The following is a 57321-nucleotide window of genomic DNA, read 5'->3' on the forward strand; positions in this document are numbered from 1 at the left end:
ACCCGCGCCAGCACGTCAATGCCGTCCACCGGAATGAACACCCGCGTCTTCCACTGGATCACCTCGGTGAAGCAGCCCATGGCTTTCAATCCGGACAAGGCCGCGCCCGAGGCGCCAATGAGTTCAAGTCTCGGCTGTCCCATGACGAGCGAGCGGCGCAGTTGGTAACCGCCGAGGAGGTTCAGGGTCGTCCTGGCTTCCATAACCGCGGTAAAGACCTCCTGCGGCGTCATCTCGATCTGGCAGTCGAGCCCAAGGCGCGCATAGACGTTCAACAGCTGTTCTTGGCTGACCAGTCGACCGATGGCGCGTTCCCCATCTTCGGTCTGCAGGCGGTAGATGCGCATGTTGTCGGCAGGGAGGCGGTCCCAGATCGGCAGAAGAAGCCCGCAGATCAGCGTGATCTTTGAGGTGGTGAACTCCGGCACGGCGTCGACCTCGGCCTGCCAAAGATGCTCGAACATCGAGTCATCGATCTCCTCCCAGTGCGATGTCGAGAACTCACTGAACGCGAGGATCTCGGTTCCCATGGGACGCAGCAGTTTCACCCGCAGGATCGGAACACCATCCTCATCCATGAAGGCCGGCGCCTTGATCATCAGCGCCGCGCGTTTGGAGCTCTTGTTCCAGCACAGTGTCGCACCTTCCGTGTTTGCGCAGATCGATTTGACCCGGGGCAGGGTGAGGGGGTCGTTGCGATCGGTACGCTCCACGGTCAGGGCAGCTGCAGTCGCCCCCGTCGCCTCATGCTCGAAGATCACCTTGCGATCAACGATCTCGAACTTCTCGGCGCGCAGGGTCTCTAAGCCGACATCCAGTGTGCCCGCCTGGCGCGCATCCTCGATGATGGCCGAAAGGAACCCGCCAAAGGCCTCGAAGATCGCGTCCTGCATGTCGATGCGGAGCGCCAGACAGCGGTTCAGGAACTGCTGGATCGGCGGCAGATTTTCTTTCATCGTGCCATCCGCCTCATCGAGCGTCAGGCCCGTCATCTCCTGGAATTTCGCGTAGGAACAGGCCTCGATCTTGCCCGCGCGCAGCTTGTAGAAGAACTGCCGCAGCGCCGCCCGCGCGTAGGGGCTCTCGAGGTTGTCTTCGGCGCGGAACATGTTCTGCCCACCGGTCTCGCGTTGCCCCTTGGTGATGGCCCCGAGCGTGTCGAGGCGGCGCGCGATGGTGGAGAGAAACCGCTTTTCACCCTTCACATTGGTCGCCACGGGGCGGAAGAGCGGCGGCTGCGCCTGATTGGTGCGGTTGGTGCGCCCCAGCCCCTGGATCGCGTTGTCGGCCTTCCAGCCGGGCTCGAGGAGGTAATGCACCCGGAGGCGCTGGTTCTTGGCCCCGAGATCGGCGTGATAGCTGCGCCCCGTGCCACCCGCATCGGAGAAAATCAGGATGCGCTTGGCATCATCCATGAAGGCCTGCGTCTCTCCGAGGTTGGAGGAGGCAGGCCGGTTCTCGACCTTGAGCCGCCCCTCGCGCGTCTTCACGATGCGCCGCTTGCGCCCCGTGACCTCGGCCACAGCTTCCCCGCCGAAATGCCAGAGGATCTGATCGAGCGCGCCCTGCACCGGGGCGAGGGCGCCCAGATGTTCGACCAACTCGTCCCGCCGCCGCTCCGCCTCGCGGCAGATGATCGGATTGCCATCACCATCAAGGGCCGGACGGGAGCGCAGATCGCCATTCTCGTCGGTGTAAGGTTCAAACAGCTGCGTCGGGAAACTATGCATCAGGTAGTCCATGATGTTCTCGCGCGGAGTAAAATCGACCTGCAAATCGTCCCAGTCCGAGGGCGGAATCTCTTCGAGGCGACGTTCCATGACCGCCTCGCTGGTTGAAACCACCTGAATGACCGCCGAATGGCCCGCCGCCAGGTCCGCCTCGATCGCGCGGACCAGCGAGGGGCATTTCATGGCGGTGATGAGGTGGTTGAAGAAGCGCTGCTTGTTGCTCTCGAAGGCTGAGCGCGCGGCGGATTTCGCCTGAGGGTTCAAAGTGCCGGTCTCAGACGAAATACCTGAGGCCTGAAGGGCGGCCTCAAGGTTGTTGTGGATGATCTGGTACGCATCGGCATAGCTGTCGTAGATCGCGACCTGGGCGGGCGTCAGCTCATGCACCAGCATCTCGTATTCGACCCCGGCATAGGAGAGGGACCGCGCCAGATAGAGCCCGAGCGCCTTCAGGTCGCGCGAGATCATCTCCATGGCCGCGATGCCCCCGGCTTCCATCGCGGCGACGAACTCAGCCCGTGTCACGAAGGGAAAATCCCCGGTACCCCAAAGCCCGAGACGCGAGGCATAGGCGAGATTGCCGACGACCGTCGCCCCTGTGGCCGAGACGTAAAGGACGCGGGCGTCAGGAACCGCGTTCTGCAGTGCGAGGCCCGCAAGACCCTGCTGGGACGCCTTCTTGTCGCCGCGGTCGGACTTTTCGCCGGCGGCATTTGCCATGGCATGGCTTTCGTCGAAAGCGATGACCCCATCGAACCCGTCCCCGAGCCAGGACGTGACCTGGTCGAGGCGGGAGGCTTTTCCCTCGCGTTCCGCCGAGCGCAGCGTGGCATAGGTGACAAACAGAATGCCCTCGGGGAGGCGGATGTCGCTCCCCTGACGGAACTTCGAGAGCGGCACGATATCGCTTTCGCGGCCCCCGAGTGCCATCCAGTCGCGGCGCGCATCCTCGATGAGCTTGTCGCTCTTTGACACCCAGACCGCGCGACGGCGCCCTTTGAGCCAATTGTCGAGGATGATGCCCGCGACCTGCCGCCCCTTGCCGCAGCCCGTGCCATCGCCCAAGAACCAGCCCTTGCGCAGCCGGAAAGCACCTTCGTCGTCTTCGGCCGCCGCCATCAGCTGGCCTTCGATCTCCCCGCGCTTGAACCAGCCCTTCAGGTGCGTCTCATGGGCATTTCCCGCATAGATGACGCTTTCGAGTTGCGGCGCAGAGAGAAGGCCGCCCGCGACGAGCGATTTCGGCAGGACGGGGCGGTAGGTCGGGACGGGCGGCGGCACGGAGGCCATCGCGGCAGATTGTACCAGCGCTGTGGGATGTCTCGCTGCACCGTGGATCCGGATCGATTGCAGGTCATAGGCCTCGTAGACCGTATCCTGCAGTACGCCATCTAATTCACTCCAGGCTTTTGGCAAGTAGACGAGCGGGGCCGTCTCGATGTCGTCGAACGGGTGCTTGGCCCGTTCCTCAGCGAGGGCTCGGGTTTCCTGGCGGGCGGCGTTGCGCAAAGCGCGCGGGTTGGTGCGGATCGGGCGGGTCGGCACAGACAAAGCTGAATTGGTAGGGCAGGGCGGAGGGCTGCGGCGCTCCGGGCAATGCGCGAGCACTGCGGCGAGAAGGTCAGCGGTGCTCACGCAGAGCGGATGATAGGCAGCCTCGATGTCGACCGGCGCGGACTCGCTTTCGCCCGCCGCGCGCTTGTCGATCACCGTCAGCCTTGTGTCGATCGTGGTGCCATGCCGCGCGAAGACCTTGCCGTCGATGGCAGCAGAAAACACCACATCCGCGCTTTGCCAAATCCGCTGAAACGTCGACTGGAAGCTCTTCGTCGAGGGACGAAAGCTCTCTCCGGTGATGACCACAAGCCGCCCACCCGGCGCAAGGCGGGCGAGAGCGGACAGAACATGCTGACTGGTCGCCTGCCGGAACTTACCCTCGACAAGGTTCGCAGCAGAAAACGGCGGGTTCATCACGATGACCGAGGGCGTGATTGTGCGGTCGAGCCGATCGTCGATCGAGGCGGCATCGTGGTCTGAGACAACGGCCTCAGGAAACAGGTGCCCGAGCAAGGCATGGCGGGTCTCGGCAAGCTCATTGAGCGTCAACCGCGCACCCGCGATCCGTGCGAAGATCGCCAACATGCCGGTGCCCGCCGAGGGTTCCAGCACCAGGTCGCCCTCGCGAAACCCCGCCGCCTGCGCGACGATGGCCGCGAGAGGCAAAGGGGTTGAGAACTGTTGCAAGCGCACGCTATCTTCCGAGCGCCGCGTGTGGGAGGGGGCCAGACCGGCGAGACGCTCGATCATGAAGAGGAAAGCCTGCGGCGCTGCGGCTTGGCGCTGCATCAGCGCGCCATAGCGGGCGAGCATCAGGATCTGCGCAATCTCGGCGGCCTCATAGGCGTCTTTCCAGACCCAGGCGCCGCTGGTGTCACTGGCGCCGAAAGCCTCTTCCATCGCGGTTCGGAGGGCGGCAGCGTCGATGGATCTGCCGGCCTCGAACTGCGGCACGAGGGTTCTCGCAGCCTGGATCAGGTTTTGGGCGAAGCGCGAGGCTTCCGGACGGGCAGGGGCCTCGGGCGCGGCGGCTAGAGGAATGGAATGGGGGTGAGCGTTCATCGGCAATCTCCGGGGTTGAGGGTTGGCCCCGAGACCCGCGTGCACTCTCTCACCCGGGAGGGGTCACCCCTCCCGCCCTGTCTCTCGCTCTTTCATGGCATTGCTGATCTCCGCTTAACCTCGGAAAGTTATCCCCAGAATCTGGGGATGGGGCTGTGGGCGCTGTCGCGGAAGTCCTTGTCAGCTTGAAGCTTTATCGGTGCGCCCAAGTTTTGGGCAAGGTGCGACCTCGGCATCCAACTAGTGGGCACCTCATTGACCGAACGGCGACCGACAAACCGTGGTCAACCTTCAGAAAGAGCTCTGAACAAGAAAAAGGCGGCATCCGGGAGGAGGTGGATGCCGCCGATTATTCTGGATCGGTTCAGGGAGGAGGAGAGAACCGATCACAACTTCAAGATAGTGGCTATGCTGCGACCGCACAATAGCTGCGCCATGACAATTCTGCATTGCAGCAATGCGAGGCCGATTGGGATTCCCGTAAGAAAGGGAGCGTATGCCACCTGTGCCGGTTCTTAAGGATGAGCCCGCGCTTGAGCGGCAGCGGACTCGCGTGTTTGACTCGGCAAAAGTGCTGGCACCGCCCGGCGCGCCTCGAGCAGACAGTCCAGCTCATAGTCGCCGACGAACCCCCAGCAGGCGTCGACTTCCTCGCCGTCATGTTCGATGATATAACCGTACACTCGACCGGCGAGGTAGGCGTCGTAGCTGACGATTTCAGCGCGCAGGATGTCTTCAGTCTTTTCACGCAGCGCCTTGGTTACGCGCTTCACGCCGAACTCTTCCCGAACTGCCTCAAGCGTCACATAGACATAGCCGACCTGGCCGGAATCCCACGGGCAGTGGAACCCGATGGTGTTCATCGCGAGGCCGGAATGGTCGTAGAGATAAACCGGCAAGATGATCGCCTTGCGCTCGGCGCGCTCGCGCAACTGATCCATCGAGAGATCGCTCTGATCCGAAACGCCCGCAAGATCGCGCAGGAACACTTCGGGGCTATCGAACTGATGGCCGTCTCCAAGCCGATAGCGCCGATGCCAGCAGATCAGGGTGCCGAGGTTGGACCACTGCCGTGGGCTTTCGGGATCGAGGTCGTGGTAGATCTTGATGGTATGGCCGTGATAGGCCTCCTCAAAGACGGCGTCGTGCATGTCGATGTCCTTTCTTGGAACGAAAACGACCCGCCAGGCCGATTGGGCGCAGGCAGGTCGATCTGGATGAGATGAGATGGTGGTGAGTTCGCCGCCCGGCGGATCAGGCGGCGGCGCGGTTTTGGCGATGCTGAACGTGCTCGACCGAGACTTTCAGAAGCCATTCCTCGAAGCCGAGAATGGTCTGGTGATTTGCGACCGCGAGGACCCAGGCCGCGCGCGGATCACCGACGATCTGGGTCGGGTCGTTGTCGATCCGGCCGTTGGCCATCCACGGTTCCGGTTGGATGCGTCCAAGCCAGTCGGCCAGCGACGGGATGCGCCCTTGGCAGTCCTCACGGACATGCTGTTCACCGATCCAGCGGATGGGAACAACCCGGCCCGCGCTGTTGGTCAGGCTGCGGCCGAAGTGACGTTCGGCATCATAGATCCCAACCGTATGATGTTTTTGGGCTCTGTGAACAAAGAGACCTAGGTGCTCTTTGGATGAGTCGAACCAATCATGCACATGCTGGTAATCATCTGGAACTCCGCCGAACTTTCGGGCCGAGCTTTCAGCGTGATGGAGGGGATGTGCCATGTCAGAGCCCCTCGTGTTCGGTGGTGTTGGTCTCGATGTAACGGTTCGAATGACTGACATCGATCTTGTCGGTTTCGAGCACCCAGGTCAGCTCGCCATAGCCCCCCTCGTTGTTCTCGAACCCGGGGCTGAGCGCATAGGCAAAGTCCCAGCCGAAATCTTCGACGCGGCGGCGCAGGTCTTCTGTCAGGGTGATCGTGTCAGGCGCCACGACGACATCCTCGACATTGCCGGAATCGCCGTAGCCTTCGTATTGCACCTCGATGTTCGTCACGCCGAGGGCACGCAGCTCGGAGAGAAGGGCCGCGCGGGTCTCGACCCTCTGCTCGGTAGCCCGTTGCTGCGCTTCCAGCATCTGCGCGTAGAAATCATTCACTTGTGTCATGTCTTCGATCCTTTGGAATTGAGGGAAGGGGAGGGCGACCGTTGCAACTGGTCGCCCAAGAGGTTTCCTGCGGGCGGCTTCAGGCCGCGGCGTCGCCGCGTTTCTCAGCCGTCAGGTCAACCAGGTTGAAATAGAGGTTTTCGGTCGCGCGCTTGAACCCCGGCGGTTTGCGCGGGGCGAGGCAGCGCACCGAGGCACTGCAGCTCTCGCCATGCTCCATCGCGAATTGCGTCACTTGGTCGATGAGGTCATCCATGCCGGCAGCCTGGATGCGCTTTTCGGGGTAGTTCGCCATCATCTGGAACTGGGTGACAACAAACGCGCCATCGCGATGCGCGGGATAAAGGGTGATCTGGTAGTCGAGTGTTTTGGCCATCTCTGGTCTCCTGCGGCGGGCAGAACGCAATCATCGCGCCCCTTGGAACCCGCCAGCGCAAAAGGACCGCCCTTTGTGCAAGGACGGTCCCGGGGCGATGTCGATGAAAAGGGGGCGTCAGTATTCCGACGGCAGAAGCAGGGTCAGAACCCGGCGCGTCTGTTCGGGATCGGAGGGCTCGGGCGAGCCGTACATGTAGTCGACGTCGTACAAATCGACCTTGAACCAGACCGTAGTTCCATCGAAGTCGATGACACCCATCTCGTGCCAGCCATGGGGGTCGCTGTCAGCGTTGAACGCGTCAAACGAAGCGACGCGGCGGGTGAGAGCGAGCTGGGCGTCCGGCCCTAGTGCTGCAACACCACGGGTCATCACGAACTGGCCCTGCGGGGCATCGGCGACGGAGGTGGTCCCGAGAATGGAGCGACGAAAGGCATCATTCTGCCCGGCGATCAATTCGGCTTCCTTGACGGGATCGATATCGAGTGTGGTGGTCATGAGAATTCTCCGGGACGGGCCAGCCGATCAGACACCGGCTGTGTGAAACCCGTCAGTCGGATAGGGCCGCCCTCTGCGCGAGGACGGCCCATGGGTTAGTCAGGGTTCAGAGCGGCGCCTAGGTCTCAAGCGGCATCACTGCTGAGAAAGGCGGGCAAGGCATCCGGTTCGTCATCCGAGGCCGAAATGGACTCCTCGCCGGACTGATCTTCGCCAAAGGTGGTTTTCGCCGCATCAACGGGGAGGTCGAGGCCACTATCCGATGCACCAGAAAACACCATCCCATCGGGCAGCCATCGCGTCGTCTGTGCAACCGTTGCGGCGTCGAAACCTTCCGTCTCGCTCGCCGTTTCCGCGAACGCCCGCTCCATCGCGGCCGCGATGTCACCTTTACGCTCGCGGTTGCGATCCTCGGCGTAGTCGTCGCCGATGAGCTTGCGCGCCGTGGCCACTGCATGGCCCTTGTTGACCCGCCCCCAGTAGTTTTGCGCGGTCGGGCGCCAGCAAGCCGCCACATCGACATCAAGCCGCGTGCCGATCTCCTCGATGATCGGGGAAGGCCGATTGTCGGTGCTGAGCTGCGGCTTGATCGCAAGACCCGTGGCCCAGGCGAACAGCGCCTGCTTGTCCGCAAGGGGCAGCTCGGACATCGCCCGGAAGTCCTTTGGCTTCTCCAGCTTCATCCAGTCGGTGGCGAGGTCTTGTTCCAGCGCCTCGAGCATCTTCTGGGCGACGGTATCGGCATGCAGCACCTCGCGATTTTGCGCCTGGAAGGGCCGGATCGAGATGTCGATTGCCTCATTGTTGTAGGACCGGCCCAGAGCTTGCTCGCAGAGCGCGTAGAGCATCGCATCGAAGGCCACCTCGAAATCCGCCGCCAGATGCGCCCGCAGGATGTGCTGACGCGTCGCGCGCAGATCGTCGGCAATGCTCGCCGAAATCCCATCCGCCTTGCGCAAAGTCGCGGCCGGATCGGAGGTCGGCACCGGCGACGATGAGGTCGGCGGCGCCACATGCGGCCGGGCAGGGGAGTGGGCATCACCCGCATCAGCACGGGCCTCATCCGGCTCGGGTGCGGTGGGAATATCCGCGGGCCGCACCAGGCCTTTCTCGACCCGTAGCGCGCCGTCATGGCCGATGGTCAGAACCACGCCCGCAATGGCGCGATCTGCATCCGCGTAAGGCTGCCGCTCACGCTGCAGGGCCTCAATTTCGCGCAGGCGCGGTTCGATTGCGTAATATTCTTCGGTCTCGGCGTGGGTCCAATCCTCGCCGTCATTCTGCGCCGCCAGTTCTTCCTCGCGCGCGATGAGACGTTCCTCTTCGGCCAGCAGGTCCGGATCGGGTTCGACATCCTGCGGATAAACCCGTCCGAAACTGCGAAACGCACCGTAATCCACCGAGAGGTGCACCTCGACCCATTTCCACGTCCCTTCGAAGGGTTTGGCCGCAGCCTGGAGCTTCTCGATCGCGAGGCGCTCCAGGAGGTCGGGGTTTTCCATATGGGCGCTGGCACGATCGTCAAAGAGATCCCGAAGCAACACACCGCCCGCTGCCTCATAGGCCTCGATACCGACAAAGCGCCCGAGGGTCGAGTTCGCCGAATGCGCCGTCTCGGTCAGCTGGCGTTTGATACTTTGCGGGTGGATGTGATAGCCGCCTTTCACGGCGTTCCAGACCGCCAGCTGGCGGTCATGATCGTCGGTCAGGGTGAAGGCCATCACGCATTCTAGGGTCAGGTCGCCAGCACGGAACTGTTCGATGATCTCGGGAGCAACGCGGGCGAGTTTGAGGCGACGGCGCACGAGGTCGACGGAAACGCCGAACTTCAACGCAATCTCGTCCTCGCTGCGGCCTTCGGCGATCATCTTGTCGAAAGCCTCGAACTGGTCCGCCGGGTGCATCGCCGCGCGCTGAAGGTTTTCCGTAGCGGAGGTGAGGATGGCGTTGCGCTCGTCCTCGATGAGGCAGGGCACCGGGTGATCTGCGGGAATGATACCGTCTTCGGCAAGCTGCTTCAGTGCCTTGAGGCGGCGCCCTCCGGCATCGACGGCAAAGCGTGACTCAGACAGCGCATGCACCACCAGGTTCTGCTTGATGCCGGTCTCGCGAATGCTTGCAAGAAGCTCGGCGTCATCACTGGCGCTCGCGGCGACTTTGCGGACGTTGAGGGGGCTGGTCTCCAGCTGGTCGAGCGGGATCATCCGGATGTCGGCGGCGCCGTCAGGCGCTGCCGATCCGGCAGCTTCGGTCTTCTTGGTGGTGGCGGGTTTCGTTCGATTTGTGGTCTTGGCCATGGTCAGGATCCTTGTCTCGCCGGACCCGGATGAGACTCTCTCTATCCTTTCAAGCCCGGCACCCGGGCTTCCCTTTCTCTGGCTTTTTCTTGTGTTCCCTTACATGAGATCGTTTTGCACAGGCTTTGCTGTCTCCAAAGCCTACAGGCCTAGCTCACTGTTTGATTTTCCGAACCCACTTCCGCGAGCAAAATCTGCCGAATTGAGCTTTCAATTTTGACTTTACCAAATGTTGAAGCATCTCGGAAAACTGACTTCGTTTCGCATTCGAAGCAAATCAAGTCATGCTGACGGCCGACAACTTTTAGACCAACTGAACTTTCCCCGACATGGACCACATAGACCTCACATGCTAGGTTCGCGCCTGCTTTCACCGGCGCATGGAATTGTAGGTCCATAGAGACAAAAGGCATGGCCGTGTTTCTTTCCGTGAGGAGAAAAAGCCAGCCCCGGCCTGAAAGCAAATCGTCCCAGAAAGTCTCGATTGCTTCCAGCGCGAAATTCGTAATCCGGCCAGTAAAGGCGATTCCCAGCTGGTCACAGTCGCCAAAGAAAATCCTGCGTTCGAAGGCAAATCGTGGTTTAAATTCTGTTTCTGGTACATTCATTGCAGCGTTACGGGCTCAACATTTCTTTGTCTCTGGTGCGTGACAGCGATAGGAAGGAATAGTTTTCCGGTCATTATGCCATGCGCCGGAATTCGGCGGGGGTCGCACCTGTCATTTTTCGAAAAGTTCGACTAAAATGACTCTGATCTGCAAAACCGCAGTCAAGCGCGACCACTTTCAGGGGGGCATTACCCTTTCTCAGCATCTCCTGGGCCTTCGATATTCGCTTGCGCAAAACATATGCATACGGTGCCAACCCAAACTCCGCCTTGAACTGACGCGAAAAGTGAAACTGGCTGAAACCGATAGATGCGGCCATGTCTTCCAGACTGAGGTTTTCACCTAAGCAGCTTTCAACGAGATCGATGATTCTCTGCCTTTGAGCAGGGCTGAAGTTCGAGTTTGCGTCGCTGGTCAAAGAGACCTTGGCGTACTGACGCAGAAGGTGAACGGCGATCTGGCTGCGCAGGGCGTCGATGATCAATCTCTGGCCGATTCCACCGTTCTTTAGCTCATTCTCTAGCAATTGGATGCAGTTCAGGATACAGGGGTCCTTCGCAGATAGCCAATCATTGATCTCAATGGACTTCGGGTCACGGTCAAAGACCGAAAGGGCCGTGTTTTCGAGTTCGCTGTGATTGAGATAGACGTGTCTAACCGTGATAGGCTCGGACCAACTCCAAGTGGATTCCTCTGCACGCGTGAGCAAGGAAATCCTACCTTTCTCTACGCGCGCGCTTTGCCATGGGCCGCCACTCGTGCGGCGCATAGTGGTTGGCGCGCCATCATATGCAACAATCATATAGTCGCGCATGGGGGGAATTGCCGCGTCTTGTCGCTCATAACGATAGCCCTTCAGGGTAATGCCGTTCCAGTTGCACCCGGAACTGTCCAACGTAGTCGTGCCGGGAATCCATTCGGGTATCCGGTCCGGTGATATGAGCAATCTTTCCATCTTGGCCTCCCTGAACTTTTTCACGATCGTCCGCTTGAGCTGAAATTTCGGCTTAGGTCGTCTCGCGCATCCGCGGTTCTTCTCGAACGATATCCGCTTGAGTCAATCTATCGATTTCAGCTTCTGTCAGTCCAGCCTCGCTAAGCAACTGCCTACTATGCTGCCCGAAGCGAGGCGGTGCCGCGCGAACCGCTCCGGGGGTACGCGACAAGCGTGCTGGCACGCCGGTGCCGCGGTAGGTGCCAACTGATACCACCATTCCGCGATGTCGGGTGTGTGGATGCTCCAACGCTTCATTCACATTCCGAACGACTCCGGCGGGAATCCCAGCTTTCAAAAGCACCGGCTCAAGTTTGAAGGCGTCATGTTGCACCAGGCACTCTGACAAGACCTCTGTCATCTCTGACCGATGCGCAAGACGCGCGGCATTGTCGGCAAATCGTGGATCGCAGGGCACCTCAGGTAGGCCAAGCACGTCACAGAGTTTTGCGAACTGACCATTGTTACCGATAGCCAGATAGAGTTTGCCATTACTTGTTTCGAACATGTCGTATGGTACGATATTTGGATGCCCATTGCCGGTCGCCATTGGTATCTGTCCGGACATGAGGGAATTAGCCGCTTGGGGATGCATCATGCTGATCGCGCAATCATATAGCGGCACTTCGATGGCTTGGCCCAATCCGGACCGGCCCCGTTCCAAAAGTGCGGCGAGAATAGCGTTACAGGCGATCAGACCGGTGCCGATGTCCACGATGGGCGTACCCATGCGTGTCGGGCCTTCGGAGGGATTGCCGTTGATGCTCATGAGGCCCGTCATAGCTTGTACCACGGCGTCATAGCCGGGAAAACCGCCAAGTGGGCCATCGGAACCAAATCCAGTCACGTGGCAGAGTACCAGTCTAGGAAAACGTGCCCTGAGAACATCATCATAACCAAGCCCCCATTTTTCAAGAGTACCAGACTTAAAATTGTGAACTAAAACATCTGCATCCTGAAGAAACCGCAATATCAGGTCGCGCCCTTCCGGTTGCTGCAGATCGATAGCGATGGACCGCTTGTTGCGGTTGGCGCCAGAGAAATAGGCGCTGAGTTCATCATTGAAAGGCGGGCCCCAACTGCGGGTCTCGTCGCCCAGAGGCGGCTCCACCTTGATGACCTCAGCGCCATGATCCGCAAGCATTTGGGTGCAGTAAGGCCCGCCCAGCACGCGGCTGAGGTCGACCACCTTGATCCCGTCCAATGAGCCAGCCATCAAAGCGCCTCCTGATAGAGGCGCGACACATCTTCGGCTGTCATGTCGCGCGGGTTGGTCTCCAGCAATCGCGTGATACCGGTCACGACCTCATTAGCCATTCCGGGAATGGCTGCCTCGGTCACTCCGACACCAGAAAGTCGAGACTCAAGTCCGCTTTCGACTAGCATCCGTTCCATCTCGTCGATCAGGCCATGGGCCGCAGCCGCATCAGAGTTAAAAGGCCGCGAGGGCAGTAGTAACCGCGATAGACGAGCATATTCAGCTTCTGCAACGGGCATGTTGAACCTCATCACTGGTCCTGCGACCAGAGCGTTTGCGTGCCCGTGAGGAACCTTGAAACCTGTTCCCAGTGGGTATGACAAGGCATGAATCGCCCCCACGCTGGCATTAATGAAGGCCATCCCAGCCAGTGTCGCCCCCAACAGCATGGCCTCTCGCGCTGACAGGTCCGAAGGCGTTTCCATGACGATTGGTAAGTTCTGACCGAGAAGCACCAGCGCTTTGTCCGCCATTCCATCGGAAATGGGATTCTTTCTGGTGCGACTGGTTACTGCCTCAATGGCGTGAACCATTGCGTCTAACGCCGTGGCCGCTGTGATGTGACGAGGCATTCCCAATGTTAGCTTTGCATCTAGCAAGGCAACGTCAGGCAGAAGCTGCGGTGCATATACCGCTTTTTTTTCGTGGCTTTCCGAAGTCAGCACGGACACCCATGTTACCTCTGATCCGGTCCCTGCCGTGGTTGGCACCTGAATCAGTGGCAAGCGTTTATCGGTGACCTGATTGATCCCGATCATGTCCGTAATCGGTTGATCGTTGGCTACCGCCGCTGCGATGACCTTGGCAGTGTCCAGTGAACTGCCGCCGCCAAGTCCGATGATTCCGTCAGCACCAAAGGCCCGCGCGACCTCTACCGCGGCCTCGACGACAGCGATCGGGGGGTCCGCTTTGACTTTATGAAAAATCTCAACCTCGATGCCAGCAGCCCTAAGTGAGGCGGCTGCCTCGTCCGCAAAACCACAGGCCAATATGCCCGGGTCCGTCACGACCAGCGCACGGGTGCAAGACAAATCTTGCATCAGGCTGCCGATCCGGCCAAGCCCACCGCTCTCGCAGACGATCCTCGGGGTGGAAAGGAAATTGAAGTCCATAGTTTGTCTTCGCTCCTGTTAAGCTGCTGCAGTGCGGATCATATTCCGCGCGATCAGTATTTGCTGAATCTGGGTTGTCCCCTCGTAGATGCGGAAGAGACGCACATCGCGATAGAAGCGCTCGACCGCATATTCGGCCATGTATCCTGCACCGCCGTGGATTTGCACTGCGCGATCGGCCACTCGACCTACCATCTCACTGGCAAACATCTTGCAGCAGGCAGCATCAGTCGACACGTTCTGACCAGCGTCCTTGCGGCGTGCTGTTTCTTCGATCATGCAACGCGCTGCGAAGGCCTCGGCGCGACTGTCAGCCAGCATGGCTTGGATCAGTTGCTTTTCAGCGATGGGTTCACCGAATTGTTTGCGTTCAATCGCATAGGATAGGCTGTCACGGATCAGCCGTTCGGCGGCGCCCACACAGACGGCAGAAATATGCAGTCGGCCCCGATCAAGGACTTTCATTGCCGTTTTGAAGCCCTTGTTCAGACGGTCCGGCCCGCCGATGATGTTCGAGGCAGGCACGCGGACATTGTCAAGGATGACGTCGCATGTGTGCGAACCCTTCTGCCCCATCTTCCTGTCAGGCTGGCCAAGCGTTATGCCCGGCGTCCCTGCCTCGACGAGAAAAGCGCTTACGCCGGCAGAACCTTTCACCTCTGGACTGGTCCGGGCAAAAACCGTGAATAGATCGGCACGCGGCGCATTGGTAATGTAGCGCTTCGTGCCGTTCAGTAGGAAATCGTTTCCATCACGCCGCGCAGTGGTGCGCAGACCGCCAGCATCCGAACCAGCATCTGGCTCGGTTAGGGCGAAGGATGCGATCATATCTCCGGAGGCGAGAGCTGGTAGATACTTCGCCTTCTGCTCGTCGGTTCCATCGATGATGATTCCCTGCGAGCCGATCCCGTTGTTTGTGCCAACTAGCGACCGGAACGCAGGCGAAGCCTGGCCAAGAACGAAAGCGGCTTGCACTTCCTCTATCATCGACAAGCCAAGCCCGCCGAAATCCTCCGGGATCGACATGCCGAAAAGGCCCATCGTGCGGATTTCATCGACCAGCATAGGCGGAATCACATCTTCATCGGCGACGCGATCCTCGTAAGGGATTAGTCGCTCTTTCACGAAGCGGTCGAGCGCGTCGAGAAACTGGGAAAGGGTATCTGTATCAAGGGCCATTATGCTCTCTATTGTTCAGGGTGCGACCGCCGCAACGCGGCGGACAAGATCGACAAGGCGGTGCGCGACGTCGCTTTCGATCCAATCGCGCGTAAGGGTTTGCGAAGGACCGCCGCAGTTGAAGGCAATGATGGGTGAGCCGTCCGTCGGCACGAAGGGCACTGCTACTGCGTTCACATCACGCTTCCACTCCGTGAAGGACGTGCAATAACCGTACTGTTGGTAGTCTTCGATAGCTGCTTCGATTCCGGGCTGCACATTCGGCCAGTTGTCACCCTCATGTTCCTCCACAAGGGCCAGAATTCTGGCCTGCTCATCCGGGCCGTGTGCCGCTATGCAGGCGCGACCAACCGCGGTAGTGGCCAGTTTAATATGGGCACCAACCTCAATCGCCAGCGTGACGGCGTTGGTGCCCTTGCACCGCTCTAGATAGACCATCGATAGTCGGTCACGACTGGCCATGGCCGCCGGCATACCTGTGTAATCGGCTAATTCCTGCATAAAGGGCTTTGCGAGTTGCCGCAGCGGAATCCCTGCAAGGCAGGAGAAACCCAGCGAAAGCACTGGAGGGGCCAGTCGATAGCGTGCTGTATCCGGATCGTAGCTGAGGTATTCCAGCTTGTTCAGTGTATAGGCCAGCCTTGAGACCGTCGATCTGCTCAGGCCAGTGCGCTCGGCCAACTCACCATTCCCCAGAGCTTCCCCTTCCCGCCGAAAGGCCCGCAACAGCTCCAAGCCGCGCGCCAACGCCGTGACAAAATCGCGGTCCTGTCTCTCGGCGTCCTTGGTGCGGTCTTTCCTTGGTCTCACGACATCCCTCCTCGGGAAGAATTATGCGTCTTGAAACACATCTAAACGATCGATAACGTCCGCGTCAATACTGTGGTAAACTTTTCCGCTATGCGGAAAACTAAAGTCGTCCATCTGGTCCCCTTCGTGCCGGATCCTGCGGATGACACAACTGAGCGAGGGCATAACGCCATGAAAGAAATGAATTATCCGACCATCCAGCACCTCATCGGACGGGACTGGATCGCTTCTCCCACGCCGGAGGATCGTGCAGTCATAAACCCTGCAAACGGGCAAACTATCGGACAGATTCCGCAGGCTAGCGCCGCAGATCTGGACCATGCGGTTCACTCGGCCGAATCAGCTTTTCGCCGATGGAAAAACAGCTCTCCCATGGAACGAAGTGCAATTTTGCGACGGTTTGCCGACCTGCTGCGCCAAAATGACAGACTGATCGCTGGCTGGATCACTCTCGATGAAGGCAAGCCGCTGGCTGAGGCCTTGGCTGAGGTCCGCGCCTCAGCTGACCACGTCGACTGGCACGCCGAGGAATGTCGGCGCATTTATGGGCGCATCATTCCATCGCGCAGCCCGGGGGTACAGCAGCTTGTCGTGCGCGAACCGATAGGCGTCTGCCTTGCCATCACGCCTTGGAATTTTCCGCTGAGCCAAGCGGTACGCAAGGTCGCGGCGGCGCTTGCGTCAGGTTGCACGATGATCTTGAAAGCCCCGGCAGAGGCTCCGGCGGGCTGCATGGCAATTGCGCGCTATCTGCTGGATGCAGGCTTGCCCGAAGGCTGTCTGAACCTTGTCTGGGGTAATGCGGCCTTCATTTCGGAAACTCTTATTGCGCGCCCCGAGGTGCGCAAGATCACCTTCACCGGTTCGGTCGAGGTGGGCAAGCATCTGGCAGAATTGGCTGGCCGCCACATGAAGCGGGCGACGATGGAACTCGGCGGTCACGCGCCCGTATTGGTGTTCGACGACGCCGATGCCACGGCCGCGGCGCGCGCCTTGGCGGGCAACAAGCTGCGCAATGCAGGCCAGGTGTGCATCGCCCCAACCCGGTTTTACGTACAACAAGGCATCTACGACCGATTTCTGTCCGAGCTAGTTTCAGCATTTGAGAGCGTAAAGGTGGGCGATGGTTTAACCGAGGGCACACAGATGGGGCCATTGTGTCATCGCGGACGCGTGAATGCGATGGAAAAGCTCGTCGAGGATGCCCGCGAAAACGGTGCACGGGTGTTGACGGGAGGCAAAAGGGTTGGGAATCATGGTAACTTCTATGCCCCGACAGTCGTCGATACGCCCAACGACGACATCGACTTGATGCGCGAAGAACCCTTCGGCCCGATTGCTGTCGTCTCGTCTTTTCGTGAAATAGAGGACGGACTGTCGCGGGCCAACGGGCTACCCTTCGGGCTGGCGTCCTATGTCTTTACCAATTCGTTGGAGCGTGCAGATAAAGCAGCTGCGGGTTTGCAGGCAGGTATGGTAAGCATCAACCAGTTCGGCCTGGCTCTGCCCGAGACTCCGTTTGGCGGCGTAAGAGACAGCGGCTATGGGACTGAAGGCGGGACAGAAACCTTCGAAGGCTATCTCAATACCAAATTTATCTCGCGCAATCGAGCGCCAGTGCTGTGAGGATGCCCATGCCTGTTGAATTAAGCTTCTCAAATGGCGCAGCAATTCTGACCATAGACAATTCGCCGCTTAACCTAATCAACGCGGAGGTTCGGGCTGGAATACAACAATGTATCTTCCAAGTCCTCGAAACTGGCGCTACCAGGCTGATTATCACCGGCGCAGGAACGACGTTCGTCGCGGGCGCGGATGCGAAGGAATTCGGACAGTTGCCTGTTGATCCACAACTAAATGACGTGCTGTTGCAACTTGCGCACCTTCCGATTCCGACTATCGCAGCCATCAACGGGGCTGCGCTTGGTGGGGGACTAGAGATTGCTCTGGCTTGCTGCTATCGCATCGCCTCAACTTCTACCAAACTGGGCCTGCCAGAGGTAAACTTGGGGATCGTGCCTGGCGCAGGGGGAACCCAAAGACTGCCGCGACTTATCGGTATTGAAGCTGCGCTTGACATGATCGTCACCGGGAAGGCTGTTTCCGCCGAGCAGGCACTGAAAATAGGACTGATCCAGCTGCTAGCCGATGACCCGCTTGGCGCGGCCATAGCTCTCGATGACGCTGTTCTAGAGGCGGCACAGGCACCCGACAATCTTCCTTCACCAATGCCAAACCACTTCGCAGCGGAAGTCGCCCGCGCGCAGGTAGCGCGGCGTATGCCTGGCCAGAATGCCCCGCATGTTGCGGTGGACCTGGTCGCGGCCAGCGCGATGACGCCGCTGCACGACGCACTGGCCAGCGAGCGCGCTGCGTTTTTGGACCTTCGTGCCTCGGATCAGGCGCGGGCCCTTAGGCACGTTTTCTTCACCGAGCGTACCGCAACCAACAAGGGGCGCACCTACCCCCGACCTTCCCGAGATGCTGAAACCGCCATCGTGGTCGGTGGTGGTAATATGGGAGCAGCTATTGCGTACACGCTAGCGACCGCAGGGATCTCGGTGACTGTCGTCGAACGCAGTGCCTCGTCCGCAGAGTGGGCCAGAGAAAACCTGCAAAAGCTGATTGATCAGGGTATCAGTCGCGGCATTCTGTCCCCCGATGCGGGAAAGGCGGTTGAGGACCGGCTGGTTACGGTCTCAGGCTATGACGCTCTGCCACCAACCGATCTAGCAATCGAGGCGGCCTTCGAGGATTTTGCGGTCAAGAGCGCGATCTTGACCGAACTCGAAGGTGCTCTGCCGCCCGAGACGATTATTGCCACAAACACATCCTATCTCGATGTAAATCGGCTTTCTGATGGGTTGAAGCACCCAGCACGCTTTGTAGGGATTCATTTCTTCAGTCCTGCGCATATTATGAAGCTTCTGGAAGTCGTCAGGAGCGACCGAACGTCAGACGATACATTAGGTGCAGCATTTGTGCTGGCGCGCAGGCTTGGTAAAATCCCGGTACTGTCTGGTGTTTGCGATGGCTTCATCGGAAACCGAATTTTGTCTAGCTACCGTCACGCCGCTAATCGCCTTCTGGTGAAGGGGGCTATTGTCGACGAGATCGACGCGGCTATGCGCGGATTCGGTATGGCGATGGGTCCATATGCTGCACAGGACATGTCGGGGCTGGACATCGCCTACGCGAATATCCGTCGCAAGGCCGCTGCAGAAGGGAACTGCTGTGGTCACATGCCCTTGGTCGAGCGGCTGGTCGAAAAGCACAAACGCCTAGGACGCAAATCGGGCGCCGGATGGTACGACTATGGGCCGGACGGCAAACCCTCACCTTCGGAGCTGGTCGCTAGCGAAATACTCCGTGTCTCAGAAGAAATGAACTTCACTCGCCGGGAGTTCTCAGCTGACGAAATCGTAGAAAGGCTCTTGCTCGCAATGGTGGCGGAAGCCTGCGATATCCTTGACGAAGGCGTCGCAGAAAAACCGCAAGACATCGACCTAGTAATGATTCACGGCTACGGATTTCCCCGCTGGCGGGGAGGCCTGATGCACCACGCCAAAAATATCGGCAAGGATCGGTTGGCCGCGCTGTTTAGCGCGCTTGTCAAAGAGGACCCTTGCGACTGGAGGGTGCCTCGTTATTTAGAAAGGGTTTTCGCGACCTGACGGTCAAAGTCCCGCGCCATAAGGCGCTGCCCCAGCAACTTAACACAGTGCATCTTCGTCTCGACGCGGCTTAGGCGGTGATGGTCTTCCAAGACTTTGCGTTCTTACCTGGTGGGATAACGGCGTGGACGCCACGGTCCGCAATCGCGTCCTGGCATTTTCGTGTGTCATACGCACCGTCAGCCGTGACACTGCTGGTCTGCCGGGATCTGTTCAAGAAGGTTGGGTAACACTGGAGCGTCACCGATGTGGCTCCCGGTGATCTGAACAGCGCGCACTTCCAACGTTTGCTCGTCGATCCCGAGGTGGATCTTGCGCCAGACCCGTCGCTTGGGGCCGCCATGCTTGCGGGCATGCCACTCACCTTCAAGCTTGATCCCCGTGCTGTCCACCAACAAGTGCAACGGCCCTTTGGAGCCGCGATACGGGATGTTCACGGCCAGGGTCTTCTGGCGCCGGGACAGGGTGCTGAAGTCGAGCACCGTCCAGTCGAGACCGATCAGCCGCAACAGGCTCTCGACGAACCCGGTCGCCTGTCGCAAGGCCATGCCGAACAGGACCTTCATCGAAAGACAGGTCTGGGTCGCGGCGTCGCTGTAACTCTTCTGCCTGTCGGCACGGCCTCCCAGCTCATCTCGGGGTCAAACCAGATCGTCAGCGAGCCACGGCGCTTGAGCGCTTCGTTATAAGCGGGCCAGTTCATGGTCTTGTATGTCGGGGTTGTCGGTCTGCTCATGCACCTCAGCTACCACGCTGGATTCATAAGATGAGTCCGACACGGGATTTGTGCATGCATGCCCCCATTGGTGCAAGTGATTTTTTGAACGGCGCGAGCGTGTGATCGGGTGCGGTCATGTATCAGGCCTCTGTGTGCGGCGCTGATGTAACCGCGGGCCGGTATGGCGATGCGCGGACCAGAGGCATATCAACAAACCGAGCTCGGTGGCTCCTGCACAAATGCTGCTTTCTCTGACCCGGATCTGATCGATCCTTTGCCCTTACTTTTCAGTGACCTCCTCACACTCCCAACTTACCGGGACGTCGTGGCATGCCGTCTTCGCTATGCCATCGCCGCCACCGGATTCCGGTAATCCTCTTGTTTCATTATGATGGCCCAGAGGCCACGCGCCATCTTGTTGGCCAGCGCAATCGCGGCGACCCATGCGCGGCTTGCGGGTTAGTAGGCGTTTCAGCCAGCCATTATTCGGTGTGTCAAACCGCTCGACAGCCTGGAGGACAGCCATAGCGCCAGAGACCAAGAGTGTCCGGAGTCGCGCTGTCGCATCTTCGAGGTCTTCCCGAGCCGGGCTTTGCCGCCCGTCGAGTGCTGCTTCGGCACAAGCCCAAGCCAGGCGGCAAAATCGCACCCGCGCCGGAAGGTGGCCAGGTCACGGGCAAATGTCTCGATCGCAAGCGCCGTGACAGGAACCACGCCCGGCATGGTTTGTGTTCGGCGCACCAAGTCGGCTTTCTTGGCGGCACATCGCATCTTCGCGTCAAGCTCTGCAACACGCGTATTCAGCCCCTCAATCTGCCCCAGATACATCCGGCCGAGGTCACGAACCTCAGCATGCAGCGCGGTGTCATCACCTGCGATTGCGTCCGCGAGTCGCTTGAGATGGGCAGGCCCGCGGGCCGCGACCAATCCGTGTTCGGCGAGGTGGCCGCGTAAAGCGTTGATCATCTGGGGGCGCTGGCCGACAAACATCTGCCGCGTGCGAAACAGCATGGCACGGGCCTGCTGATCTTCCGTCTTCACTGCGAAAAAGCGCATGGTTGGACGCAATGCAGCCTCCAAGATGGCCTCTGCATCGGTCGCATCATTCTTCTGGCGTTTGACGAACGGCTTCACATAGACCGGCGGTATCAACCGCACGTCGCACCCCAGCTTCTCAAATTCGCGGCCCCAGCCATACGCCGTGGCCACGCCTCCATGGCGATCATGCATTTGGGTTGCTGTGCCACGAACGCGAGAAACTGGCCTCGTGAAAGCTTTTTGCGAAACGCGACTGACCCATCATTGTACGCACCATGCAACTGGATAACGCGCTTTGCCAAGTCGACACCGATAATTTTAATTTCGGACATAGATGCTCCTTCCTTCTGTGATGGCTTTTAACGCTCATCATAGTGGCACATTGCGATGCCGTCGGGAGGGGGTATCCACGCCATCAACAGAGCCTAGTAACGGGCATATCTGCCTCACGACAGGCTGAGCACGATCATACTATTTCCAAAGCAGGATTGTTCAATACATGGCGCATTTTTCGCCCTTACTCTGAGATAATTGGCGTATGCCGTTGACCGTTTGACGTCTTCGAGATTGGCGACGTCAGTTGGTGGCTTTGCCAAATGTTATGCTTGGGAGGATAAACATGGAAATCAGTAGAGAAGCCGATACGCTGCGGGCGCTTTATCAGAATTGGACCGATCAGATGGTCGAGAACCCAGACCTGACGATCGCGAACCTGCGCAGCATGTTCGATGAATGGGGGCAGCCCGCACTAGAGCCGGAAAACGTTAGCTACAAAAGCGATCATGTCGGAGGAGTTGAGGCTATCTGGGCCCTACCAGCCGGGGCAGATACCTCGCGTGTAATTGTTTACACTCATGGTGGCGGCTTTGCCGTCGGCTCAGCCGATAGTCATCGAAAAATGGCAGGGCACCTCGCTAAGGTGCTTGGGGTTACGTCGGTGATCCTGCACTATCGGCGCGCACCCGAGCACCCATTTCCGGCGCAGATCGAAGATGCAGTAGCCGCATACAAAGCGCTGCTGGATAAGGGTTTCAAGGCAAGAAATATTCTGACGGCTGGCGACAGTGCTGGCGGCAATCTTGCCATCGCCAGCGTGCTGAAGTTACGCGAACTTGGGTTGCCACTGCCCGGAGCGGTCATCGCCTATTCGCCCTGGCTCGACATGGCGATGCGCGGGGAAACACTGGAAACCAACGCGGAAACCGATGCGCTAGTCGGCAAACCGATCCTCGAAGCGATGGCGGGGATGTTCCTCGGTGAAGGCACGGATCCGCTTAATCCGTTGGCCAACCCGCTGGAGAACGATTTCACCGGTTACCCGCCGCTCTATATCAATGCCGGAGGGGCCGAGACGCTTAAGAGCGATGCCGAACGGTTGCACGAAAAGGCCAAGGCACAGGGCGTAAACGTGACCCTGTCTATCGTCGAAGGCATGCAGCATGTCTTTCCCGCGCTTTCGGGACGCGCGCCCGAGGCAAACGAGGAACTTGGTCGCATCGCCGCATGGTATCGGGCCCTCTGAGACCTGTACTCGCACTGCATTGCGGTGCGGTGCGAGACAAACCCCTACGAAACATTCATCTAGCATCTCACCCGCAATCTGCGGGGCGGAGCGGTCTTACTCTGGGAGGAGTGATATGAACATTCAGACTGAGAATACTAAAACGGTCGGAGCGGATTTTGACGCAGTCGTCATTGGCGCGGGCTTCGGCGGGCTTTACGCTGTCCACAAACTTCGCAACGAGCAGGGACTGAACGTCCGGGGCTATGACAGCGCCAGTGACGTTGGCGGCACCTGGTGGTGGAACCGATATCCCGGTGCGCTGTCAGACACGGAAAGCTATGTCTATCGCTATTCTTTTGACAAAGAGTTGCTTCGAAAAGGCCGCTGGAAAACCCGGTATCTGACCCAGCCCGAGATCCTCGAATACATGAACGAGGTAGCGGATCATCTCGATCTTCGACGCAGCTACAAGTTCGACACCAAAGTGGATGGCGCGCACTATAATGAAAAAACCGGTCTCTGGAACGTGATCACTGATAGTGGTGAGACAGTTACCGCAAAATACCTTGTCACTGGCCTCGGTCTCTTGTCCGCAACGAATGTTCCAAAATTCAAGGGCATCGATGATTTCAAAGGCCGTATCTTACACACAGGTGCCTGGCCCGAGGGAGTGGACTTGAGCAACAAACGCGTGGGCATTATCGGCACCGGCTCGACGGGTGTTCAGGTTATCACTGCAACGGCACCAATTGCAAAACACCTGACTGTTTTTCAGCGCTCTGCACAATATGTCGTGCCGATTGGGAACACCCCGCAAGACGATGCTACCATCGCCGAGCAAAAGGCGAACTACGATAATATCTGGAATCAAGTGAAGAATTCTGTTGTGGCCTTCGGCTTCGAAGAAAGCGCCGAACCCGCCGAAACCGCCTCGCCCGAGGAACGGGAGCGGGTCTTCGAAGCCGCCTGGCAGCGCGGCGGTGGTTTCTATTTCATGTTTGGCACCTTTTGCGATATTGCGACCAGCCAAGTGGCCAATGATGCGGCCGCTGACTTCATCAAGGGCAAGATCAAGCAAATCGTGAAGGACCCCAAGGTCGCAGAGAAACTGACGCCGAAGGACCTTTACGCCAAGCGCCCGCTTTGCGGAAACAACTATTACGAGGTCTACAACCGAGACAACGTGACCCTCGCCGACGTGAAGGCCGATCCGATCGCAGAGTTCACTCCGAACGGCATTCGTCTCGAAAGCGGCGAGGAGCATGAGCTTGACATCGTAATCTTTGCCACTGGTTTCGATGCGGTCGACGGCAATTACGTCAAAATGGACCTCCGCGGACGCGGAGGCGTGACCATGCGCGACACTTGGAAGGAAGGCCCACTCGGTTACCTCGGCATGATGGAGGTAGACTTCCCTAACTTCTTCATGATCCTTGGCCCTAATGGCCCCTTCACTAACCTGCCCCCCAGCATTGAGACGCAAGTTGAATGGATCGCTGACACGATTTGCGCAATGGAAGAAGAGGGGGTTCAAAGTGTGGAGCCAACCGTGGAGGCGCGCGACGCTTGGGTTGGCACCTGCCGTGAAATCGCCGACATGACACTCTTCCCCAAAGCTGAAAGCTGGATCTTCGGCGCAAATATCCCCGGAAAGAAGAATGCGGTGATGTTCTACATGGCCGGGATTGGCAATTATCGCAATGCCATTAGTGCGGTTAAGGAGGAAGGTTATACATCCCTGATCCGCGACCGCACTGCCGAGAAGGTGTAAAGAATTCCGTCGGGCATTAAGAAAACCCGGCGGAAACAATTAAATTTGTTCATGAACACTCAGGAGAGAACTATGGGACGGGTATCCGGAAAAGTCGCACTGGTAACAGGTGGCGCCATGGGCATGGGAAAAGCCCATTGTGAAACGCTGGCACGTGAAGGCGCGCATGTATTTGTAACCGACCGTGATACGGAAGCGGGTGAAAGCGTAGTAAAAGGTATCATTGGAGCCGGAGGGAAGGCGGAATTCATTCAGCATGACGTGACGCTTGAAGAAGATTGGAAGAATGTCATCTCCACGGTGCAATCAAGTGCTGGTCGACTTGATGTGCTAGTGAACAACGCTGGCATTCTCATTCTGAAGCCGCTCCACGAAACCTCGCCTGACGAATTTGACATGACGATCAACGTCAATGTACGCGGTGTTTATCTCGGTATCCGAGCCGCGGTTCCATTGATGAAAGAGACCGAAAAAGCATCAATTATCAATATTTCTTCAATCTATGGGATTGTTGGTGCCGCTTCGGCGGGAGCCTACATTGGATCCAAAGGCGCCGTACGGATGTTGACCAAATCCTGCGCAGTCGACCTGGCCGAAAGTGGCATACGTGTCAATTCGATCCATCCCGGTGTCATCGATACTCCCATGACAAAAGATCTGCTACACGCCGACGAAGAGACCCGGCAGGCAATTCTGGGGGCCACGCTGCTCAAGCGGCCAAGCAAACCTGAAGAGGTTTCGAATGCGGTCCTGTTCCTCGCATCGGATGAGTCATCGTTCGTTCACGGAGCAGAGATTGTAGTAGATGGCGGTTATACTGCGAATTGACAGAGACACATCCCAAGTAACGGCCTGGAACCCGGGCCGTTACTGCCATTGCAAATTTCCAAGACGATAAACGCCAATGAAAATAATTGCACCTATAAAACACCTAATTGATTACAACGTGAAGGTTCGCGTTAAGGCGGACGGTAGCGGAGTTGGTCTCGCGAATGTGAAGATGTCGATGAACCCGTTCGACGAGATTGCGGTTGAAGAGGCGATCCGTCTGAAGGAAGCGGGCAAGGCGGACGAGCTTGTCGTCGTGTCGATCGGCGTGAAACAGGCGCAGGAAACGCTGCGCACGGCGCTGGCGATGGGCGCGGACCGGGCGATCCTCGTCGTGGCCGCCGACGACGTGCACCAAGATATCGAGCCGCTGGCGGTGGCCAAGATCCTAAAGGCCGTGATCGACGCCGAGGCGCCGGGCCTGGTGATCGCGGGCAAACAGGCGATCGACAACGACATGAACGCGACCGGCCAGATGCTGGCGGCGCTGCTGGGCTGGGGTCAGGCGACCTATGCCTCTGAGGTTGCGATCGAGGGCGAGCATGCCGTCGTGACCCGCGAAGTGGACGGCGGTCTGCAGACCATCAAGGTGAAGCTGCCGGCGATCGTCACCGCCGACCTGCGCCTGAACGAGCCGCGCTACGCCTCGCTGCCCAACATCATGAAAGCCAAGAAGAAACCGCTGGACGAAAAGACCGCCGCCGATTTCGGCGTCGATGTCACGCCGCGCCTGACCGTCGTCAAGACGGCAGAGCCCGCCGCGCGTTCGGCCGGGGAAATGGTTGGCTCGGTCGACGAGCTGGTGTCGAAGCTGAAAGAAAAGGGGATCGTGTAATGGCTGTTCTTCTCCTTGCAGAAATCGCCGGTGGTGCACTGGCGCTGGACGCCACCGCCAAGGCGGTGACCGCTGCCAAATCGCTGGGCGATGTGACCGTTCTGGTTGCGGGCCCCGCTGCCGCAGGCGAGGCCGCGTCGAAGATCGACGGCGTGGCAAAGGTTCTGGTGGCGGATGACGCCGCCTATGCCAACGGCCTGGCCGAGCCGGTCGCCGATCTGGTGGTCAGCCTGGCAGGCAATTATGAACATATCGTTGCTCCGTCCACGGCGAGCGCGAAAAACATCCTGCCGCGCGTCGCGGCGCTGCTGGACGTGATGGTTTTGTCGGACGTCACCGCCATCGTGGACGGGTCCACGTTCGAACGCCCGATCTACGCGGGCAACGCGATTCAGACGGTAAAGTCCAACGATTCCAAGAAGGTACTGACCGTCCGCACCACCGCCTTCGACGCGGCTGGCCAGGGTGGTTCGGCCGCCGTCGAGGCCATCGCAGCGGCCGGCAACGCGGGCCTGAGCGCCTGGGTCGAGGACAAGGTCGCGGCGTCGGATCGTCCGGAACTGACCTCGGCCAAGATCGTGGTCTCGGGCGGTCGCGGCGTCGGTTCCGAGGAGAACTTCGCGATCATCGAGGGCCTGGCCGACAAGCTGGGCGCGGCGGTCGGCGCCTCGCGCGCGGCGGTGGATAGCGGGTTCGCACCGAACGACTGGCAGGTCGGCCAGACCGGCAAGGTCGTGGCGCCCGAGCTGTACATCGCGGTCGGGATTTCCGGGGCAATTCAACACCTTGCAGGCATGAAGGACAGCAAGGTCATCGTCGCCATCAACAAGGATGAAGAGGCCCAGATCTTCCAGGTCGCCGACTACGGCCTGGTCGCAGACCTGCTCGACGCCGTCCCGGATATGACAAAGGCACTCTAAGAATGACAAACGTCTACATCTGCGATTACATCCGCACACCAATTGGTCGCTATGGCGGCGCGCTTTCTTCTGTGCGAGCCGACGATCTTGGTGCAATCCCACTCAGGGCCCTGGCCAGCCGAAACCCGAAGCTAGATCTAGCGGCCATTGACGAAGTGATTTTCGGCTGCGCCAACCAGGCGGGCGAGGACAACCGCAACGTCGCACGCATGTCGCTGCTACTCGCGGGATTTCCGGATTGTGTCCCTGGCACGACGATGAACCGGTTGTGCGGATCGGGTATGGACGCCGTAATCACAGCCGCCCGCGCGATCAAAGCTGGAGAAGCCGATCTCATTGTTGCTGGCGGTGTGGAAAGCATGTCTCGTGCTCCGTTTGTGATGCCAAAAGCTACAACTGCATTCTCGCGCGAAAATTCTGCTGAAGACACCACCATCGGCTGGCGCTTCGTCAATAAACAGATGAAGAGTCAATACGGCGTCGACAGCATGCCTGAAACGGCCGAAAACGTAGCGGAAGACTTCAGCATCAACCGCGCCGACCAAGATGCCTTCGCCATGCGTTCGCAGCGAAAGGCGAGAGATGCCATGGCGAACGGTCGTTTGGCCCGTGAAATTGTCCCGGTAGAGATTCCTCAGCGAAAGGGGGAGCCAAAGATCGTCGTACAGGATGAACACCCTCGCGCGGGTACGACTTTGGAAGCGCTCGCCCAACTGAAAACTTTCGTAAAAGCGGACGGCACTGTAACCGCTGGGAATTCTTCGGGCGTGAACGATGGTGCCGCAGCATTGATCCTTGCCACCAGCGACGTCGCAAAAAAATTTGGCCTCACACCGATCGCAAGGGTCTTGGGCGGCGCAACCGCGGGCGTCGCACCGCGCATCATGGGTTTCGGGCCGGCACCGGCGTCGGAAAAGCTGATGGCGCGACTTGGACTGAAACAAGAAGACTTCTCGGTAATCGAACTTAACGAAGCCTTTGCTTCGCAGGGTCTGGCCACACTACGGCACCTGGGGATCGCGGATGATGACGCCCGCGTGAACCCGAACGGCGGCGCTATTGCTCTCGGCCATCCGCTTGGCATGTCAGGTGCCCGCATCACTGGTTCAGCGATGCTGGACCTCAAACCTGGAGAAAAGTCGTTATCGACCATGTGTATTGGCGTGGGACAGGGGATTGCAATCGCGCTCGAAGCTGTCTGAGGTGCCGCGACAACCACAAAACTAACATAAGTTCTCTTATGCGATTTTTGGCTGACCTCAAATTTCGCTGTAGAATTCGTCCTCTTGAACCTCCCTGTGGACGACCAACTGGCGGCACCGGTATTGCCGGTGCCGCCCTTTTCAGAAAGAACGATTGAACGGCCCAAAATGTTTGCGAGACGGATAATCCCGTGACCTGCGTTTCGGCAGGCATCCCATTTCGGCGATCTCGCGCCGCTCAAACATTTCTTCTCTGCGCCTCCGAATGTAACATATATCGCGTGGCGATATTTCGTGCATCGTGCCCGTTTCGCGGGCATGAACTTGCGGGACCGTGTAGCACTGAACATCCAGGAATTGAGACGCGCCCGCGGCCTCAGCCAGGAGGAGCTTGCTCATCGGGCCGAAGTGAGCCGCGGCCATATGGGCAAGGTCGAGAACGCCAAGTTCGCGGCTTCCCTCGACCTTCTCGAACGCATCGCCAAGGCGCTCAATGTCGACCCCGAAGAACTCTTCGCGAAGCGCAAGTCCGTTTCCTGAGGCTTTGATCCCGTCCCCCAACGCGAGAGACATAACGGCAAAAACGGTACGAGTGGCGCGGATACATGGCGAAGAGAAAGACAGGCTGGCCTTTCCAGGAAGGGTTTCTGAACGACGGGACGCAGAAGATTCACCTGTTCACCGATTACCGTTGGAATGATGGCTCGGTGAGCCGTCGTTGGCATGTCGATCCGGAACGCTTTGATGCCAGTCTTGCCATCGTGCGCCCGTTTTCCCTGACGCCCAGTGACAGCTCAGATCAGTAGGAAAACCACTCCGAATGGCCCAAGTTGCCCTCATAGTCGCCGTATTCGACCATGATGCTGCGGGAGTAGAAGTGCCAAAGGCCGCCACCGCTTGGGTAGGCAATCTCCTGCCCGCTTTCTGAGGTGAATGTCGCGGGCCAGGGCGTGTGGGATCCGTAGACCCGTTGGATATACCGACAGGTCCGGTTCTCGCGATCGCAAGAGCGGATCGACCAATCCCACTGACGCGGCTCGTCGCGCGGCTCGTAGGAGCGTCCGGTGAACCAGATTACGTGAGTGCGGTTCAGCCATTCGTATTCCGGCAGGTTGGTGTCGAGCTCACCCTCCCCACCTGGCCCACCAAGCTCGACCGGGACATGGGCAAAGGTGCAGACCCCGAAGGGCGGCAGGCTCGGCCAGGGCGTGATCCGACGAATCATGGTGCGATAGGCCCGCGCGCAGACCGCGCTCGGGGGGAAACCTCCCGCCATACAGAGCATGATGGCGCAGTCGATATCATAGGCCTGCGCTTTCTCAGGGGCACCAAGAGCACCAAACACCCCGATTATCGCCGCCATCATCTGACGTTTCATGCCACTCTCCCGCAAAAGTTGCGGCAACTATCGTGCAATTTGTATTTTTCTGCAATATGTCGTATTGACTCTATATGACTTTATGGCCTTAGTGTCGTGAAGTAGAAGGGCTCTCAACGGGAGAGTCCAAACATGCCGATAGCGCGCAACCAGATCCTGATCACCATCGATGGTGTCAAAGACCTCCAGGAGGAGGGCATCGCGTACCGCTGCCGGTATGAACTCGTGGGGTTCACGGACGATGGCAAGCCGCGCTACCAGTGCATCTACCTGCGCGAGGGCGAACCGGAAGCCATTCTGGTCTCGACCCGGATCACCCCACACGGGCCTGAGCCGCGGTATTTCAACATATGGCCGGGTCTCTTCAAACATCATCTCGAATTCGGTGACGGGCGCGATCTGCGCTTTGGTCCTGACTACAGCATCACCCTCGAAGAGCGCCGCTGACGTCATCGCCTTTGGCCGCGACGGCACGGCTAGGACCTCGGGTTGGACGTTTCATGGCGAGCGGCCTGCATGGGCCGGTCTGGATGATGGCGCTGGGGCCGAAGTCGTTCTGGCCTCGCTGGATGTTGCGCAGCCTTCCGGCCGTGACGACATCCTCTCCCTGATCCAGACGACTGCCGTCCGCCACCAGAGGAACCGTGCCCTGCGCCAAGTTAATCTGGGCGCCGACGACTGGCAGGTTCTTTTCCGCGCGCTGGTCGAAGCTGAAAGCAGCTATAACCCGACCGCCGTCAGCCCCAAGGGCGCCTATGGCCTAGGGCAGCTGATGCCGGACACGGCCCGCGCCCTCGGGGTCGATCCGCGCGATCCCTCCCAGAACCTCGACGGTGCCGCGCGCTATCTGCTCGCACAGCTTGCGACCTTCAAGGACATCGACCTGGCCCTCGCGGCCTACAATGCCGGGCCGCATCGGGTCGTCGAATATTCCGGTGTCCCGCCCTTCGCCGAGACCCGTGACTACATCGCCCGCATCCACCGGATTCGGTCTCGGCTGGCAGGCACCCCCGTTTCCGCGCCGGACACAAGCATCGCAGACCGGGTGCCTGCCCGCGCGCCCGTCCTTATCGATCTTCAATAAAACAAGGGAACTTCGCATGCTTCGACATCGCCTCAGCCACCTCTTGCCTGTCGCCACAACCTTGGCGGCTTTCGCAACGCCCGCCCTCGCGCAGGACTTGTCGCCGATCCAGACCATGCTGGAAACCGTCGAGGCCGCGCTGACCGGTCCCATCGGGATCGCGGTCGCCACGCTTGCCGTCATCGGCACCGGTTTCATGTGCATGATGGGGCGACTGAACTGGGGCTGGTTCGCCTCGGTCATCATCGGGATCGTGCTGATCTTCTCGGCCGGCACCATCGTCGACGGCTTCTCCTGAGATCCGAGTAGAGCAGTGGCAGAACGATCCCCCCTCTTTCTGGGCCTCGCCCGTCCGCCCAAGTATCTGGGTCTCCCTGTCGGATACCTCGTGGTGCTGGCGAGCGGGGTCGTTCTGCCGTTCATCTGGACGAAGTCGATGGTGTTTTTCCTGATCGGCCTCGTCGCCTATCCGATCCTCTGGTTCGTCGCCGACCGCGAGCCGCATTTCTTCGAAGTGCTGCGCGTCTCCTACGGCTCTGTGCGCGCGACGAAGAACCGGGCTCTGCATGGAGGCGACAGCTTTGGCGCGTGATGCAGGCACCCATTCTTCATTCGGGACTGCCTTGCATCAAGCGGGCGGAGGTGACTTCGCGCGAGAAAGCTATCTCGCGGAGCACCTGCCGTATTTCGCTTGCGCCGATGACGATGTCATGGTGCTGCGTGAGGGCGACCTCATGGCCACCCTCCGCCTCGACGGTTTGAACCCGATGACCACCGAGGATGCCCGGCTCGACGCGCTCAAGCGCGCGGTCGCGGCCATCGTCGCCCAGACCGGAAACGCCTTTGGCTTCTACATCCACCGGATCTCCGTGCCGCAGGATCTCGGAATGCGCCCCATTGACGGTGACAGCTTAGCCGCCGCGATCGATGCGCGGTGGCAGGCCCATGTCAAAGACCTGCGCCCGGCCAAGCGCCAGCTCTATCTCAGCGTCATCCGGCGGCCCGATATCTCCGCACGCATTCCGCTCCTGCGGGCGCTGGCCCGCAAGGCCTGGGTCAAGGACCGCGCGACGCGGATGCAGGAACTCAACGAGGTCATGGGCTTCTTCGAGGTGGCGCTCTCCTCCGCCAATCCGGTCCGGCTGACCCGCAGCGGCGGCGAATGGCTGGGCTATCTCAATACGCTGAACGCGGGTAGCTTCTCCCCCATCGCCTTCGGCCAAAGCGCCCTGCCCCTCTCGCATACCCTGAGCAACTGCCGCGCGACCTTTGATGGCGACGTGGTCACCCTGACCGACGCCGTGACCGGTCGGGTCAAATATGGTGCGCTCTTCTCGATGAAGACCTACCCGGCATTGACAGATGTGACACTGCTCGACGCGCTCGACCTGCCGCTCGATATCGTGCTGACGAACTCCTTCAGCCCGATCCCCAACAACATCATGGCCGAGCGCATCCAGCGGATCATCCGCCAGATGCAGGCTTCCGACGACGCGGCCGTCTCTCTGCGCGAACAGCTCGGCCAGGCCGCAGACGACCAGGAAGCTGGCCGCATCGCCTTTGGCGACCACCACCTCTCGATCGCCGTCTATGCGCCCGACCGCGACACGCTCGAACGGGCCGCCGCCCAGATCAAGCGCGTCGGACAGGAAATCATGTCGGTGATCGTGCGCGAAAACATGGCCCTGAAAGCCACCTACTTCGCGCAATCCCCCGGAAATTTCGGCTACCGGGCGCGCAAGACGCCGATCTCCTCGATCAATTTCGCCGACTTCGCAGCATTGCATGGCAGCGTCGAGGGCCGCGGTCCCGATCAATCGCCCTGGGGCCAGACCATCTCGGTGCTGCCCACGGTCGGCACCTCTGGCTATCGCTTCAATTTCCACGAGGCGGGCGGTCCGGGCAAGGAACCGACCGTCGGCCATACGCTGGTTCTGGGGCGCACCGGCACCGGCAAGACGCTGACCACCGCCTTCCTCGCGGCCCAAGCGCAGCGGGTGGGCGCGCGGCTTTTCTTCTTCGACAAGGATCGCGGCCTCGAGATGGCAGTCCGCGCCCTCGGTGGGCGTTACAACGAGATCCGTGCCGGCGTGCCCTCCGGCTTGAACCCGCTCGATACCGAAATCGATGAACGTGGCCGTGCCTGGCTCTCGGATTGGCTTTCGACCCTTCTTTCCCGGGGCGGAACCCTCACCGGCGAGCAGTCCCGCCATATCCAGAGCGCAGTCTCACAAAATGCCCATGCCGAGGGCTCTCTGCGGCGTTTCGCAAGCTTCGAGACCCTGTTCCAGTCGCTCGATGATGATGGCGAGCTGCAATCCCGCGTCGCCGAATGGGCCCCGGGCGGGCGCTATGGCTGGGTTTTCGATGAACCGGAATATGGCGCGGGGCTTGAACTCGCCTCCGACATCATCGGCTTCGATATGACCGAGATTCTCGACATGACCACCGAGCGGATGGCGGTTCTCTCCTACATTTTCCGCCAGATCGAACGCCTGGTCGAGGATCGCCGCCCGACGATCATCGTCCTCGACGAGGCCTGGAAGCTACTCGACGATCCGTACTTCGGAGCGCGGCTGGAGAACTGGCTGGTGACGCTGCGCAAAATGAACTGCGTCGTGATCATGATGACGCAGTATCCGAGCCAGCTGCGCGACAGCCGCGTCGGCAAGACCATCGTCGAGACGGTGCCGACACAGATCCTCTTCCCGAACGACCGTGCCACGATCTCGGATTACGACTTTCTGCGCGTGAACGCCAAGGAGGCCGCCCTTCTGGTCCAGCCCACCATAGGACAGCGCATCGCGCTGGTGCGCTCGGCAGGTGACAGCGTCTTCGTCGATGCGGACCTTTCGGCGCTCGGCACCCTCCTTCCCATCCTTGGCGGCGGCGCCACCGGCGAGGCGCGCGTGCCCGCCGATTGGCGCACCAACCCCGATTTTTGGAGACATGTGATATGAGTATGAAACCCCTCCTCGCGCTTTGCGCCGCCGCAGGCCTTCTCTCGGCTTGCGAAAAGTACACCGAGAAAACCTCGCCCTGCTTCGGGCGCAATGGCGAGCCGCAGGTGACGCGCGCCGCCCTCTCCTTCTCAACCATGGGCGCACCGGTGCAGGAGACGGCCAAACCCGACTGCACATTCGAGCCCCTGCCCCGCCCGGAATGAGCCGCGCCGCGATCATATCCGCCGGGCTCTGCCTCGGCCTAGGCGCCCTGCCCGCGCATACCCAGGGCGTGCCGACGCAGGACAATTCCGCGATCGGGCGCGCCATTGCGCGGGTGACAGCTCTCGCCGAGGATCTGGGCGTACAGCAGGACAAGGATCGCACCGAGTCCACGCTCGCTGATGTCCAGGCCGACCAGCTGCGCGTCCTCGAGGAGATGACCGCCGCAATCACCGGACCCGGCTTTGACATCCGCGCTCTCGAAGGGAATGCCGACTTCGGGGTCGCGGCGGTCTACCCCAATACCGACCCTAGCCCCATGAACAGCCGCCTCTTTGGCGAGGGCCGCGAGACGGTCGAGATGATGATCGTCGAGGTCGCGGGGGAATTCGCAGGCGCCCCCGGCGTGGCCCGCGCCGGACTTTCGGCCACCCAATGGCGCTGCCTTTTCCAGGCCCTGATCAAGCAGGAAAGCCGCTTCAATGTCGCCGCAGAAAGCCCGGTCGGGGCCTATGGCCTGACCCAGCTTATGCCTGGCACCGCCTCCGACCTCGGCGTCGACCGCTATGACGTGAAGGACAACCTGCGCGGCGGGGCCCGCTATATCACGACCCAACTCACCCGCTTCGGCAATATCCCCCATGCGCTCGCGGCCTATAACGCAGGACCGGGCCGGGTCATCGAATATGGTGGCGTGCCACCCTTTGCCGAGACCCAAGGCTATGTTCGCAACATCTCCAAGTTCTACAACGAATATCTTGCCGTGGTGGGTGGTGCCGACGCGCTCGGCACGCTCTCGCCCTCGGATTTTGCGCTCGCTGAATATGCCAGCATCTCCGAGGCCGGCGTCTATTACGCGGCCGACAGTTCCGCCACGACCGAACAGGTGATCAACCGCCTGCGCGCGATCATCCTGCAGATCGACGCGCAGCCCAATGCCAAGGCGGCCTGGGAGCTCAACACCTACGCCAAGGCCGAGATCGGCCGCATCCTCAATCTTCGTGTCCGGCTGATGGCCGCCAATCAGCAGCGCGAGGCGGCCTATGCCCAACACCTCGTCGCCGACCGGCTGGCCGAGCGCGACTTCATGCAGATGGGAGTTCCCGAATGAGACAGCTTCTCCTGACCGTGGCTGCGGTCACCACACTCGGGCTCGCCTCGCCCGCAACAGCCCAAGGCGTGCCGACCTTTGATGGCTCACAGCTTGGCCAGCTCGTGGCCCAGCTCGAACACATGGCCGAGGACCTGAATGTCCAGATGCAACAGCTCGCCACCATGCGGCTGGAGTTGGAAACCCAACTGTCGCAGCTCACCAACCTCGAGGCGCAACTGACCTCGCTCATCGAAGGCAGCGGGTTGGGAGAGCTTTTCGCCACGGTCGAGGAATTCCGCGCCCTGCGAGGCAAGCTAGTGGCCCCCCTCAATACTGCGCAATCGCTGGCGAGCGGGGATTTCCTGAGCGGGTTCAATCCCGGCGCGGAACTCTCGGCCTCTGTCGAGAGGGTGCTCTCGGGCAGCGGCTTCACTTCGGAGCGCCTCAGCACACTCTCGGGCTCGGATGAGCCCGCCGACAACCGGATCGCCGCCTCGGCCGGGGCCAGTGCCATGCTGTCCGTCGCGGCGCAGGAAAGCCACGAAGAGGCCGGTCAAAGCCTCGAGCGCCTCGAGACCATGGTCGGGCTCATCGACGATCAGGACGGCTTGAAGGCCGCTGTCGATCTCAACACCCGGGTCACCGCCGAGCTCGGGATCATCCTGACCCAGATCTGGCGGCTGGAAGCCGCCCAAGGCGTCAGTGCCGGTCAGCTTGGCGTTGTCGATGCCGCGACCCTCGCGGATGAGCGCAAGTTCCGCTCGATGGCGGTGGATCCATGACAATGTCCATGATCCACAAGTTGGTTTCAGTTCGGGCGCTTGGTCTTGCCGCTCTTGTCTTGGCCGCACTTCACGGTGCCGCACTGGCCCAGACCCCGAACACCGAACCATCCGGCGACACGCCCTTCAGCTCGATGGCTATCGCGCGGGACGAGGCCGACGACTGCCGCGTCGCGAAACCGCCCGTGGATCTCGCCGAAACCGCTTACCTGCGCAATGGTTACCGCGCGATCCTGCGCATCCTGATCGCCGAGGAGGCGCTGACCACAGAGAACTGCACTTGCCTGCTCGACCAGTTCACCTGGGATCAGGCCTTGGGCGCCCTGCCCCGGTTCCGGACCTCGGACAACCCGCGACTGCCGTTCAAGGTGCTCGATCTCTACGCCAAGGCCGATGCGCTGGAAGCCCAGGTTACGGAGGCCTGTGCGGAGTAAATGGGGGTCATTCGCGACATTCTGGGACAGGTCGATGCCGCAGTGAACACCGTGGCGCAGGACGGCTTTGTCTCTTCCGCAGCCTCGGTCGGCAATGTCATCTCGGCGGGCGCGACCCTCCTTGTCGTCCTTCTCGGGATAAACGCGGTGATGCAACTCCGTCCCCTGCCCTTCGGCACGGGCTTTGCCTTCGGGGTGAAGGTCGCACTTGTCGGGATATTCGCGCAGAGCTGGGAAAATTTCAGCGTCATCTATGGCGTGGTCACGGACGTCCCCGACTCCGTCGGCGCCTCGATCCTCGCGCTCACAGGCTCGGGCGACGAGGCCGGGGTCTATGAGAGCCTCGACAATATGGTCGCCCGAATAACCGCCTATGGCGACACGATTGGCGATCGCGCGGGCTGGGTCTTCGGCGCGGTCCTGGGCGCCATCTTCTTCGTCCTCTCCGCCGTCTTTGCCGCCGTCACCGCCGGGATCATCGCCTTCGCCCGCATCGTCTTCGCGCTGATGATTGTCATCGCCCCCTTCATGATCATGACATCGCTTTTCAAACCGACCCAATCCCTCTTCGAGGCCTGGACCCGCGCCACCATCGGCTATGCGCTCATGCCCGTCGCCGCCGCAGGCGCCGCAGGCATCATCGTCGCCATCGCCGAGGCGATCGGGGATGCTTCCGCCGATCCGGGTGACGTGGAGACCGTCAGCCTCATCCTGCCCTTCCTCGTGATCCTCATTCTCAGCGCCGGGATCATGGCTTCCGTTCCCTATATCGCGTCCAATCTCACCGGCGTGGTGGGCATTGCCTCCAACGCCGTTGGTCTGACCGGCCTTGCACGTCAGGGTTTCGTGAACACGCGGGAGTATGGCACGGGTGCGACCTCCCGCCTCGTCACCGGAAAATCGCCGCACGAGCTGAACCAGATGGCCAATGCGGGCGTGGTCAAGACCGGCGAGATGATCCGCCAAAGCCCCGGCGCGCTCCTCTCCGCAGCCAAGGCCTTCCGCAAACCCTGATTTGAAAGACGACGACTTTGAAGAAGACTGTGACCAGTTCCTCCGCGCCTGACCGCGACGCGTTTGAAGCGGATTTCATCTACGGGCCTCGGCGGCGCGAACGATTTGCCTGGTTCGTCGCGGCGGCCGGCGTGCTGGTTGGCGTCGCCGGCATGGTCGCAGGCGCGAGCCTCTTTCCCCTCAAGACGACTGAAACTTTTGTGGTCGTGGTCGACAAGGAAACGGGTGAGATGGACCGTGTTGCGGCTGTCCAGGCGCTGACGCTTTCCGAGAGCGACGCCATCATCCAGGCAAACCTCGTGGCCTATGTCGATGATCGCGAGACCTATGACCTGACCGATGGCGAGCAACGTATCAATGGAGTGCTCGACCGTTCGGATGGCGACGCCGCTCGCACGCTGCGCGATCTCTGGTCCTCCACCAATGAGGATTACCCGATCACCGTCTATGGGCGCGACGCCAAGATCGAGGTGGTGATCAAGTCGGTGAACCAGATCGAGCGCGGCGTGGCCCAGGTCCGCTTCACTCGCACGCTGCGCCGCCCCCGCGACACCCGTACAGTGACGCGCTCTTACGTGGCTACCGTCGGTTACGACTTCCAACCCGAAACCCGCCAGCGCCTTCAGGACGTCTGGGCCAACCCCTTGGGCTTCGTGGTGACCTCCTACCGCGTCGATGCCGAGACCCTGGAGAACTGACCAAGATGAAATCCTTCCCCGCGCTTCTCCTGGCGCTTGCCCTTCCTGTTGCCGCTTTCGCCGAAGCCACGCCGCAAGGCGGCCCGCTCGATATCCGCATCCGCACCGCCGTCTACAACGAAAACCAGGTCTACCGGATCGAGACGGACTTGCGGCATTCGACGACGATTCATTTCGGGGCGGGGGAACGGTTCGAGGCAGTGATCGTCGGCGACACCGAGAGCTTCCAGGTCGACCCGATCCCCGAGCTCGGCAATGTACTGACGATCAAACCGCATGTGGCAAATGCCTCAACCAACATGACGGTGATCACCAACCGGCGCACCTATTCCTTCCACCTGCGCGAGGGCTCGATCCCGAACCGCACCGGGATGTTTTTCGAGGTCCGCTTCCGCTACCCCGACGAGGAACGCCGCGCGGCGGGTGCCACCCAGCCCAAGGGCTATGAGGTGCCGCGCAACTACAACTACCGCGTATCGGGCGAGGGCGACTTCCGCCCCAGCCACATCTATGACGACGGGCGCTACACGTATTTCGTCTTCCCGGAGAACGGTCGCCAGCCCGCCCCCTTCAAAGCCGACAATCAGGGCCGTGAGCGCACGGTCAATTGGACCCAACAAGGCAACACCGTCCGCGTGCTCGGGGTGAACACCTACTGGACGCTGCGCATCGGCGACGAGGCGATCTGCGCCTGGCGCGACGAGAGCGCCATCTATGTGAGCAACTGACCATGGCCGATCAAACCCCTCCTGACCTTCAGGACCGCCTCGATCAGTTTAGCCAGCGTGGCAAATCCAAACGCCGCGGCAACAGCCTCGGGGTCGGTGCCCTCGCCGCCGCCCTCGCTCTTGGCGGCGCCGGGGTAGCGTATTTCCTGGCGACTGGTTTGCAAGAGGGCGACAGCGCGCTTGAGACCTCCGATGTCGAGACCTTCCAGGACCGCCGTCCCGGCACCGGCGGGCGGCTGGAGTTTCCGCCCGACGAGACCGAGCAAAGGGTCAACGAAGCGTTGATCGCCGTCGAAGAAGCGCTTGACGTGCCCGCGGCCCCTGCCCCGGAACCGAGCGCCGAGGTGCTGGCCGAGATCGCCAAGCTGCGCGAGGCTCTCGCCGCCAGCCAGGCCGCGCGGAATTCGGAAATCCAGTCCGCCGTCGCGGATCTGCGCGAAGCCTTCGACGAACAGAAGGCGACCCTTGAAGCGACACTCACCGCCAAGGAAACCGAGCTGGCCAACCTGCAGCGCCAGACCGAGAGCCGTATCGAGGGGCTGCAGGCCATGCTCGATGCCGAACGGGCGCAGCGCGAGGGGCTTGAGGCAGAATTGGACCGCGAAGGGCTGATCGCCGATCAACGCCTGCTCGAAGAACGCCGCCGTCAGGAAGAGGAGCAGCGCCAGCGCGAGGCCGAGCGGGTCGCCGATGAGCTTCTGACCGCGCAGATCAAATCCCCCGCCGTGGTCTATGCCGACGGTCCGCGCGGTGGCCAAAGTGGCGCGGCGGTGGCCGATCCTTCTGCCGCTGGCACCGGCGGGCCAGCCCTCTCGGGCAATGAGCAGTTCCTGCAGAGTGCAAGACTCCTCGAGGTGCAGGAGGCCGCCCGTCTCACACATCCCGAGCGCACGCTGACCCAAGGGTCTGTGATCCAGGCCGCACTCCAGACCGCCATCAACAGCGACCTGCCGGGCTCCGTGGTCGCGGTCGTCTCCGAGCCGGTCCCGGCCTTCTCTGGGGACCGGATCCTGATCCCCCGGGGCTCCCGCCTTTTTGGCCAATACCGCTCCGGGATCGAGATGCACCAGAAGCGCATCCTGATCCTCTGGACCCGCGTCCTGACCCCGGACGGCACTTCGATGGAAATCGCCGCCGTGGGCGGGGACCAGCTCGGGCGCTCTGGCCTCACCGGCCTCGTCGACACCAAGTTCGCCGAGCGCTTCGGCGGGGCGGCGCTGATTTCCGTAATCGGGGCGGCACCGGCCGTGGCGGCCGAAAGCGCCAACAATGAAACCACCAGCATCGTCCTGGGCGATGTCGGCAGCGACCTGCAGGATGCCGTCGGGTCGGTCATTGCCGACCAGGTTTCGATCGCACCCACAATCTATGTCGATCAGGGAGCCTCGGTGACCGTGCTCGTGGATCGGGATGTGGTGATTTACTGATGGAGCAGGCGTCACCAGCGTCCTACCTCGAGCGCTATCTCGACCCGTTCCGCGACCTTCTGCGGCGCGACGACGTGGTCGAGATCGCAATCAACCCGGACGGCAAGGTCTGGCTCGAGGCCGCGGGCGACGCCACCATGCGCCACGAAGGCCAGACCGTGGACCGGACTACCGCCCTCAACATGGCCCAGACCATCGTCGGCGATGCCAAGGCCCGCGTCTCCGAAAAGAACCCGCTCGTGTCCGGCAAGGTGGAATATGCAGGCCGGCCGCTTCGGGTCCAGGTCGCCGTGCCGCCCGCCATCGATCGCGGTGCTTCGATCACCATCCGCCTCTTCGCGTCGGGCAGCGTCCGGGACTACGCCCCGACCTATCTCTTCGGCAAGGCCGTCTCGCTCGATGCCCTCCGCGCCGAGAAGATGAAAAACATCGCCAGTCTCGCCGAAGAAAACCTCGAGGCCGCACTGCAGACCCTTGTCAAAGCGCGGCTGAACGTCCTGATCAGCGGCGGCACCTCGACCGGCAAGACCACCTTCGCCCGCCACCTCCTGACCCATGTCAGTGAACACGAAAGGCTGATCACCATCGAGGACGCCTTCGAGCTCTTCCCCGGTCAACCCAACACCGTCGCCCTCTTGGCCGACCGCGGTGCCGGCTCGCAACGCAGCGCCAACGCCCTCCTTCAGGCCTCCCTCCGTATGCGCCCCGACCGGATCATAGTCGGCGAGTTGCGCGGTGCCGAGGCCCTAACCTACCTCGAGGCCATCAACACCGGCCATGGTGGGTCAGTCTCTACAATCCACGCTGAAACCGCAGAACTCGCCATCGACCGGCTTGCGATCATGGTGCTGCAGGCTGGCACACCGCTGACCTTCGCCGAAGTGCGCGAATACATCCGGAAATCCATCGATGTGATCGTGCAGCTCGGCCGCGCCGAGGGCAAGCGAGGGATTACGGAGTTCTATCTGCCGGGGTCGTAAGCCCCTCGGCACAAAGGGTCGGAAGCTGCCGTTCGCGGCTGGAGCGAAGGCTCCAATGGTCAATTGCAGGAGCGGACTTTGATCGGCAGACACAGTTGCAGCGGGCTGGCTCCTACGCCCACGTGGGAGTGGCATTTCGTCGTGGCGAAGGGCTAGTATCGTGCAAGTCTTCGGTTGATTTCTTTTTGTGGAAGTCTGCATCTCGGATGGTCACGAACGGCCTCCAAACCCGCTTTTAGCGCGCTTGTCGCACAAACCATGTGTTTTTCCATTTCGTCAAACACCCACAACACACCGTGCATCGAGAGCTTTTGACTCTCTGCTTCTGCCCTAAGCGCACCATCGCCGGTTAGTAGTACCCAATTCCGTTCCACCGCTAAACAGAACGCAAAAACATCTGGCGTCGATAGCATTGCTTTCGCCCGTTTCAGTTCTGTTGCACGTGCGGTTTCTTGTGGAGTGAGTTGTTCGACCTTCAATCCAAGATCGAGCAAATCAGGGCCCAACCAATCGAGGAGTTCCGATTCATACAGAATATCTGGGACCACAAATTCATAAGGCAGGTCAAAAAGCCTCGCGGTCAGCGAGGCTCTTTCGATGTCAATCAAGACAGAGGTATCGGAAACAAGAACTTGCACATAACTACTATGACATGTGGTTCAACCGTTCTTCCAGCTCTTTTACTCGTATTTCGAGAAGTTCTGCCGCGCGAGACAACCCAATCAACCCTTCGGAGAGGGCACGAAAACACAGCCTCTGAAAGCGGTCAGGCTCTTCTCGTTCCCAAGGAATGGAATTCGGCTCCTCGAACGGCTCATCGCGCCAACCCCGTTGCTTATAGACCTTGAACAGGCGCGCAAATGTTGCCTGGTTGATGATGTCCAAATCCTTGCATCGATACGTCAGCGCTTGAATGCTGACGCCAAACCGATCCTTTAGACTAATGAGCTCACCAATGCTTATGTCCGTTCTGCGGGCACCGATCTCCTGCCGTAGCACTTCTGCCGGAACGAGAAATGCACCAGCAAATCGATTTGCGGCGCGTTCTGAATCACATCCTTCAGCGACCTTAAGAACCATGTGGCCCAGTTCGTGAGCTAAACTGAAGCGCTTCCGTTCAGACCAGGTCTTCTTCTTGATCATAATCACCCGCGCAGAGTGATGCTCTTTTCGACGGACTTTGGCCGCAAGGCCATCAATCCGATCAACGTCCAAAGACAACACCTTGATCCCGTGCTCCTCGAGGAGTTCAGCAAGCATTGGGATCGGATCGTGACCCAGCTGCCAGGAAGCACGCATGTTGCGAGCCGCGTCTTCGGCATCACGAACATCGGCCACCCAGTAGGGCGCTTCGTGTGGGGCATCCCATTCCTGGCTCGAAAGATTCAGCAAGCTTTCGATGGCGAGGTACTTTTCAACCATATTGAGCGTCTTGGCTTCGATCGTCGCGATCTCCTTGGCTGACGAGCTGGCTGACTTGCGAAACTCCACGCCCTCCAACTCAAGCTCGTCATCGCTCAGCAGGAAATCCACAGAGACCTCGAGTGCTCGGGCAAGACCTAGCAGCACGCCCGATCCGGGCATGTCTTCATTGCGCTCGTACTTGCCTATGGCTTGAGCGGACACCTTTTTCTCCATGGCATCGGAAAGTGCACGGAGCGAGAGGCCAGATGCTGCCCGGGCTCCTTTGAGTCGCTTGCCAATCATAACGTCCTCCCAGTGGGTGGTTTACATTTCACCCATATGATTGATATTTTGTAAACTACAATGCTTGAAAGCGCGGCTTTTTGTCCCTAACTTGTAACAGCAAGCCGAAAGAAAGGCAAATTTGTAAACCGCCAAGTCGCTTCACGAGGCGCTAAACAGGCAAAGAAAAGAGGAAGTAGCCATGAACGCACCGTTTGCGGGCGACCTACCTAGAGGAATTCAGAAGATCACGGCACTGCCGGACCCCGGTCTGGCAGAACTCTGGGACTCGATCATCGTCGAAGCCGAGATAAAGGAGCGCCTGCTCTCTCAGGCGGTGCTGAATTTCACAATGCGACCAAAGATGAGCCGAGCCGTGTTGCCACTCCATGGCGTCCTCCTGTTGGTTGGCGCACCCGGAACGGGCAAAACGTCGCTCGCGCGAGGGTTGGCCAACCGAACAGCAGCGGCTTTCAAGGGGGGGAACTTCCAACTGGTCGAGGTTGAAGCGCATGGCTTGACGAGTTCCGCCATGGGGAAAACGCAGCGAGCGGTTACTGACCTCTTCGCGCAAACACTTTCAGAACTTGCCAATGCAGGCCCGACGATTGTCCTGCTAGATGAAGTGGAAACCCTTGCGGTGGACCGCTCTAGGCTAAGCCTCGATGCCAACCCTGTCGACATTCATCGAGCCACGGACGCCGTTCTGGTACAGCTCGACCTGCTGGCAGAATCTCACAAGAACCTGCTGTTTGTGGCAACCAGCAACTACCCGGAAGCGGTGGACGATGCCTTCGTTTCCCGATGCGATCTGGTGCTTGAAGTGCCTCTTCCCGGAAAGGAAGCCTGCAAGACGATTTTGCGGGAATGCCTGTTGGGGCTAAGCAGCACGTATCCTGAGATAGAAGAGCTGACCAGCGACCGTGGTTTCGACACCTGTGCTGGCGAATTCGTCGGCCTCGACGGCAGGACAATCCGAAAGACCGTCGCAAACGCGCTCGCCTCTAACACTCAGGTGGCACTGAACCCCGGCTCAGTAACACTGCCCCAGTTAGCTGCTGCCGCAAAATCAGCCCAAACCAACAAAAGAGCGAATCGGGGGAAGTGATGATAACTGTAGCCCGCAGAACATTCCGAAGCTCTCCGCATCGCGACGCATTGGCAACATGGGCCGCCATCAGCGACTTGCTCACCCGTACAAATACCGGAGCGCAGCAAGAACTCAGCAGTGTCGCTGGCATTGCAAGCAGCATAATCGCGGACAAAGCCTGCGAAAACTCACCAATCATTGTCAGCTGTGAAGGGCCGCAGACGCGCATCTACTGTCTTTACGATGACGATGCGATCGACGGGTCGGACGCGAACGAAGACGTGCTCGGGTTTGACCCGCTGAAAGGTGATTGGTCGATTTCACTGCCATGTGAACCCGATGATCTCGGTTGGGTCCAATCTGCGCTGCAACAGAAGAGCAACCGCATCACAGCACGCGACAGAACCGAAACCAAAAAGCAAGACACAGCGAACAACTCGCAAGGTGCTACGCTCGAAATTGATCTCGAGGGGTTGTTGAAACCATGACAACAGTCATCACGTATTCCCGCACCCAGTCTGTCACCTATGTGGCCGATAACATCCTCAAGAGCCTCAAAGACATTATCCGTCTGAGTGGCATGGATCCAACAAATTTCGTGAACGACACGGAAATCAACATGCGCGGAATCAAGGCATGGTTGGAGAGCGAAGACCTCGAGAAGATCACACTCGAGATATACGATCCGGCAACCAATGGACTAATCCTGCGTTGGGATATCGACGTGAACTACAGTTGGTCTGCTGGAGATGGAAACTTCTGGACGGACACCGATCAACTTCGTTGGGCAATTCGCAAAGCGGGAGTTGCGCCGGCAAGCGCCAAGTATGACCTCCTGCTACGTACAAAGCCTGGACGACCTGATGTCCCGGGTTGGCACCGGACCACCGCCCGATCTACAGACGGTATGGTTCGCCAAAGCCTTGGCTCCACCATCGAACACAACGGTCTGGGAGCGACGGCAGCGTATTGGAGGCAGGCATCATGATTTCACTCCCGGACGCATTCAAAAAGTTCAAGAGCCGAATGGAGTTGAACGAAAGAGAGCAGCAGAACGCATCCAAGCGGCAGAAGGAAGTTCGCGAGCATCTGGATAAGGCCTTTCAGATCGACCGTAGCTTTTTGACAGGAAGCTACGCCCGCTGGACCAAGTCCAAACCACTCAAGGATGTCGATATCTTCTTCGTTCTTGGAAAGGACGAGGACCACTATCGAGACAAACATCCTGACAAGATACTGACCGCATTCTACGATACGTTGGTTGACGTTTATGGAAGCAGCGCCGTCAAAAAACAGGGACGCTCTGTGGGTGTGGACTTTGGTGTCGTCGTCGATTCCGACGACAACACAGATTACCGGGTTGTAAGCGTGGATGCAGTGCCCGCATTTGCAAAGGGCGACGACTACGAGATCCCGAACAACACAACCGGGAAGTGGATGGGAACAAATCCCGAAATCCATGCACAGAAGGCTGTTTCGGCCCACCAAGCTTATGGCAATGAGTGGAAGGGCCTGGTGCGCATGGTGAAGTACTGGAACCAAAACAGCCGCCACGGAGAAAAACCTATCAAGCCATCCTTTCTGATCGAGGTCATGGCGATGGAATGCCTCCATGGTGGATGGGGTGGTTCACATGACCGCGAAATCCAAGCGTTCTTCGCTACGCTACGCGACCGAATTCACGAGGATTGGCCAGATCCGGCCGGGCTCGGGTCTCCTGTTAGCGATCGAATGGACGCAGCGATGGTGAAGCGCGCCCAGACAATTCTGGATCAGGCAAACCGCGACATCGCTGCCGCAATTCACTTGGCGCGCCAGGGCAAGAACGGAGACGCCCTGAAAGCGTGGCGCGCTTTCTTCGGACCAAAATTTCCGCTGTCTTAGAAAGAAGAAACAATGGCTGAATGGTCGCTATCACAACTTCTATCATCGTTGCACGAGGATATTCAGCATCGGCTGTCAACGGCGCGGAAGTCGTTCAAGCATCCCGGTACAAAAGGGGACGCAAGCGAAGCGATTTGGATCGATATGCTCGCACAGTACATCCCTGAGAGATATCAGGTTGCAAGTGCTCATGTCGTCGATAGCCGGGGAAATTTTAGCGATCAAATTGATGCCGTGATCTTTGACCGTCAATATTCGCCCTTCATTTTCACCTACGAAGAACAGCTCATAGTTCCAGCAGAAAGTGTATACGCTGTTTTTGAGGCCAAGCAGACGGCAGATGCCGGTCTGGTGAGATACGCGCAAGACAAGGTGGCTTCAGTCCGAAATTTGCATCGGACCAGCCTACCAATCCCTCATGCTGGTGGGGTTTATCCGCCAAAACAGCTCATTCCCATCATTGGTGGGCTTCTTACTTTTGAGAGCGAATGGAAACCTCCCCTCGGTGCATCGTTCGAAAAGATCCTCAACGAAGGCGAAGATGATAGGAGGTTGGACATCGGATGCGTTGCCTCTCACGGGCATTTCCTGTTCGCCGAGGATGGGCGATATAACCTTGTTGAGGGGTCAAAACCGGCAACGGCTTTCTTATTTGCACTGATCTCACGGCTCCAGTTCAGCGGCACTGTGCCAATGATCGATATCGATGCCTACGGCGATTGGCTGACCAAGTAGCTGTCGCCAAAGTCCGCTTCGGCTTTTTGCTTCGCGGCGGCACCAACAGCTATCGATTGGCGGTTAAGGGACTTTGACTGTACTTCGTGTTCTTGGATGGGGCGACAAATGGTAAAGAACATCTGCATATTCTCGGACGGAACAGGCCAAATGGGCGGCGCCAGGCCTGACCAACGGCTGTCGAATGTTTACAAGATGTATCGAGCCATGCGTCCGGGTCCAGATTCACCAATTAGCCCGAAGGACCAAGTGGCCTTTTACGACCCTGGCTTGGGAACAGGAGAAAGTGGCGGGTTATTCGGTCGGATCAAGCCGATCTTGGAAAGCGCCGTCGGCACTGGCATCGACCACAACATCATCGATTGCTACGAGCAGATCATCGCCAATTACGAACCCGGCGACCGTGTGTTGCTGTTCGGGTTCTCGCGCGGGGCCTACACAGTAAGAGCACTGGCGAACGTTATGAACCTCTGCGGTGTCCCGACGCAGATGCCGGATGGTTCGCCGGTCCCGCGTCACGGTCCCGGATTGCGGAAGATAGCCAAGGACGCTGTAAAATTCGTGTATAATCACGGTGCTGGAAAACCGCGCGGACAAGATCCTTACTTCAACAACCGTGAAGAGCTCGGCAAACGATTTCGCAAAAAGTATTCGAGCTTTCCCATTGAAGGCGAAGACAATCAGGGAAACGTTCAGCCAACATTCATCGGGGTCTTCGACACCGTGGCGTCACTGCGAACGGCTGTTGTCCGCACCTTGGTCTGGGGCGTCACGTTCGGCGTCGGGTCGGCTTTTGCCGCAGGTGTTGCATTCGGGTGGTCTTGGCTTTTGGTTGTTCCACTCGGCGTACTACTAGTTGCGCTTCTTTGGCAGCTTGGTTCCCTGTTGCTCGACAACTTCAAATATTTCTCGGACGATCCCGAACGCAAACTGAAGCTTTGGCGCCCAACGGATTGGCCGCAGATCCTCAAGACGGGTCATTTCGCGGCTTGGAACAAGCGCAACTACGACAAGTGGCTTGATCCCGATGTCCAACACGCCCGTCATGCCATGGCGATCGACGAAGACCGTGCTGACTTTCCAAGGGTCGGATGGGCATCCAAGGCGGCCGCGATTGAGACCAAAGATCGAGAGCCGAAGTGGTTGAAGCAGGTCTGGTTCCCGGGCTGCCATAGCGACATCGGTGGAAGTTATCCCGAGGCAGAGTCCCGCCTGAGCGATATCGCCCTCGATTGGATGGTCGACGAATTGAAAGACTGCGTGCCGTCGATCCAGATCAACGAGAACGTCTTGAACCGCTCCCCTGACCCTCTGGGTTTGCAGCACCGCGAAGACGCGTTGGTAGCATTTGGCCCCCTCCGCATCCGCTGGAAGAAGGGAATTCGCGCAGTTGGCGACGACTTCCCGCTCCATCCTTCAGTCGAAGAGCGCATGCGAGCCAAGGCCGTCGCCCAGTGTGGCGAGGTTAAGCCCTACCGACCTGCCCAGTTGAAAGAGCGACGCGACTTGAAATTCTACTACGACGAATAGGGGACTAGTCGACGGCGCTCACCCTCCCAACAATTCCTCGATGAAGTCCTCCTGCCGGTCGAGCGCCGCCTCCCATTCCTTCGGCACGGCGGCTTCCCGCTCGAGCGTCTCCGGCTCTGGTTGCCCGCGCCCGGCCTCCATCGCCATCACGCTCATCGCGCGCGCTTCGCGGCGTTGCGAGCGATCCCGGACAGGCGTGCGGTCGGTTGGTTGTCGCGGCTCATCCTGACTGACTTCATCCGCACTTTCACGCGCCCAAGGCCCCACGCCCTGCACACTCGGCGGATAGGGGAAGGGCTTGCCCTCCTGGCGGGCCAGCATGTCCTTGAAGAACGGATCGTCGTAATACTTGATCCGGCTCGCCTTTATCGGGTGCTGCGGCGAGGCGAGGATGATGACCTCGTCAGGGTCCATCAGGCGCGCTTCGGTCTCGGAAAGCAGCGGCCGTTCTTCCAGCCGCGCTGATGTCGAGGTCGCGCCAAGGAAGCCCTTGTTTCGGCCATACATCCGGGTCACCGCCTCGCGGGTCGTGCTACCGACCGCGGCGGAAACTTCTTTCACCGTCCGCTGGTCCCGCGGGGTGATGTAGAGCTTGAGCCCTGCCCCGTTCTCGAGGCTTTCGCGGCCCTCGGGACCATAGATCCGGTCGAGCGAAGCGAGCGACTGTGCGATCATCGCGACGCGGCCACCATAGCTCGCCAGCGAATGAATCGCCCGTTCGAGATAGGGCATGGCCCCCATCTGCTGGAATTCGTCGATCATCATCATGACCGGCCAGGGCTCGTCCGGGCCCGGCTCATTCAGGCGGATCGAGGCGATGAGATCGGCGAACATCAGGCGCAGGAGCGGGGCAAGTGTTGCGATGTGGTCCTCGGAGACCGCGATGTAGAGCGACTGCGGGGTCTTGCGGAAAGTCGAGAAATCGAAGTCGCTGGCCTCGGTAGCCGAGCGCACCGCCGGGTTGTCCCATTGCTTGAGACCGGCAGTCATCAGCGCCTGGATGTTCGAGGTCAGCAGCCGCGACGAGGCCGAGGCGGCGTTGGTCCAGAGCTCGCGCAGGATGTCTTCCTCGGCCTCGTCGGCATAGGTCTTGTACTGGGCATTCTTGTATTCGCCCCCGGCGACGATCTTGTTCACCTCGCCAAGGTTCGGCGTGCCGCGTTGGATGGACAGCAGGCAGGCCGCGACAAAGATCGACTTGCCTGCCTCGGAAAAGGTGTCGAGCGTCTTGTTGTCCTTGTCGAGGAAGAGGTCGGCAAGGATCGAGACCTCGGTGAAACGCTGCGCGAAGCTCGGGGCCTTGGCGATCCGTGCAAGCGGGTTGTAGCGATGCGTGGCGTTGGCCCAGTCGAAGGGGCTGAAGCGATAGATCTCGTCTCCGTTCAGCGCCCGGAGCCGTGCGGTCTTCTCGAAGTTCTCGCCCTTCACATCGAGCACCACGACCGAGCCCGCGAAACTCAGGAGGTTCGGGATCACGAAGCCGACGCCCTTACCGGCGCGGGTCGGGGCCACCATCATCACATGGGGGATGGTGGTCGAAGAGATAAACTCAGCCTTGGAACTCGGTGCGCCGAGCTTGCCACAGACAAAGCCCTTGCCCGGCGCCTGCAGCATGTCGTTCTTCTTCAACTCCGCCTTTGTCTGCCAGTGGGCCGAGCCATAGTCATCCCGCTCCTTCTTCCAGGTCCAAGCGAGCGCCAGGGCGCCTAGGCCGATTGCTCCGAAGCCGACGGCGCCGAAGCCAACCTTGAAAGCCTCCGGATGGGCCGCGCGTGTGCCCGCGCCGGCCTTCCAGAGCGCCAACATGTCGAAACTCTGAAACCCGGTTTTCAGGGCCAGGGTCAGGTAGAAGGCGGCGACGATGGTGCCGATGACGGCGCCGCAGATCACACCGAAAAGAAGTGCGGCCCAGAGGGGAAGTGTCTTGGTCATGATGGTAATCTCCCTCAGAATTCCAGCTCGTCATCGAGGCCGCGGTCTAGTGTTTTGTTTCGGGCAAGATCACGCCCCAACTCTTGCGCCTCCTGCTGGCCGCGCAACCGCGCGACCTCGGTCGCCTTGTCCTGCTGCAACCCGGCGGCGCGGTCGGTGAACACCTGGTCGCCAGTCTCCTCAAAGGTCATTTCGAGGAATTCCTGCGTGACAGTGATCTGGTCGAGCTTGCTCGGCAGGGCCGCATCCAGCACCTCGTAGTTGCCGCGGCGAAGCTCGGCCAAGCCTTCTTCGCCCAACTCCTTGAAGAGCTCGGATTGCAGGGTCCGCTCGACCACCTCTTCCTGTTCCTCGCTGAGCTTGCCGTCCCGCAACATGTCGGCGAGGTCCTGCAGGTAGGGATTGGGCGTCCGGTCGTCTTCGTCGATAAGCGGCAGGATCTCCTGTTCTTCGTCCGCGAGGGTCCGACCGATCTCGACGCCCATCTCCTTTGCTCTTTCCATCAACGCGTCCATTACGCCGTCGACCTTTTCCAGCGCGGCATCCAGTTGGTCATCATTGGCGGTCTCGACGCTGAGACCGTCCTTCGCCAGCACCGCGTTCATGTCCCGCTCGACCCAGTCCTGCGCCATGCCGTAGTTCCGCGTGCCACCCGCCGCGATCCGGGCCACCAACTCCTCGCTGTCCATTCCTGCCTCCTCGGCGCGCTCGAGCACGTCGCGCAGCCCCTCGTCATTGCCGGACCGCAGCGCGGCGATCAGCACCTCGCTGCCAGCCCCCGGCGGATAGGGTTCTTCAAGCTGCTTGCCAAAGCGCGCGCGCAGGTCCGGATCCGGCACCATCTGCGACAGATCCGCGATGATCGGCGCGGCCTTGGCCTCGAACGCGGCGCGCGCGGCCGGGTCCAGTTCCTCGGCTTTCAGCCTCAGCGCCTCGATCGTCCGCTCGGAATAGTCGATCGCGTCACCGACGGTCTTGATGTCCTTCATGTCTATCTCTCCTTCGGTGAAGTTCCACGGCGTGCCGGAACCAAGCCCGTCCGCCATGCCGCGCACGGCGCGCGCCATGTGGCGCTGGTCCATCCGGTCCAACAGGTCGGCGAGGTTCTTGTAGTCCTTGGCGAAGCCCACGACCTGTGCCTGCGCGATTGCGGATTCCTGGGCCGTCATGACAATCTCGCGCGGCAGGCGGGCCTCTTCCTTGGCGCGGTAGATTTCCTCGATGCCTGCAGGCTTCTCGAAGATGCCGCGCTCGAGCCGGGTGGTGGCGTCGAGCATGACGCCATAGCCTTCCGCGATCTCCGCCTGCTTCTCGCGCATGAGCTGCGGCGACATCACGCCTTCGGCCCAGCAGGAAAACCAGGTGCCCTTCTCGACGCCGCGATTGTTCAGGATGATATGCGCGTGCTTGTGCGCCCGGTCGTCATGGACCGCGAGCACATAGTCCCACTGGTCGCCATATTCGCCGCTCTCGAAGAAATGCTCCGTCCAGTCCATGGCGATGTCGCGCACCTGGTCGACCGTCACGTCGGTCGGGAAGGACAGCAGCATGTGCGAGGTAAACCCGAGCTTGGTCGAGCCGCGCCAGGTCCCGGCCCAGTCCTCGATGATGTCCTCTTTCTGCTCCTCGCTGAGCACCGCCGCATCGGTCAGCGCGTTGGTCATCGTCGAGTAGGTGTAGACCGCCTTGTCATTGATGTAGGAGAGCTGCGCCCCGAGCGAAGCACGCGTCTTGCAGCCTCCGGCCCGGATCCGTTTGAACACCGCCGCCCGGCTTTGCCCCGTCGCCGCCTTCAGCGCGTTACGCGCCGACAAGGACCCCACGCGCGAGAAACTCCGACCCTGTCGACGCCCCGCCAGCCGCGCGTCGATCCGCGCCGCGGCCTGGCCCCGGATGCGCTCATCCTCCCAGAGCCGGCCCATGACCGAGGCATAGAGAGCGAGCGGATCAGCCATTCCTGACGAGCCTCAAACCTGTCACGGTCTCGCGCGGGGTGCTCTCCAGAACCGCGCCATCCGCCCCCTGCCCTTCTTCCCTTTGCGGCCATTCCTGATGACGCAGCGCCCGCGCCGCATCCTTCATCCGGCCCATCTCACGGCTCATGGACTGCGCCAGATCAAGGAGTTCGATCAGCACTGCACGGTCCGCCTCAGAGACCTCGAGCCGACCGCGATGGACCGCCTTGGCGAGCACCAGTCCGGCGTCGCTCACATCCTTCGCCTGACGCCACGCGGCACAGAACTCCGCGATCAGATCACGGGGTACATCGAGGAAACCGCACCGTCCGCGCAGCACCGCGTTGAGCGCCTGCGACCGGCTGGCATAGCCCCGTTCGCGCCACTCGGCATCGAACGCTGCAAGCTCAGACTGACTGACCCGGAAGGCCACCGTCTCGCTTGGATCGCGCACCGCGATGCCCTCGCCCGCCTCCTCTTTCGCGAGCCGGTTTACGTGGCGCGGAGAGATGCCAAACGCCGCCGCCAGCTCCTTCGCGCTCTCGCCCGCCGCAAAGCGCCGCGCAACTTCGATGCGCTGTTCGAACTTAAGGTTTTTCGCTGGCCTCGGCACGGGTCAGACCCCTCGGACAAAATGTGCAAACATTGGCCATATCCTGCCAACGTCTTTCTTTTCTCCTTCGCTTATACATCAATACATCACATTACACAATATTACGTTTTGCATGTTTTAACTTTTTGCATGGCTTGGCGGCGTCTTCAAAACCCTGCACAGCGAGGCGCTGAATGGGCGCTCTCCTCATCGACAGACAGAGGTTGCTCGGAAAGAGACTGCGGAAACTGGTGCCCGAGCAGCGCGTGAAAGCGCACATATCGAGCGCCCGAGCCGGCCACGGATTGGGCGCCAGGAACACGAAATCGGCCCGCGCGGGATGGCGCAGGTCACACCCGTTTAGGGCGACAAAATGTTGGTAAGTATCAGCGTCAGACCCCTGCGGATCCGAAGACCCGCAGGGGTGTCTGGGTCAGTGACCCAGTCCCTGAGAGCGCAGGTCGTCGTAGCGGCTGCGGGCGATCAGCGCCTCGGTCTCGAGGCCGTCGAGAGTCTCGGGATGGGCATCTTCATCGAAGGCGGCGAGGTAGGCATCGAAGGCCATGTCGGCTTGCAGTTCGGCGAGGTCGATGGATTGTTCGAGTGTCATGGTGTGATCCTTTCCGTTGATCGTCGTTGGACGGATCGTGGAAAAGACCGGGGGCATGAGAGCGGGCTGCACCCGGCACGGGGCGGAATGAAATGGAGCACGCCGGGGGCAGGTTTGTTGTGAGCGATGCCCCGCAGCGCTCAAGGCGCCAGCCGCCCAGAAACCTGTCCCCGGCGTTGCCGACCGCTCGACCCCGGGCTAGCGATCTCTAAGGCCAACAGGTCGACGGAAAGGCGCGCGGCAGTGACCCTGACGTGAGACATTGCCCCCCGGACGCATGACGTTGATCTGCGGTTTACACCCTCGCGGCACAGGGTGAGTTCGGCGCCCTGGCAGCTTCGCCAACACGACCCAGGCGCGGGTTGGTCGAATGAGAGAAGAAGTTCGCTTGCCTCGCTCAGCTGGCTGCCAGCTCTCCCTGCGGAAATTCTGTTCCGACTCGGGTTCGCGCGATGCACGTTGCCACTGAACAGAAGGATCGAAGCCGCGTCCGCGACCTATCCGGTCTGACGACCCGCCTCTGCGTCCGCTTCCGAAATATGCCGCGTTCTTCGAACATCGGCATTTGGGCCCGCCCATCAGACGCACCCAAGAACGAGAGATAGCCAGACCGCCGAAGCGGTCTGGCCTTTGGCTTACGCGGCGTCTTTCGGCCCCCAGGGGATGACGGCCTGCAGGGACAGATCGTCCTGGTTCGCGGCTTTGCCGAGGTTGGCGTTGAAGCCGTGGTCGCGGATGGTCAGCGTGTAGTAGTCCGCGCCGGTCTCCTTGTTCTGCTTCTTCCAGATGCCGCCACACTCGACCAGCTTGCCGCGCGGGGAGCGGCCGAGGACGCGGTGCGTGGGGGCCATAGGGTTCGTGCTCGCGACGGGCTCGACCGTGATGTCGAGGTCGAAGGTCAGGGTCGAGATGGAGCCTGTGCCCTTGGCGGTTTCGATGTCGGCGCTGGTGAATTTGATGCAGTTCGTGGTCATTGCTCTTCTCCTTGTTTGCGTTGCAATGATGGTCACCTTGCAGCTGGCCAAGGCCCGGCCACACCGAAGGCGAAGCGCAGCGGAGAGGGGCAGGCGCCGGTCTTTTTGATCCGCGAGGAATGGCCCGCAGGGACAGGGGAAAAAGATCGGCGACAACCTTTGTGGACGGGACGACAGCTGCGACCAGCATGTCATGCAACTCAGACAAAGGGAGAAGTGCGTTGGCCGCTAAGGAAGGATGGTGAACAGCCGTCAAAGATGCCAGAGGGCGTATGTTGATGCATGGATCATAGCTGGAGCAGGCATTTTCGGATCCATGTCACTTGCCAGATTCCCGACGCACCCACCTTGCGACGACAGCGAAAACTTGCTGTGACAAAAAAGTGCTACCGGGGGTATCGTAAGAGCGAAAATTTGGACCAAATCGTTTTCGGGCACAGACAAACTAAGCCAAAGTACAAGAAGTGAGGCAAAATAGCTTTGGAACTAGAAGAACTCGCAAAGCAGTGCCAAAACTGTGCACAGCATAGCCCAGTGATAGTCTTGGGCAGCGGGGCCTCGATACCGCATGGCATTCGTGGCATGGGGGATTTGGCCGTTTGGCTCCGCGATAATGTACAGGCCGACGATGGACCGGAAGTCGATGCCTGGACACTTGTTAGAACAGCCTTGGCCGCTGGAGATCATTTAGAAGCAGCACTAGAAAACAAGCCTCTACCCGACTCCTTGGTTGTCAAGATTGTCCGAAGTACCTGGGACTTCATCGCTCAGGGCGATTATAGCCTGCTCAAATCAGCTATAAAGACCGAGACCATTTTTCCGCTCCGCACCCTATTCACAGGGTTATTCCGAAGTACAAACCGCAATATCCATGTCGTAACAACAAACTACGACCGCGTTGCAGAGTATGCAGCCGATTCAGGCGGCTATATCCACCACACAGGATTCCTTCCGGGCTATCTGCGACGGGCCGATGGGGCAGAGAATCTGATTTTCAAACAAGGGGCCAATTTGGCGCGGACGGTCACAGTCTGGAAAGTCCACGGGTCTCTTGATTGGTTTTCAGACCCGCATGGGGGTGTGATGTCGCTGCCGATGACGAGCGAGTTGCCCGATGGTTTGGTGCCGCTGATTGTCACGCCAGGTGTAAGCAAATATCAGCGGACGCACGACGAGCCCTTTCGGAGCGCGATACAGGGCGCTGATCGTGTGTTGAGTGCCGCGACCGCGTTCATTTGCATAGGATACGGGTTCCGCGACGGCCATATCCATCCGAAGCTGATGACGCGTTGTCATGTGCATGACGTTCCCATCCTTGTCGTAGCGCGCACTTTAACGCCCGAAGCCAAGGATTTTCTCAAGAACAACGCCGGGCGTCACTACCTTGCGCTCGAGAACCACGATGACGGGACAATGGTTTACAACCGTGACAACCCAGACGGTATTGTTGTTACCGGAGGCAAATATTGGGAGTTGCCTGCATTGAACGAATTGATTGGGTTTTAGGAGGAAGAGTTGGGCATACTTGATTTCAACGATGATGAAAGTCTCGGCAGAATTATCGCCGTCGATACTGCCACTGTGACGGTGCGAGTCGATGAACTTGAACGCCTTAAACGGATTCAGGTCAATCGGTTGACCGCGATCAGAAGCTCGAAAGCTGGGCAGCACTTAATCGGGATAGTTTCGCGCATCACACGCAAGGCAGGTGACGAAACTGCAATAGATGGGGCTGAGGAGGATCCGGAAGCCGCGCTCCCCGAAAACAACCTTGTTCGGGTCGCTCTGATTGGAACACTCGTAGACAAAGAGGGACTGAAAGAGAACGTCTTTAAGCGCACCCTAGAGACTGTGCCCGAAATCGATGCGGATTGCTTTTCCTTGGAAGGTCAGCGCTTGACAGACTTCATGCAGGTCATTTCGCAGGTTTCCGGCGACGGCCCGCAGCTTGATCTTGGTCGCTATGCATTGGACGAGGACGCGCGGGCCTTCTTGAACGGCAACCGTCTGTTCCAACGTCATGCCATCGTGGTCGGTAGCACTGGCAGCGGCAAATCGTACACAACTGCGCGGCTCCTAGACCAGATTGCCGGTCTTCCACAAGCCAACGTAATCTTGTTCGATATCCATGGTGAGTACCAGACCCTCGATAGCGACGAGTTTCGGCATCTACGCATCGCTGGGCCGGGGGACATTGGCCACGATCGCCGACTGGCCGACGGTGTTCTGCATCTACCGTTCTGGCTTCTCGGCTATGAGGCATTGGTCGCTTTGTTTGTCGATCGGTCCGATCAGAACGCTCCGAACCAAGCCATGCTCATGACGCGCTGTATCACCGATGCGAAGCGTGCAATGCTTGATCCGGGAAAACACGCCGACATTCTTGCAAATTTCACTATCGATAGCCCCGTGCCTTTCGATATCGACGGTGTCCACAAGCAACTATCTGACTTGAACGAACAAATGGTTCCGGGTGCTAACAACAAGGAAAAGCAAGGACCATACTTCGACAAGCTCAGCCGCTTAATCGCGCGATTTGAAGCCAAACGGAATGATCGCAGGCTTGGGTTCATATTTCAGCCGCCAGCGGCCTGTATGGATATGGCCTGGCTGTCGGAGGTAACGCATTTCCTGATAGGCGGGCGCGGATCGCAAGCTGATGGCAAGGGTGGGATCAAGATCATCAATTTCTCGGAAGTACCGTCCGACATCCTGCCGCTCATGGTCAGCTTGATTGCTCGGCTGATATTCACAGTCAGCCAGTGGACGCCACCAGACAACCGTCATCCCATCGCATTGTTCTGCGATGAGGCACATCTGTATATCCCGGAGCGTGCATCGTCAGAGTCAGCCGATGAGATCTCGGTCGGGATTTTCGAGAGGATCGCCAAAGAAGGCAGGAAATACGGTGTTGGACTAGTGGTTATCAGCCAAAGACCATCCGAAGTGAACCGCACCGTTCTGAGCCAGTGCAACAATGTCATTGCGATGCGGCTGACCAACGGCGACGATCAATCCGTGATCAAACGGTTGCTGCCTGACAGCCTCGGCGGGTTTGGTGATCTTCTACCGGTCCTCGACATCGGTGAGGCATTGGTGGTCGGCGATGCGAGCTTGCTTCCGACGCGAGTTGTGGTGTCCGAGCCGCGCTTCAAGCCCAATAGCGCGACAGTCAATTTCTGGGATCGTTGGAGTAACGCGGCACCAGTTGCGGGAACGGAAGATGCCGTCCTTTCTTGGCGCAGACAAAGCAATCACTAGCCCTAGGAACGATGAAAACAGTCAACGAGGATTGCCGCACATATTATGCTGGGACGATTCTACCGACCATCGCGGTAAGAGTATCGGGCGCAAGCTTGGAAGAAATTGCATCCAACTCCAAGAGGGGCTGCGACAGGTATGGATGAAACTTCTCCGACATTAAATTCCCAGCTCCAGCGAACAGATCGACAGGTTCGCCAGAT

General features: G+C 59.8%; 54 protein-coding genes and 2 pseudogenes (1 of these 56 only partly in view). 32 read left to right on the top strand and 24 right to left on the bottom strand.

All coding sequences use genetic code 11. The features are described 5' to 3' along the window. The 13 genes from IEV87_RS22140 to IEV87_RS22200 all read right to left on the bottom strand — a co-directional run. The coding region (locus IEV87_RS22140; protein WP_188479823.1) for a strawberry notch-like NTP hydrolase domain-containing protein at positions 1–4349 on the bottom strand (4349 nt) is incomplete at its 3' end. A gap of 515 nt (positions 4350–4864) precedes the next feature. Continuing rightward, complete coding sequence (locus IEV87_RS22145) at positions 4865–5500, bottom strand: hypothetical protein (RefSeq protein WP_188479824.1); 636 nt, start codon at positions 5498–5500, stop codon at positions 4865–4867. 103 nt (positions 5501–5603) lie between these two features. After that, the gene (locus tag IEV87_RS22150; RefSeq protein WP_188479825.1) at positions 5604–6080 is read right to left on the bottom strand and encodes a DUF6915 family protein; all 477 of its coding nucleotides are present in this window, start codon (positions 6078–6080) and stop codon (positions 5604–5606) included. A gap of 1 nt (position 6081) precedes the next feature. Beyond that, positions 6082–6465: a DUF6878 family protein gene (locus IEV87_RS22155; RefSeq protein ID WP_188479826.1), complete on the bottom strand. Its 384-nt coding sequence runs from the start codon at positions 6463–6465 to the stop codon at positions 6082–6084. 79 nt (positions 6466–6544) lie between these two features. Beyond that, positions 6545–6841 carry a hypothetical protein gene (locus IEV87_RS22160; RefSeq protein ID WP_188479827.1) on the bottom strand — a complete coding sequence of 99 codons (297 nt, stop codon included), beginning with the start codon at positions 6839–6841 and terminating at the stop codon, positions 6545–6547. A 117-nt stretch (positions 6842–6958) separates the two neighbouring features. Continuing rightward, positions 6959–7339, bottom strand: coding sequence for a DUF3768 domain-containing protein (locus IEV87_RS22165; RefSeq protein ID WP_188479828.1), 381 nt, complete (start codon positions 7337–7339; stop codon positions 6959–6961). A gap of 125 nt (positions 7340–7464) precedes the next feature. Further along, positions 7465–9636 carry a ParB/RepB/Spo0J family partition protein gene (locus tag IEV87_RS22170; RefSeq protein WP_188479829.1) on the bottom strand — a complete coding sequence of 724 codons (2172 nt, stop codon included), beginning with the start codon at positions 9634–9636 and terminating at the stop codon, positions 7465–7467. A 149-nt stretch (positions 9637–9785) separates the two neighbouring features. Continuing rightward, entirely contained in the window at positions 9786–10244 is a 459-nt protein-coding gene (locus tag IEV87_RS22175) for an acyl-CoA thioesterase (RefSeq protein ID WP_007120589.1), read from the bottom strand. Positions 10245–10317: 73 nt separating this feature from the next. Continuing rightward, a complete protein-coding gene (locus tag IEV87_RS22180) occupies positions 10318–11199 on the bottom strand; it encodes a helix-turn-helix domain-containing protein (RefSeq protein WP_227511477.1) in 882 nt (293 codons plus the stop codon). Between the two features lie 52 nt (positions 11200–11251). Then, entirely contained in the window at positions 11252–12454 is a 1203-nt protein-coding gene (locus IEV87_RS22185) for a CaiB/BaiF CoA transferase family protein (RefSeq protein WP_037930974.1), read from the bottom strand. After that, on the bottom strand, positions 12454–13608 hold the full coding sequence (locus IEV87_RS22190; protein ID WP_037930977.1) for an iron-containing alcohol dehydrogenase: 1155 nt from the start codon (positions 13606–13608) through the stop codon (positions 12454–12456). Before IEV87_RS22190 ends, IEV87_RS22185 begins: the two co-directional genes overlap by 1 nt. A gap of 18 nt (positions 13609–13626) precedes the next feature. Beyond that, positions 13627–14787: an acyl-CoA dehydrogenase family protein gene (locus IEV87_RS22195; protein WP_037930980.1), complete on the bottom strand. Its 1161-nt coding sequence runs from the start codon at positions 14785–14787 to the stop codon at positions 13627–13629. Positions 14788–14802: 15 nt separating this feature from the next. Then, the gene (locus tag IEV87_RS22200) at positions 14803–15597 is read right to left on the bottom strand and encodes an IclR family transcriptional regulator (RefSeq protein WP_037930983.1); all 795 of its coding nucleotides are present in this window, start codon (positions 15595–15597) and stop codon (positions 14803–14805) included. Between the two features lie 180 nt (positions 15598–15777). Between IEV87_RS22200 and IEV87_RS22205 the strand changes: the two genes are divergently transcribed. Beyond that, complete coding sequence (locus tag IEV87_RS22205; RefSeq protein ID WP_073194559.1) at positions 15778–17223, top strand: NAD-dependent succinate-semialdehyde dehydrogenase; 1446 nt, start codon at positions 15778–15780, stop codon at positions 17221–17223. 8 nt (positions 17224–17231) lie between these two features. Next, positions 17232–19271: an FAD-dependent oxidoreductase gene (locus tag IEV87_RS22210; RefSeq protein ID WP_037930989.1), complete on the top strand. Its 2040-nt coding sequence runs from the start codon at positions 17232–17234 to the stop codon at positions 19269–19271. Here the strand turns inward: IEV87_RS22210 and IEV87_RS22215 are convergent. Together IEV87_RS22215 and IEV87_RS22220 are read right to left on the bottom strand one after the other, a co-directional pair. Continuing rightward, a pseudogene (locus IEV87_RS22215) lies at positions 19259–20007 on the bottom strand (IS5 family transposase); the annotation flags it as partial. The gene IEV87_RS22210 and the pseudogene IEV87_RS22215 sit on opposite strands and share 13 nt — an antisense overlap. Before the next feature lie 324 nt (positions 20008–20331). After that, positions 20332–21359, bottom strand: a pseudogene (locus IEV87_RS22220) (IS110 family transposase). 287 nt (positions 21360–21646) lie between these two features. Between IEV87_RS22220 and IEV87_RS22225 the strand changes: the two are divergent. The 8 genes from IEV87_RS22225 to IEV87_RS22260 all read left to right on the top strand — a co-directional run bounded on the left by IEV87_RS22225 (position 21647) and on the right by IEV87_RS22260 (position 28893). Continuing rightward, a complete protein-coding gene (locus tag IEV87_RS22225) occupies positions 21647–22549 on the top strand; it encodes an alpha/beta hydrolase (protein ID WP_017468330.1) in 903 nt (300 codons plus the stop codon). 115 nt (positions 22550–22664) lie between these two features. After that, positions 22665–24302, top strand: a complete 1638-nt coding sequence (locus IEV87_RS22230; RefSeq protein ID WP_009804217.1) for a flavin-containing monooxygenase — start codon at positions 22665–22667, stop codon at positions 24300–24302. Positions 24303–24374: 72 nt separating this feature from the next. Beyond that, the gene (locus IEV87_RS22235) at positions 24375–25130 is read left to right on the top strand and encodes an SDR family NAD(P)-dependent oxidoreductase (RefSeq protein WP_009804216.1); all 756 of its coding nucleotides are present in this window, start codon (positions 24375–24377) and stop codon (positions 25128–25130) included. Between the two features lie 76 nt (positions 25131–25206). After that, on the top strand, positions 25207–25965 hold the full coding sequence (locus IEV87_RS22240; protein ID WP_009804215.1) for an electron transfer flavoprotein subunit beta/FixA family protein: 759 nt from the start codon (positions 25207–25209) through the stop codon (positions 25963–25965). Next, complete coding sequence (locus tag IEV87_RS22245; RefSeq protein WP_009804214.1) at positions 25965–26885, top strand: electron transfer flavoprotein subunit alpha/FixB family protein; 921 nt, start codon at positions 25965–25967, stop codon at positions 26883–26885. The genes IEV87_RS22240 and IEV87_RS22245 overlap by 1 nt, the downstream gene beginning before the upstream one ends. Before the next feature lie 2 nt (positions 26886–26887). Further along, positions 26888–28087 carry a 3-oxoadipyl-CoA thiolase gene (gene pcaF / locus IEV87_RS22250; RefSeq protein WP_009804213.1) on the top strand — a complete coding sequence of 400 codons (1200 nt, stop codon included), beginning with the start codon at positions 26888–26890 and terminating at the stop codon, positions 28085–28087. A 294-nt stretch (positions 28088–28381) separates the two neighbouring features. Continuing rightward, a complete protein-coding gene (locus tag IEV87_RS22255; protein WP_229737796.1) occupies positions 28382–28627 on the top strand; it encodes a helix-turn-helix domain-containing protein in 246 nt (81 codons plus the stop codon). A 65-nt stretch (positions 28628–28692) separates the two neighbouring features. Beyond that, positions 28693–28893, top strand: a complete 201-nt coding sequence (locus IEV87_RS22260) for a hypothetical protein (protein WP_009804208.1) — start codon at positions 28693–28695, stop codon at positions 28891–28893. On the opposite strand, the gene IEV87_RS22265 is transcribed toward IEV87_RS22260, so the two are convergent. After that, positions 28887–29465 carry a hypothetical protein gene (locus tag IEV87_RS22265; protein ID WP_114295283.1) on the bottom strand — a complete coding sequence of 193 codons (579 nt, stop codon included), beginning with the start codon at positions 29463–29465 and terminating at the stop codon, positions 28887–28889. The two genes, IEV87_RS22260 and IEV87_RS22265, sit on opposite strands and share 7 nt — an antisense overlap. A 132-nt stretch (positions 29466–29597) precedes the next feature. Between IEV87_RS22265 and IEV87_RS22270 the strand changes: the two genes are divergently transcribed. The 14 genes from IEV87_RS22270 to virB11 are packed head-to-tail and all read left to right on the top strand — an operon-like array spanning position 29598 to position 40869. Further along, on the top strand, positions 29598–29912 hold the full coding sequence (locus IEV87_RS22270) for a hypothetical protein (RefSeq protein WP_188479830.1): 315 nt from the start codon (positions 29598–29600) through the stop codon (positions 29910–29912). After that, positions 29872–30549: a lytic transglycosylase domain-containing protein gene (locus IEV87_RS22275; RefSeq protein ID WP_229737797.1), complete on the top strand. Its 678-nt coding sequence runs from the start codon at positions 29872–29874 to the stop codon at positions 30547–30549. The genes IEV87_RS22270 and IEV87_RS22275 overlap by 41 nt, the downstream gene beginning before the upstream one ends. Before the next feature lie 16 nt (positions 30550–30565). Then, positions 30566–30847, top strand: a complete 282-nt coding sequence (locus tag IEV87_RS22280) for a TrbC/VirB2 family protein (RefSeq protein WP_102875640.1) — start codon at positions 30566–30568, stop codon at positions 30845–30847. A gap of 15 nt (positions 30848–30862) precedes the next feature. Continuing rightward, a complete protein-coding gene (locus tag IEV87_RS22285; protein WP_188479831.1) occupies positions 30863–31141 on the top strand; it encodes a type IV secretion system protein VirB3 in 279 nt (92 codons plus the stop codon). After that, a complete protein-coding gene (locus tag IEV87_RS22290; protein ID WP_188479832.1) occupies positions 31116–33509 on the top strand; it encodes a type IV secretion system protein B4 in 2394 nt (797 codons plus the stop codon). Before IEV87_RS22285 ends, IEV87_RS22290 begins: the two co-directional genes overlap by 26 nt. Further along, positions 33506–33715: a hypothetical protein gene (locus IEV87_RS22295; RefSeq protein WP_188479833.1), complete on the top strand. Its 210-nt coding sequence runs from the start codon at positions 33506–33508 to the stop codon at positions 33713–33715. The genes IEV87_RS22290 and IEV87_RS22295 overlap by 4 nt, the downstream gene beginning before the upstream one ends. Then, on the top strand, positions 33712–34824 hold the full coding sequence (locus IEV87_RS22300; protein WP_188479834.1) for a lytic transglycosylase domain-containing protein: 1113 nt from the start codon (positions 33712–33714) through the stop codon (positions 34822–34824). The genes IEV87_RS22295 and IEV87_RS22300 overlap by 4 nt, the downstream gene beginning before the upstream one ends. Then, positions 34821–35588 carry a type IV secretion system protein gene (locus IEV87_RS22305; protein WP_188479835.1) on the top strand — a complete coding sequence of 256 codons (768 nt, stop codon included), beginning with the start codon at positions 34821–34823 and terminating at the stop codon, positions 35586–35588. Before IEV87_RS22300 ends, IEV87_RS22305 begins: the two co-directional genes overlap by 4 nt. 8 nt (positions 35589–35596) lie before the next feature. Then, on the top strand, positions 35597–36022 hold the full coding sequence (locus IEV87_RS22310) for a hypothetical protein (protein ID WP_188479836.1): 426 nt from the start codon (positions 35597–35599) through the stop codon (positions 36020–36022). Continuing rightward, positions 36023–37036, top strand: coding sequence for a type IV secretion system protein (locus tag IEV87_RS22315; RefSeq protein ID WP_188479837.1), 1014 nt, complete (start codon positions 36023–36025; stop codon positions 37034–37036). A 17-nt stretch (positions 37037–37053) separates the two neighbouring features. Beyond that, positions 37054–37734, top strand: a complete 681-nt coding sequence (locus IEV87_RS22320; RefSeq protein WP_188479838.1) for a virB8 family protein — start codon at positions 37054–37056, stop codon at positions 37732–37734. Positions 37735–37739: 5 nt separating this feature from the next. Beyond that, entirely contained in the window at positions 37740–38462 is a 723-nt protein-coding gene (locus tag IEV87_RS22325; RefSeq protein ID WP_188479839.1) for a TrbG/VirB9 family P-type conjugative transfer protein, read from the top strand. Between the two features lie 2 nt (positions 38463–38464). Next, positions 38465–39889, top strand: coding sequence for a TrbI/VirB10 family protein (locus IEV87_RS22330; protein WP_188479840.1), 1425 nt, complete (start codon positions 38465–38467; stop codon positions 39887–39889). Continuing rightward, on the top strand, positions 39889–40869 hold the full coding sequence (gene virB11 / locus IEV87_RS22335) for a P-type DNA transfer ATPase VirB11 (protein ID WP_188479841.1): 981 nt from the start codon (positions 39889–39891) through the stop codon (positions 40867–40869). The genes IEV87_RS22330 and virB11 overlap by 1 nt, the downstream gene beginning before the upstream one ends. Positions 40870–41021: 152 nt before the next feature. Here virB11 and IEV87_RS22340 read toward each other — a convergent pair whose 3' ends face one another. Both IEV87_RS22340 and IEV87_RS22345 read right to left on the bottom strand, forming a co-directional pair. Beyond that, complete coding sequence (locus tag IEV87_RS22340) at positions 41022–41477, bottom strand: hypothetical protein (RefSeq protein ID WP_229737798.1); 456 nt, start codon at positions 41475–41477, stop codon at positions 41022–41024. 37 nt (positions 41478–41514) lie between these two features. Then, positions 41515–42576 carry a helix-turn-helix domain-containing protein gene (locus IEV87_RS22345; RefSeq protein WP_064225017.1) on the bottom strand — a complete coding sequence of 354 codons (1062 nt, stop codon included), beginning with the start codon at positions 42574–42576 and terminating at the stop codon, positions 41515–41517. A 181-nt stretch (positions 42577–42757) separates the two neighbouring features. Here IEV87_RS22345 and IEV87_RS22350 point away from each other — a divergent pair, with 181 nt between their 5' ends. The 6 genes from IEV87_RS22350 (at position 42758) to IEV87_RS22375 (ending at position 47794) form a co-directional block, all read left to right on the top strand. Further along, the gene (locus IEV87_RS22350) at positions 42758–43663 is read left to right on the top strand and encodes an AAA family ATPase (protein ID WP_064225018.1); all 906 of its coding nucleotides are present in this window, start codon (positions 42758–42760) and stop codon (positions 43661–43663) included. Beyond that, the gene (locus IEV87_RS22355; RefSeq protein ID WP_064225019.1) at positions 43663–44133 is read left to right on the top strand and encodes a hypothetical protein; all 471 of its coding nucleotides are present in this window, start codon (positions 43663–43665) and stop codon (positions 44131–44133) included. Before IEV87_RS22350 ends, IEV87_RS22355 begins: the two co-directional genes overlap by 1 nt. After that, complete coding sequence (locus IEV87_RS22360; protein ID WP_064225020.1) at positions 44130–44633, top strand: hypothetical protein; 504 nt, start codon at positions 44130–44132, stop codon at positions 44631–44633. The genes IEV87_RS22355 and IEV87_RS22360 overlap by 4 nt, the downstream gene beginning before the upstream one ends. Continuing rightward, positions 44630–45529, top strand: a complete 900-nt coding sequence (locus IEV87_RS22365) for a CBASS oligonucleotide cyclase (protein WP_064225021.1) — start codon at positions 44630–44632, stop codon at positions 45527–45529. Before IEV87_RS22360 ends, IEV87_RS22365 begins: the two co-directional genes overlap by 4 nt. A gap of 12 nt (positions 45530–45541) precedes the next feature. Continuing rightward, entirely contained in the window at positions 45542–46264 is a 723-nt protein-coding gene (locus IEV87_RS22370) for a DUF6602 domain-containing protein (RefSeq protein WP_064225022.1), read from the top strand. A gap of 108 nt (positions 46265–46372) precedes the next feature. Then, a complete protein-coding gene (locus IEV87_RS22375; RefSeq protein ID WP_064225048.1) occupies positions 46373–47794 on the top strand; it encodes a phospholipase effector Tle1 domain-containing protein in 1422 nt (473 codons plus the stop codon). A gap of 18 nt (positions 47795–47812) precedes the next feature. Here IEV87_RS22375 and IEV87_RS22380 read toward each other — a convergent pair whose 3' ends face one another. The 5 genes from IEV87_RS22380 to IEV87_RS22400 form a co-directional block, all read right to left on the bottom strand. Further along, complete coding sequence (locus IEV87_RS22380) at positions 47813–49726, bottom strand: type IV secretory system conjugative DNA transfer family protein (protein WP_188479842.1); 1914 nt, start codon at positions 49724–49726, stop codon at positions 47813–47815. Positions 49727–49740: 14 nt separating this feature from the next. Continuing rightward, the gene (locus tag IEV87_RS22385) at positions 49741–51681 is read right to left on the bottom strand and encodes a relaxase/mobilization nuclease domain-containing protein (RefSeq protein ID WP_188479843.1); all 1941 of its coding nucleotides are present in this window, start codon (positions 51679–51681) and stop codon (positions 49741–49743) included. Then, the gene (locus tag IEV87_RS22390) at positions 51674–52294 is read right to left on the bottom strand and encodes a helix-turn-helix domain-containing protein (protein WP_188479844.1); all 621 of its coding nucleotides are present in this window, start codon (positions 52292–52294) and stop codon (positions 51674–51676) included. Before IEV87_RS22390 ends, IEV87_RS22385 begins: the two co-directional genes overlap by 8 nt. Positions 52295–52706: 412 nt before the next feature. Beyond that, positions 52707–52883, bottom strand: coding sequence for a hypothetical protein (locus IEV87_RS22395; RefSeq protein ID WP_229737799.1), 177 nt, complete (start codon positions 52881–52883; stop codon positions 52707–52709). Positions 52884–53518: 635 nt separating this feature from the next. Then, positions 53519–53857, bottom strand: a complete 339-nt coding sequence (locus tag IEV87_RS22400; protein ID WP_037207756.1) for a DUF736 domain-containing protein — start codon at positions 53855–53857, stop codon at positions 53519–53521. Positions 53858–54337: 480 nt separating this feature from the next. On the opposite strand from IEV87_RS22400, the gene IEV87_RS22405 reads away from it, so the two are divergent. Next, the gene (locus IEV87_RS22405; RefSeq protein WP_188479846.1) at positions 54338–55363 is read left to right on the top strand and encodes an SIR2 family protein; all 1026 of its coding nucleotides are present in this window, start codon (positions 54338–54340) and stop codon (positions 55361–55363) included. 9 nt (positions 55364–55372) lie between these two features. After that, positions 55373–57118, top strand: coding sequence for an ATP-binding protein (locus IEV87_RS22410; protein WP_188479847.1), 1746 nt, complete (start codon positions 55373–55375; stop codon positions 57116–57118). 43 nt (positions 57119–57161) lie between these two features. Here the strand turns inward: IEV87_RS22410 and IEV87_RS22415 are convergent, their stop codons facing one another. Then, positions 57162–57321, bottom strand: the final stretch of a protein-coding gene (locus tag IEV87_RS22415; protein WP_188479848.1) for a DEAD/DEAH box helicase. Its footprint extends 2012 nt past the window's final position; only the last 160 of its 2172 coding nucleotides appear in the window; the start codon falls outside the window, past its right edge; its stop codon occupies positions 57162–57164.

Origin of the sequence: Primorskyibacter flagellatus, from assembly GCF_014638275.1 — a bacterium.
Lineage (GTDB): Bacteria > Pseudomonadota > Alphaproteobacteria > Rhodobacterales > Rhodobacteraceae > Pseudooceanicola > Pseudooceanicola flagellatus_A.

Excerpts from the sequence above, each read along its gene's own strand:
- IEV87_RS22145 (WP_188479824.1), bottom strand. The coding sequence starts at position 5,500 with ATGCACGACGCCGTCTTTGAGGAGGCCTATCACGGCCATACCATCAAG.
- IEV87_RS22150 (WP_188479825.1), bottom strand. The coding sequence starts at position 6,080 with ATGGCACATCCCCTCCATCACGCTGAAAGCTCGGCCCGAAAGTTCGGC.
- IEV87_RS22155 (WP_188479826.1), bottom strand. The coding sequence starts at position 6,465 with ATGACACAAGTGAATGATTTCTACGCGCAGATGCTGGAAGCGCAGCAA.
- IEV87_RS22160 (WP_188479827.1), bottom strand. The coding sequence starts at position 6,841 with ATGGCCAAAACACTCGACTACCAGATCACCCTTTATCCCGCGCATCGC.
- IEV87_RS22165 (WP_188479828.1), bottom strand. The coding sequence starts at position 7,339 with ATGACCACCACACTCGATATCGATCCCGTCAAGGAAGCCGAATTGATC.
- IEV87_RS22170 (WP_188479829.1), bottom strand. The coding sequence starts at position 9,636 with ATGGCCAAGACCACAAATCGAACGAAACCCGCCACCACCAAGAAGACC.
- IEV87_RS22175 (WP_007120589.1), bottom strand. The coding sequence starts at position 10,244 with ATGAATGTACCAGAAACAGAATTTAAACCACGATTTGCCTTCGAACGC.
- IEV87_RS22180 (WP_227511477.1), bottom strand. The coding sequence starts at position 11,199 with ATGGAAAGATTGCTCATATCACCGGACCGGATACCCGAATGGATTCCC.
- IEV87_RS22185 (WP_037930974.1), bottom strand. The coding sequence starts at position 12,454 with ATGGCTGGCTCATTGGACGGGATCAAGGTGGTCGACCTCAGCCGCGTG.
- IEV87_RS22190 (WP_037930977.1), bottom strand. The coding sequence starts at position 13,608 with ATGGACTTCAATTTCCTTTCCACCCCGAGGATCGTCTGCGAGAGCGGT.
- IEV87_RS22195 (WP_037930980.1), bottom strand. The coding sequence starts at position 14,787 with ATGGCCCTTGATACAGATACCCTTTCCCAGTTTCTCGACGCGCTCGAC.
- IEV87_RS22205 (WP_073194559.1), top strand. The coding sequence starts at position 15,778 with ATGAATTATCCGACCATCCAGCACCTCATCGGACGGGACTGGATCGCT.
- IEV87_RS22210 (WP_037930989.1), top strand. The coding sequence starts at position 17,232 with ATGCCTGTTGAATTAAGCTTCTCAAATGGCGCAGCAATTCTGACCATA.
- IEV87_RS22225 (WP_017468330.1), top strand. The coding sequence starts at position 21,647 with ATGGAAATCAGTAGAGAAGCCGATACGCTGCGGGCGCTTTATCAGAAT.
- IEV87_RS22230 (WP_009804217.1), top strand. The coding sequence starts at position 22,665 with ATGAACATTCAGACTGAGAATACTAAAACGGTCGGAGCGGATTTTGAC.
- IEV87_RS22235 (WP_009804216.1), top strand. The coding sequence starts at position 24,375 with ATGGGACGGGTATCCGGAAAAGTCGCACTGGTAACAGGTGGCGCCATG.
- IEV87_RS22240 (WP_009804215.1), top strand. The coding sequence starts at position 25,207 with ATGAAAATAATTGCACCTATAAAACACCTAATTGATTACAACGTGAAG.
- IEV87_RS22245 (WP_009804214.1), top strand. The coding sequence starts at position 25,965 with ATGGCTGTTCTTCTCCTTGCAGAAATCGCCGGTGGTGCACTGGCGCTG.
- pcaF (WP_009804213.1), top strand. The coding sequence starts at position 26,888 with ATGACAAACGTCTACATCTGCGATTACATCCGCACACCAATTGGTCGC.
- IEV87_RS22260 (WP_009804208.1), top strand. The coding sequence starts at position 28,693 with ATGGCGAAGAGAAAGACAGGCTGGCCTTTCCAGGAAGGGTTTCTGAAC.
- IEV87_RS22265 (WP_114295283.1), bottom strand. The coding sequence starts at position 29,465 with ATGAAACGTCAGATGATGGCGGCGATAATCGGGGTGTTTGGTGCTCTT.
- IEV87_RS22270 (WP_188479830.1), top strand. The coding sequence starts at position 29,598 with ATGCCGATAGCGCGCAACCAGATCCTGATCACCATCGATGGTGTCAAA.
- IEV87_RS22280 (WP_102875640.1), top strand. The coding sequence starts at position 30,566 with ATGCTTCGACATCGCCTCAGCCACCTCTTGCCTGTCGCCACAACCTTG.
- IEV87_RS22290 (WP_188479832.1), top strand. The coding sequence starts at position 31,116 with ATGGAGGCGACAGCTTTGGCGCGTGATGCAGGCACCCATTCTTCATTC.
- IEV87_RS22295 (WP_188479833.1), top strand. The coding sequence starts at position 33,506 with ATGAGTATGAAACCCCTCCTCGCGCTTTGCGCCGCCGCAGGCCTTCTC.
- IEV87_RS22300 (WP_188479834.1), top strand. The coding sequence starts at position 33,712 with ATGAGCCGCGCCGCGATCATATCCGCCGGGCTCTGCCTCGGCCTAGGC.
- IEV87_RS22305 (WP_188479835.1), top strand. The coding sequence starts at position 34,821 with ATGAGACAGCTTCTCCTGACCGTGGCTGCGGTCACCACACTCGGGCTC.
- IEV87_RS22310 (WP_188479836.1), top strand. The coding sequence starts at position 35,597 with ATGATCCACAAGTTGGTTTCAGTTCGGGCGCTTGGTCTTGCCGCTCTT.
- IEV87_RS22315 (WP_188479837.1), top strand. The coding sequence starts at position 36,023 with ATGGGGGTCATTCGCGACATTCTGGGACAGGTCGATGCCGCAGTGAAC.
- IEV87_RS22325 (WP_188479839.1), top strand. The coding sequence starts at position 37,740 with ATGAAATCCTTCCCCGCGCTTCTCCTGGCGCTTGCCCTTCCTGTTGCC.
- IEV87_RS22330 (WP_188479840.1), top strand. The coding sequence starts at position 38,465 with ATGGCCGATCAAACCCCTCCTGACCTTCAGGACCGCCTCGATCAGTTT.
- virB11 (WP_188479841.1), top strand. The coding sequence starts at position 39,889 with ATGGAGCAGGCGTCACCAGCGTCCTACCTCGAGCGCTATCTCGACCCG.
- IEV87_RS22345 (WP_064225017.1), bottom strand. The coding sequence starts at position 42,576 with ATGATTGGCAAGCGACTCAAAGGAGCCCGGGCAGCATCTGGCCTCTCG.
- IEV87_RS22350 (WP_064225018.1), top strand. The coding sequence starts at position 42,758 with ATGAACGCACCGTTTGCGGGCGACCTACCTAGAGGAATTCAGAAGATC.
- IEV87_RS22355 (WP_064225019.1), top strand. The coding sequence starts at position 43,663 with ATGATAACTGTAGCCCGCAGAACATTCCGAAGCTCTCCGCATCGCGAC.
- IEV87_RS22360 (WP_064225020.1), top strand. The coding sequence starts at position 44,130 with ATGACAACAGTCATCACGTATTCCCGCACCCAGTCTGTCACCTATGTG.
- IEV87_RS22365 (WP_064225021.1), top strand. The coding sequence starts at position 44,630 with ATGATTTCACTCCCGGACGCATTCAAAAAGTTCAAGAGCCGAATGGAG.
- IEV87_RS22370 (WP_064225022.1), top strand. The coding sequence starts at position 45,542 with ATGGCTGAATGGTCGCTATCACAACTTCTATCATCGTTGCACGAGGAT.
- IEV87_RS22375 (WP_064225048.1), top strand. The coding sequence starts at position 46,373 with ATGGTAAAGAACATCTGCATATTCTCGGACGGAACAGGCCAAATGGGC.
- IEV87_RS22380 (WP_188479842.1), bottom strand. The coding sequence starts at position 49,726 with ATGACCAAGACACTTCCCCTCTGGGCCGCACTTCTTTTCGGTGTGATC.
- IEV87_RS22385 (WP_188479843.1), bottom strand. The coding sequence starts at position 51,681 with ATGGCTGATCCGCTCGCTCTCTATGCCTCGGTCATGGGCCGGCTCTGG.
- IEV87_RS22395 (WP_229737799.1), bottom strand. The coding sequence starts at position 52,883 with ATGACACTCGAACAATCCATCGACCTCGCCGAACTGCAAGCCGACATG.
- IEV87_RS22400 (WP_037207756.1), bottom strand. The coding sequence starts at position 53,857 with ATGACCACGAACTGCATCAAATTCACCAGCGCCGACATCGAAACCGCC.